The sequence below is a fragment of the Amycolatopsis sp. NPDC043887 genome (assembly GCF_056435665.1).
This window is the reverse complement of sequence record NZ_JBWKEB010000031.1, coordinates 1-43,606: the sequence shown is the minus strand read 5'-3', so window position 1 is coordinate 43,606 and position 43,606 is coordinate 1. Positions and strand designations below refer to the sequence as shown.

Below are 43,606 nucleotides of genomic sequence, written 5' to 3'. Positions count from 1 at the left end.
GGTCTGGCGGCCAGGCAACGGGGTCTGGTATGTCATGGACAGCGCAACCGGTGCGGTGACTACCAGGCAGTGGGGCACCGCCGGAGATGTCCCGGTCGGTGGTGACATGACCGGGGACGCCCGTGCTGACTACACCATCTGGCGGCCGAGCAATGGCGTTTGGTACGTCGTCGATTCCGCCACCGGAGCCGTGAGGAATCAGCAGTGGGGCACGGCAGGCGATGTCCCGGTGAGTGCCGATTTCACCGGGGACGGTCGTAATGATTTCGTGGTCTGGCGGCCAGGCAACGGGGTCTGGTATGTCATGGACAGCGCAACCGGTGCGGTGACTACCAGGCAGTGGGGCACCGCCGGAGATGTCCCGGTAGCAGCCTTCCGCTGACGCTGTTGCTGCTCTCACCCGGTCACCAGCCGTTGGTAGCCCGAGACTCGACCGCAGCTGCTATGGCCTTCCCTTCAGCGCCACAACGGATGGGTGCTCGACTCGGTGATGGTCATGCGCGGACGGGGAACAAGCGAGGTCTCGATGATCACGGCGTGACCTCTGACCGGTGATGCCCTTCGGCTCAAGAGGTCCTCGAAAGCACTCGATCCTGTTTGTCGGCACTTGGTGTACCGATCATCCCGCGAGAACAGTGGTCGTCGGTGCTCGCCTGGCTCGCGCAGCCGGACCAGGCCCGCTGTTCCAGCCGGCGGACGCGGTCGCGCGAAAGCCCGAGCCGGTCAGCCGTTTCCTGAAGCGTCTGCGGACGGTTGTCGTGCAGCCTGTATCGCACCGTGATGACCAGCATCCGCGTGCACGCTGAAGAACGTGCACGCTGAAGAACGGAAAGGGCCAAAGTCGTTTCCCGCGCACAAGCGTTGCCACCGAAGACTTTGTGCCCTAGCGGACGGCAGTTGTGCCTGGGTGCACTGGGGAAATGCTGGTCACAGGTACTTCCCTCGTCGGCGGCCGCTACCGTTTGCTGAACCGGCGTGGCGCCACCCGGGACGGGGCTGTGGAGTTCTGGCGGGGCCGCGACGAACGGGGCGCGCGGGATGTCGCGATGACCGTGCTGACCGCCGATACCCGCGGGCGGCACCTCTTCGGAGGCAGTGCCCGCGTGCTCGAGCACGCCCGGCTGACCGCCACGGCCCCCGAAGCGGCCGTGGCACCGGTGCTCGACGTGCTCGGCCCGGCGAAGGAGGCCGAACTCGGTGACGGTGTGACCGGGCTGGTCGTCGCCGCCTGGACGCCCGGCATGGAGGTGCTCGACGCCGTGCGACAGACTTCGGTACCGCCCGAACGTGCCTGCCGGATGCTACGGCCCCTCGCCGCCGCTGTCGACCACGTCCACCATCGCGGCCTCCTCGCCGGGATCGACTGTCCACAACGGATCCGGATCGGCCAGGACGACGCCCTCATCCTGGCGTTCCCAGGCCCGGCGCCGAATGGAACGCAGCGCGAGGACATCTATGGCCTCGGCGCCCTGCTGTATGCGCTGATCGTCGGGGAGTGGCCTGCCCCCGATGCGCCCCAGAGCCTGCCCGACGTCGTGCCGGAGCAGCTGCAGCTCGTGGTGCAGCTCAGCCTCGGGTGCCCCATGCTGGGGGAGATCCACACGGTCACCCCGCTGGCGGAGGCGATGACGCGCTTCGACACCGGTGGTGTCGTCGCCGAACCGCCGGTGCCCCGCCCCGCTTCGGAGCCGGTGGTGGAGCCGCCGTCCCGGTCCATGCGCCCTCGCGACCGGGACGCGCGCTCGGTGACCACCGCGATCCTGGCGATCGCGGTGGTGTTGCTCATCGCCGGCGGGGTGACGCAGGTGAGCGGGCAGTCCGGCCGCGCACCGGCCGAGGCCCCGAGGCCAGCGTCTTCGTCGGCGCCGACGGCGGTGTTGCCTCATCCCGCACCTCCGTCGCCGACCCCGTCTTCGACGACGCCTGCCGTTCCCGTTCCGGTCCGTCCCGACAGCGTGACCGTGTACAACGTGACCGGGAGCCCCGATCACCCGCGTGCGGCCGCGCTGGCCACCGACGGTGATCCGATGACCGCGTGGTCCACCGACCAGTACCGGCAGCAGTTCCCCGAGTTCGCACGGGGAGCCGGGCTTTTGGCCGCGTTCGGCCGTCCGCTTCGGGTGCGCGAAGTGGACGTCACCTCGCCCAGCGCCGGGTCGGTGGTCGAGATCCGGACGGCGGCCTCGGCCCGTCCCGCCTTCGTCGAGACGGTGCCGCTGGTGACCGCGACCTTGACGCCGGGCACGACCAGGATTTCCGTGCCGCCCGGTGCGGCGAGTGCGGTCGTGCTGGTCTGGCTCGTCCGTCTCACTCCCGGCCCGCGGGGCTACCAGAGCACGATCCAGGAGATCACCTTCCTGGGCGACGCCGACTGATTCATCGCTGACCCGTTCGACAGGGACCTTGGTCTCTTCTGATTGGTGACAGGACGGGAGCACGCTACGAGTTCCGGGAAGAACACGATCCGACAGGAGGTCATGATGACGACCGCACAGGACATCATGCATGCGGGCGTAACGTGTATCGGAGAGCATGACACCTTGGCATCCGCCGCAGGGCGGATGCGGGAACTCGATGTCGGCGCGCTGCCGGTCTGTGGTGATGACGATCGGCTTCACGGCATCGTCACCGACCGCGACATCGTGATCAAATGTGTCGCCACGGGCGGTGACCCCGGCGTCATGACCGCTGGTGAACTGGCCGAAGGGGTGCCTCATCTCGTGCGTGCCGACGCCGAAGTGGAGGACGTGCTCGACGTGATGGAACGATATCGAGTCCGGCGGGTGCCGGTCCTCGAAGAGCACCGGCTGGTCGGGATGATCAGCGAGGCCGACCTGGCCCGTCATCTCCCCGAGGCCACGGTTGGCCGCTTCGTCGAGGCCATTTGCGCGGCTCGCTGAATACCGATCCGGGAACGGAGGCGAGAATCGTGGCGCTGTGCGAGGTGTGCGGTAACGACTACGACAAAGCGTTCGAAATCGTGGTGGACGATGAGTCCCACGTCTTCGACAGCTTCGAATGCGCGATACACCGGTTGGCGCCCACGTGTGGTCACTGCGGATGCCGGGTGGTCGGGCACGGTGTCGAAGGAGGTAATGCGGTCTACTGCTGTGCCCGATGCGCCACGACCGCGGGCGTGGCCGGGATGCGGGATCGCGTTTAGGTCGTGTTCGACGCGGCCGCGCTGTCCGGTGTGGATCCGAGGTGGTGGATGAACCAGTCCCGGGCCAGTGCGGCGGCCCAGTCGAGTGTGCCGGGTTCTTCGAACAAGTGGGTGGCGCCGGGCACGATCGCGATCTCGCAGTCACATGGCATGGCCGCCTGCGCGACCTGGTTGAGGCCGAGCACGGCTTTGTCGTGCCCGCCCACGATGAGCAATGTCGGTACGTGGACGGAACTCAGCCGCTGTGCGGCGAGGTCGGGTCTGCCGCCGCGCGAGACGACGGCTCGGACGGCGTTTCCGGAGTCGGCCGCGGCCCACAGGGCCGCGCCGGCTCCGGTGCTGGCCCCGAAGTAGCCCACCGGCAGGTGCGCGGTGTCCGGCTGGGCCCTCAGCCAGTGCGTGACCTCGATCAGGCGATGCGCGAGCAGTTCGATGTCGAAGACGCGGGCGCGGTCGAGTTCTTCGAGCGGGGTCAGCAGGTCGAACAGCAAGGTGCCCAAGCCCGCGTCATTGAGGTTCGCGGCCACATGGCGGTTGCGCGGACTGTGCCGGCTGCTGCCGCTGCCATGGGCGAACACGACGACGCCGATGGGGTTTTCGGGAATGGTGAGGTGCCCGGCCAGCGTGACCTGTCCCGTACGCACTTCGACGTCCTCGTCGCGCACGGGCGGATCCGCCGGGCCCATCGCGTCGGCGGCGAGTTGCCGGGCCGCCAGGCCGGCGCGACTGAGGAAATCGGCGACTTCCTCGTCGGAGGTTTGCCGGAATTCGCGGTACCAGCGGCCCACGGCGACGAACCAGGTGGGCGTCTCGAGGCAGATCACATCGTCGGCGACTCGGCGCAGTGAAAGGATCGCGGCCGCGGCGCCCACCGGCACGGCCAACACGACCCTTGCCGCGCCTTGTGCACGCGCGACTTGGCACGCGGCGCGGGCCGTGGAGCCGGTCGCCACCCCATCATCGATGATCAGTGCGGTACGCCCGGCCAACGGGATTCGTTCTCGTCCGGCGCGGAACCTCGCGACCCGGCGCCGCAGCTCGGCCTGCTCGGCACGCTCGACCGCGGCGAGTTCTTCCTTGGTCACGCGCGCACAGCGCGCGACCTCGTCGTCCACCACCCGCACGTTGTCTTCGCCGATGGCACCCACCGCGAGCTCTGGCTGGTAGGGCACGCCGAGCTTGCGCACCATGATCACGTCGAGTGGGGCGGAAAGCGCCCGCGCCACTTCGAACGCGACCGGTACACCCCCGCGCGGTAACCCGAGTACCACGATGTCTTCACCACTGAATGCCTCCAGGCGCCGAGCCAGGCGCCGTCCCGCATCTGTGCGATCGGCGAACATCATCGGCGAACCTCCGGTTTCCCTGTGCACGGACCTGTCGCGGGAAGGCCACGACCAAGGCTGGCGCTCACGGAGAGGTCAGCGGCAGAGCCCACTGTCGCTTCAAGGGAGGCCATTGGGCCTTCCATTCCGGCAGGCTGCGCGGCAGGCCCGCTCACCCTGGGCGGATGGTCAGGTACCCGGTGCCGTCGGCCTCACCGACCCGGGTTCCGAAACGCCTGCTGGTGCGGTCGAGGGTGGACCGCAGCCATTCCGTGTCGTCACGTGTGACGTGACGCAGCCGCAGGTTCTTTGTTTCCAAGGGCACCATGTGCAGGATTGTGAGGGTGCCACTGAGCCTTTTCCAACCTCACTCTGAACAGGTTGGGAGGAGTGCTCATGGCGTTCCGGGACAATGCTCTGAGCGGAGCAGACCGTAGACGAGCACATCGACATACTCGCCGTGTTGGAAGGACCTGCCGTGCATGACCCCTTCCCGGCGGAACCCCAGGCGTTCGAGGGCTTTCTGCTCGCCGAGGTTACCGCCATTGGTGAGGGCTTCGATTCTGTTCGCGGTCGTGCGGCCGAACAGGTAGTCCACGAGCAGCCTCTGTGCCACCGTGCCCACCCCCTGTCCACGATGCTCGGGTAGCACCCCCACGCCGATCTCGTAGGTGACACCCGAAGGGAAGCCGCGGGGCTTCCAGGTGGCGATGCCGATAACCGTGTCGTCGGCCCGCGCGATCGCAACCGCCGCGGACTCGGCGGAGATATACCCGTCGATCTCCCATCGCTTGCGGCGTGCCCTCGGATCACCGAATCCGGGCCACTCGAACTCGCCGAGCGCATCGGGATCCGTGCAGAGGCGGTCGAGAAAGGCGAGGTCGGCCTCGGTGAACGCCCTCAAGTGGACTGTGTCTGGGCGGTTCGCTGGAGTCATGAAGGCCAGTATCGCGCCCGGAACATCATCCGTCAGGCAGTGAGCACTTCCCAACCTTGTTGCGACAGGCTGGAGTTTGTCGGTCCCCAGGTGCTGAATGTGGCGAAGCTCCTGATAGAGGAGTTCACGACCAAGATCACTCGCTCGACCAGGAGCTTCGCCATGCTTGGCTACCCATCCGCGATCGACCTGTCCAGTTCGCACCTGCGGTTCCTCGCCGGGCACCTGCAACGGCGTCGCCGCGAACGAGGCACTCGGTGGCGCAGGCTACCGGTGCACCGCCAGGCACTGCTCGTGCTCGCGCACCTGCGCTGCGGGGATACCTACGCACGCCTCGCCGCCAGTTTCGGGATCGGCGTGGCCACTGCCTACCGCTACATCCGCGAAGCAGCCGACCTGCTTGCCGCGCTCGCGCCCAAGTTGGCCGACGCGATCCGGCAGGCCCGGCGGATCGCCTTTGTGATCCTGGACGGCACGCTCCTGCCGATCGACCGGATCGCCGCCGACCGCCCCTTCTGCTCCGGAAAGCACCGCAAACACGGGATGAACGTGCAGGTCCTGGCCGATCCGCTCGGCCGTCTGTTGTGGGCCTCGCCCGCCCTGCCCGGCGCTGTGCACGACATCAAGGCCGCCCGTGCCCACGGGATAATCGAGGCACTGACCGCCGCCGACATCCGCTGCTGGGCTGACAAGGGCTACCGCGGCGCCGGCGGCACCGTGCGTGTGCCCTACTGGGGGCGGTGGGCGAATCTCTCCGCAGGCCAGCAGGCGGCCAACCGCTCACACACCCGGATCCGGGCCGTAGGGGAGCAGGCCAACGCAGCCCTGAAGGGTTGGCGTCTCCTGCGCAAGCTCCGGTGCAGTACCACCCGGATCACCAGCCTGGTCAAGGCCGTGACGGTCCTTCACAATGTCACCAGGACGGGAAGTTGAAAAGGGCTCACTGGCCGGGTCGACGGACGCGAAATACAGCAGCCGAAGCCTCGCCCCCTACACGTCGATGGTCGCGGAGCACCACCACTGGTGACCATGATCTTCACACCGCAAGTCCTGTAACGACACGGCTTTGGGCACCGCGCCGACCGCGACGAGTCTGTCCGTCCTGACCGTGGAGAAGTGCAAGCGCAGACCGGTGGCGATCGCCCGTACCCTGGTCTCGACCGGGACCTGGCCCGCGGTTTCCAGGTGGTAGATGACTTCGTTCAGCGTGGCCGCGAGCAGGTCCGCGTCGTCGGCGCCGGCGACCTCGCAGTCCACCGAACCGGACGGTGCCGGCATGTCACGGCCGAGAAGGCTTTCGGTCACGGCGCTCACCGCGTGTGCGATGCATTGTTCACGGGTCGGCGCCCACGCCTCGATCCGCAGGTCGGCGGTGTGCGACACCGTCCGATGCCCTCCGATCACAATGCCTCGCCCGCGGGGGTGATGAGCCCGTAGTGGCCGTCGTAGCGGTGGTACAGCACGGATCCGCGACCACGTTCACCATCCAGGAAGAACAGGAACGGCGTGTTCAGAATCTCCAGCCGCGCCACAGCCTCGTCGGTGGCCAGGATCGGTGCCGGCTGAGTGCTGACGGTCAACGGAAGCCGGAACGCGGCCAGCTCGTGCGGCCCTGGCGGCGTCACCAGCGCCAGGCGATATCCGGTCGCCCCGGCACGGTAGAGCACCGCGTCGTCACCGGTACCGGCCTCGGTGAACAAGTGGAAGTCGTAGCCGAGCATCCCCATCTCTCGGGCAGCGTCGTCGATCGTGCAGCGGTGCAACGTGAACGTCTTGTGCCGGACGATCTCACGCTCCTCCGGTGGGCGCGGATACCAACGGTGACGACGAGCCCCTTCCGACTGATGCCGCCATTCATGCGGCCAGGCCGAGGGAATCCGGCCGCGCCGGGCCTCCCAGTGCTGGGCTATGCGTTCCAGCCGATGCCGAAGGCGAGCTTCCAGCCGGTCGATCGCCTCCCACGAGTTCTCGCCCTCCGCCTGAGCCCGCACCAGCCGGCCGTTGACGTCGAGGTTGGCCTGCGCCACCGCGGGGTGCGGCACCGCCGGATCACCGTGCCGCGTCACCCGTATTCGGGCGGACAACACCGGACGATGCGCCAGATGCAGCAAAGCGCCGATCTTCTCCCGGGCGTAGTCCGCCGTGCCTGGCAGCACATGCCCGTCCGTCGTAACGCGGATCTCAACAGTGGCAGAGCGCATGCTGCCGTTTTACGAGGGTTTAGAGGCGGCTACCAGGGCCGAACGGCACCTATTTCGTTCACCCGGCGAAACGGGGACTTTCGTCCCGATGCGGAGAGGACGCGGACCCTGGCCACGAGATCGCGGATACGCCAGATTGGTAGGCCTGAATTCGCGAGAGGAAGGGACCGGTAATGGCATCCTTGCTGCCCAAGGCTTCGCGCTTGCCTGAAGTTTTTCACTGGCTCAAACCGCGTAGCGGCGACCGCCTTTCCATTCCGCTGGAGGACTTCGTCGCCGACGACCGGTACGTGCTTCGCGCCGAGCTGCCCGGACTGAATCCTCAACAGGACATCAAGGTCTCGGTGACCGGCCGGGAGATCAGCATCGCCGCCGACCGTCCCAAGGAGGAAAAGGCCGAAGGAGCCAGCGAGTTCCGTCATGGCGAGCTGGCCCGCACCGTCGAACTGCCGGCGGAGGCCGATCTCGCAGGGATCGAGGCCCGCTACCACGCCGGGATCCTGGAGATCAGGATGCCGATGGTCGGCGTCGGGGAGACGCACACCATCCCCGTGAAGGCCGGCTGATGTCGGTTCCGGCCACTTCGTCGAACAGGGTCGGGAGGTAGTGCTCCGGCATTCGATCCGGCGCGCCGATGTCCACTATGGACTTTTGACGTGAAATCCCGTGAGCATGTGACATGCACATGTCAACCAGGTGCTTCCACCGGCGCCGCGCTCACCACGTTCCGCAGCCGGACGAGAAGGGCACGATGGTCCTTACCGGAAAGACTTCCGCCCCTATCGAGAGCGCAACGCGTCCATGGAGACTGGACGTCCGACGTGACCCGGCAGATGGGAGACGTGTGATGCACGCGTTCGGAATGCTCGCCATGCTCGGTCTCGGGCTCGTGGCGGTATCGGCGGTCGCCGCCCGGTGGCTGGCCCTGGCCAAGGAGTTCTGGGCGATCACCAACCTGGTGATCGGGATCGCGGCGGCCTGGATCGTGGACTTCGACCTGTTCGCGGCCTGGGCATTGACCGTGCGCAGCCACTGGCTCGGTATCGTGTTCACCGGGATCGCCATCGCCGGCGCCGGTCATTTCTGGCGGGTGATCCTACTGTTCTTCGAGGCCCTTGCGCGTAAGTACAGTGATGAGGCGCAAGTGCTGGAGAAGGCTCAGAATCTCCACCGCGCGGAGTGACCGGGAGGATCGGTGAGCAACGCATACGTTTCCCCCGCTGATCGGCGTAAGCAGGCGGAACAGAATATCGCCGAACTCGGCGCGCACCGCGACAGTCGCCTGCTGTTGCGGGTGCGCTGCTCGGCCAACCACCACGTCGCCACGGTTTACGACACCGCGCACGGCCCGGTCCTCGTCGTCCTGACCGGGCCGCACGCACACGGCTCACGCGATTTCGCCGACGTTCCGCACGGCGCCCATCGCCGGGGCAAGGAGTACATCGACATGCTTGAGGGGAACGGCGGTGACCTGGTCCCAGCCTGGTGTGAATGCGGGACCAGGAGGATCTCCCGGTCCATTCTGCTCCAGACGATCGCTCGCCGGGAAAAGACCATGATCCTCGCTTGAAACACCCCTTGGTTGCCCTGCTCGACGAGGACCTGTCCGGAATCGAAACCGCGGGCGACCCCACGAACATTCGCCACGCTCCGCGACCCAAGCCCCCTTCAGGTGCTGAGCGATGAGCATCGTGCACGACGTTCAGTTCCGGTACTCCAGGCCATAGCCGTAGGGAAAAAGGGCGGGCTTTCCGTCACCGACGTTGATCGGCTGCTGGCCGGCGCTGAGCATCCAGGTCATCGGCAGCGTGCCAGTCGGGTTATAGTCGCCGAACAGGACATCGGCGACCCCGCCGCCTTCGGTGCCGGGTAGCCATGATGCGAGCAGAGAGTTCCAGCCGGGCAGTTCGGTGGCGATGTCCCATGGCCGGCCGGACACGAGCACGACCACGACCGGAACCCCGGATGCTTTGAGCCGTTGCAAGGTCGCCAGGTCCTCGGCATCCAGTCTCATGCCGTCCGGCCGGTCACCCATGAACTCGGCATAGGGGGTTTCGCCGATCACCGCTACCGCTGCGCGGTAGCTACCGTCGATTCCGGTGCCGTCCTTGTTGTAGGTGACCGTCGTCGAGGGCGCGATCTTCTGTCGGATTCCTTGCAGGATAGTGGTTCCCGGAGTGATGTCGCCGCTGCTGCCCTGCCAGGTGATGGTCCACCCGCCGCTCTGATTGCCGATGTCGTCCGCGTTCTTGCCGGCCACGAAGATCTTGCCGCCGCCCTTGGCCAGCGGCAGCGTGCCGTCATTCTTCAGAAGCACCTGGGATTCCCGAACGGCTTGGCGGGCGAGTTCGCGATGCTGTTCGCTGCCGATCGTGCCGGTGTAGCGGCGATCGGTGAACGGCCTCTCGAAGAGGCCGAGCTCGAAATATTTGCCGACCTCGCACGGTGCGGCAGCCGTGGGCATCTCCAGGGGAGAGCAGGCCACAGCAAGGGCTGCGGCGCCGAGGACCGGCAGCGCTTTCGATGAAATTCCTCGATACACGAAACCTCCTCAGAAACGCCCATTGGTGTGTGCAAGACCGCGTCGGGCATCCGGTCGAGCTGTTGATGACCGGCGGCCTGCGCAATTCTGTTTCCGCAATGGTCAACGTAGCGTCAGTAGACGCCGGGAGTGCATCTCGCCACGACCCAGTCTCTCGCGTTGTCGCCGGTGAAATGGACCCGCTTGAGGCAAAGCCCGTCATGAGGGCGAGGTGCGGGCGACCCGCTCGGAAGCACGGCCCGCGCTGTCGTAACGGTATCCACGGCGTTTCCCTGGGGAGTCACGAGTGTCATGGTGAACACTTCCGGAATGTCGTCCACGATACTGAAGATCTGGTCGGGCGCGGGACCTCCCGCGAACCGCGTACTCGCGAGCAGGTAGACCGCGCCCGGTCGCAACAGGACGCCGTCCGGGATGTGGGCGAGTTCCACGGCGTGGGAATGAAGTACCACCAGCAACCGAGAGCCCCCGAGGGGCAGCGTACGGGATCCGCGGTTGGCGATCTCGACGAATTCAGCCCGAGAGTCCTGTGCACCGCGAGTGCCGATCTCGTGCATAGTGGCCTCGAGAGTCCGCTGATGTCCCTGGGCTTGTCCATTGGCTCCGGCCGCACCGCACGCGCCGACCGTCAGTACGGCCACCGTGGTAGCGGCGGCCACCGCGCACGCTCTTCTCATGACTGAACCTCCCTGGATCCTGGGGCCATCGCTTGCTCACCCCAGTGCAGTAGCCTGCGGACGGCACCGGCTGGCCAGTACCGCCGCAGTGGACGTGGGCATCGTGATCCTCCTGCCAAAGCGAGGTTCCTGGGTCAAGGTTCGCCCGTCTCGTGCGGTCTCGTTAGGGACGAACGTCCCACTCCGGGTCTGCCAAGGGCCCTCCGTGTCTGGTCACGAGACTCCGACTGGGACGGCCTGTCCCGGAGAGGCCGGACACCCCACGCGCCACACGGCCGTTTCGCGCTGGGAAGTGCGGGGCACGTCCGTCCGGTCAGTGAGCTGTCGCAACGTCCGGAGGACCGTCGCCGGGCGCGATCGTGGCCTCTTGGCAGGGCAGGCTCGCGGTGGAAGGCTGAGCACGTTGGAGGCGACAGAGGCTGTCATCGAGATTGTCCGGGGAAAGGAACCCTCGATGTCGTCCGAACCGGAAGCGAGCGGGGTTGATCCGCAGCCGAGTGCGGCCGTTCTGACCGGGTTGCGGCTCGACGAGTTGCTGCGCGAGGTTCAGGAGCGGCTATCGGAGATCGTCAAGACCCGCGACAGGTTGCAAGGGCTGCTTGACGCGGTTGTCGCGGTGGCGACCGGCTTGGAGCTCGACGCCACCTTGCAACGCATCGTCCAGGCCGCGGCGAAGCTGGTCGACGCCCGATACGGCGCCCTCGGTGTCGTTGGTGACGAGGATGGCCTTTCCGAGTTCGTCTATGTGGGTATCGACCCGGAGACCCGCGCGATGATGGGGCACCTCCCTGAGGGACGTGGCCTGCTGGGTTTGCTGATCGAGGAGCCGTATCCGGTGCGGGTCCCGGATCTGTCGGCGCATCCGGCGTCGGTCGGCTTCCCCGCGAACCATCCGCCGATGCGCAGTTTCCTCGGTGTACCCGTCCGGGTCCGGGACGAGGTCTTCGGCAACCTGTATCTGACAGAGAAGCGGAACGCGGCCGAGTTCACCGCCGATGACGAGGTCGTGATCCAGGCGTTGGCCGCCGCGGCGGGGGTGGCGATCGACAACGCTCGCCTGTTCGAGCGGTCCCGGATGCGGGAGCGGTGGCTGGGGGCGGTCGCCGAGGTCACCGGTGGGCTGCTCGGCGGGGCTTCGGTGACCGACACGCTTGACCTGATCGGCGAGTGTGTCCGGGAGCTGGCCGAAGCCGACGGGGTGACGATTCTTCTGGCAAAGGCGGGCGAGGCGCGGTCACTGACGGTGGGTTCGACGGTGGGTGACCGGATCGGCTCGCTGCTGAACACCTCGACACCCCGCGCCCATCCGGTGCTCGACGAGGTCTTTTCCGAGGGGCGGGTGAGTCTCATCCCGGATCTTGGCGCCGTCTTCCCGGCGGAGGATGAGCCCTCTCTCACCGGCCCTGGCGTGGTCGTGCCATTGGCCAGCACGGCAGGGGACGGCGGGGTGCTGCTCGCCGGGCGTGGGAAAGGTGCCGCGCAGTTCGACTGGGAGCAGATCCCCCTGCTGTTCTCGTTCGCCGGCCAGGCGGCCGTCGCCCTTGAATTCGACGAGAAGCAGCGTAACCAGCGTTTGCTGGACGTTTTCGCCGATCGGGACCGGATCGCGCAGGATCTGCATGATCACGTCATCCAGCGGATGTTCGCCATCGGGATGAGCCTGCAGAGCATTTTATCGAGTGTGCCGGACGAGTTCGCCCGGGACCGGATCGCGAATGGGGTGGAGCAACTGGATCGGACGGCCCGGAAGATCAGGACGTCCATCTTCGATCTGCACACATCCGGCCCGGGCGAGCCGCAAACCCTGCGGCGGCGTTTGCTGGACGTGGTCACCGAGTTGACCGGTGAAGACACGGTGACCACGTCGGTCCGTATCGACGGCGCCGTCGATACGCGCGTTTCGCCGGCGTTGTACGAACACGCGGAGGCGGTGGTGCGCGAAGCACTCAGCAACGCGGTCCGTCACTCCGGGGGCGACGAGATCGGCATCGGCGTCGAGGCGGATCGTGAACTGGTCATCGAGGTCACAGACAACGGGGTCGGTATTTCCGAAGCAGGGCGGCGCAGCGGACTGGCCAACCTCGTGCAGCGGGCGGAACGCTGCGGCGGCAGCGCGGGATTCGCGGCCCGGCCGGGTGGCGGGACCAGAGTGACCTGGCGTGTCCCGTTGCCCTGAATCGGGCTCTCCGCCGCCGAACATCGGGCCTGGGCTGCTTCGCGTGGTGGAAGTGCGGGGGACTCGCCACCCATGGCGATAAGAGCGTTCACCGCGTCGAGCGGTTGTCCTGCGGTCCCTGCGAACGAGCTTCAGCTTGATCATCTGGGTCTCTGCTCCAGGAAATTGGTGTGAGAGGGCCTGGTGGCGGCAGCCATGGGTGGTAGTTGTCGTGTGGACGTGTCATCTCTTCACCGGCGTACTCCGTTCCAGAGCCGGCGAACCATCTTGCACCCTCGGAGTTGCCCAGGTGAACTCCTTGTCGGCGGTGTCCGCTCATACCGATGAACTTCGTCATCGCATTTGCCTGACACTCGGCGGCAAGTGGGTCAGGTCGGCTGGACGGCGCGTGATTCTGTCTTACGCCGCCGTTGGCGACGTATCGGGATCGGTGTGATCGCCTGGCCGGATGACCCAGCGCGCGTGCCGCCCTGGTGAACGGGTTCCATTGTGGACAAGGTGGGGTTGACCCCACCCCGAAAGGGCAGCAGGTGCCATCGCCTCACACCGTCGGACGGCTTAAGGTTCAGCTATCCGGACTGGAGCCGGTACACGCGGCAGGAAATCGATCCACGCGTCAGAAAGTTCACCATTTCGGGGCGCCGTGAACGGTGCCCGAACAAGGAGGAAACAATGCGTTCGTCAGCTCGAACACGACGGCGTGGGATCGTGGCCGCATTGACAGGTGTCTGTCTTCTGCTGCCGGCGTCGGCGCACGCCGACGACCGCACGACCTCGCTCCAAGCCTCGGAGATGAGCACTGTTCTGGACCGGCTGACCATCCCGGATCTCCAGCGGGCCATGGACAGCAGGTTGCTGAGTTCCGAGCGGCTCACCCGCGGTTACCTCGATCGCATCAACGCCCTCAATCCGCGTCTGAACGCGGTGGTGCAGACGAACCCGGACGCGCTCGCGCTCGCGCGCCAGAGCGACAGCCGCCGCCGAGCGCACCAGGCGCGGGGGCCGCTGGAAGGTATCCCGATCCTGCTGAAGGAGAACATCGACACCGCGGACCGGCAGACCACCACCGCAGGCTCGACCGCGTTGCGCACGGCGAAGCCCGCCAAGGACGCGTTCCTGGTCCAGCGCCTGCGCGATGCCGGCGCGGTCATCTTCGGCAAGGCGAACATGTCCGAGTGGGCCAACTTCTACGGCTCCAGGCAGATCCCTGGCTGGAGCGCCGTCGGTGGCCAGACCCGCAACCCCTACGTCCTCGACCGGAGCCCGTGCGGTTCGTCCAGCGGCTCCGCCGCCGCGGCGGCGGCCGGGCTGGCGACGGTGACGATCGGTACGGAGACCGACTCGTCGATCGTGTGCCCGTCCGCCGCGACGTCGACGGTCGGTGTGAAGACCACGCTGGGGGTGGTCAGCCGTGGCGGTGTCGTTCCGATCACGAACCAGCACGACACCCCCGGCCCCATCGCCCGCACGGTGACCGACGCTGCGCTGACCCTCGCGGTGATGGCGGGAGCCGACGCGGCGGATCCGGCCACGGCACCGGTCGCGGGCGCCCTGCCCGCCGACTACCGCACCATGCTCAATCGCGATTCGTTGCGCGGCAAGCGAATTGGTGTGTGGCGCAAGGGGCACGAGGGAATCGACCGCGATGTCGACCGGGTTTTCGAGGCCGCCGTTCAGCGGCTCCGCGTCTTGGGAGCGACCGTCGTCGAAGGAGCGGATGTCCCCGACGTCATCGGAATGGTCCAGCCGCATCTGCTGCCCGCCGTGCTGACCGAGTTCAAGCACGACCTCAACGGCTATCTCGCGACGACCCCGGGCGGGCATCCCAAGAACCTCACCGATCTCATCGCCTACAACAAGAAGCACGCCGCTGTGGAGCTGCCGGGCTTCGAGCAGGACCTGCTCGAGATGGCCGACAAGACCGACGGCAACGTGAACGACCCGGCGTATCGTGCTCACCGGGCGGCCGCGACCGGCCAGGCCCGGGACTCCATCGACGCCGTGGTGAAGAAGTACCGTCTCGACGCGATCGTGACGGCCACCGACCTGCCCGCCCCGCCGATCTTCGGAGGTGGCGGTAGCTCCTTCGTCAGCAGCACCCGCAGCACGTCGACAGCCGGGTATCCCCACATCACCGTTCCGGGTGGCTTCGCCCGGACGGGCCTGCCGATCGGCGTCTCCTTCCTCGGCACCCGGCTGACCGACGCTTCCCTGCTCGGTTACGCCTACGCCTTCGAGCAGGCCACCCACGCCCGGAAGGCACCGCACTACCTGCCCACCGCACGCTGACATCTCAGGCCTTCGCGCGGGACTCCGGCACGGCGAGGGACCGCAAGGGTACCGAGGACCCTGATTCCCAGCTCGGGCATGATCTCCCAACCTGTTCACCTTTCCGGAAATAGCTCACGAAATGACCTTCCACCAGGTGCTGGAGCGTGCCGGCCGACCCCCGCCCGTGTCCTGGCGACGACTCCCCTCGGGGGTGAAGTCGCGGTGTAGCCGAGCTGAAGCCGGATGGACGCACGATCCCACCGTCGCGGGGCCTGCGGATCTGCGCTCCGTACCTGGTGGGAGGAACAATGCGGCTACGTCGCACAGTGATCGCCACGGCGGTCACCGCTCTGGTGGGTTCGATGGTGGTCGTCGTCGCGGGGAGCAGCCCGGTCATACCCGCACGACCGGCATCCGTCGCGGAAGCGCCCGACGCGGTTTCGGCGATGGCCGCCGCGCGGGCGCAGGGGACAAGGGTCGAGGTGGCGGGCGAGCGCACCGCGAACCGGGAGGTCTTCGCCAACCCACAGGGGACGCTGACCGCCGAACTGACCCCGGTCCCGGTCCGGACCAAGGTCGCGGGCAAGTGGGTGCCGATCGACACCGCGGTGGTGCGCCGCGCCGACGGTTCGTTCGGCCCCAAGGCGGCCGAGGGTGAACTGTCGCTGTCCGGCGGCGGGAAGACCGCGCCACTGGCCACGCTCCGCCGGGACGGCAAGTCGCTTTCGCTGTACTGGCCGGGCGATCTGCCCGCGCCGGTGGTCGCGGGCGACAAGGTGACCTATCCCGAAGTGTTCCCTGGCGCCGACCTGGTGATGTACGCCGACCGCGATGGTTTCCGGCAGCACCTCACGCTGAAGGACGAGCCCGCCGCGAAGAACCCGGCGCTCAAGTCGATCCGGATGACGATCCGGGCCGACGGCCTGAAGGTGACCGCCGGGAAGGACGGCGCGCTGCGGGTGCTCGACGAGGCGGGCGCCGAGCTGTTCAGCGCCCCGCCGTCGGTCATGTGGGACGCGGCGGGGAAGCGGGCGCCGATCGCGGTGTCCGTTGTGGACGGTGCGCTGGAACTGGTGCCGGACGCTAAATTCCTGGCTGACCCGGCGCGGACGTTCCCGGTCGTCGTCGACCCGACGCTTCGGACGCACGAGAAGACCGCTTGGGCCACTGTGCTTTCCGGCAAGCCTGAGGACGAGTACTGGGGCACCAGCGGCGATGGCACCTACGCGCAGGTGGGTCAATGCCCGCGTGACTACCCGGACAGCTACTGCAACAACATCGGCGAAGCATGGGCGTACTTCCAATACGACACAAGTTTCCTGTGGGACAAGGATGTTCTCGGTATCACGATGTCCGGGGTCGTGGTGTCCGGTCCCGAATGCAACGAGCCCTGGCACGACGTCTACCACATCGGCGACGACCGGCTCCTGTGGAGCGGGATGAACTGGAACAACCGCCTCGGCGGCAACCGGGCCGCTTCCAGCAAGGTGCCCGGCGTGCACACGAACTGCACGGGCTGGAAGAACGCCGGGTTCAGTGTGCCCACCGAGCACATCAAGAAGGCGCGTTCGTCGGTGTACTTCCTCAAGGCCTTCGACTCGGGTGCCCAGTCCGCGTGGCGGAAGTACAACCCGCCGGACATGAAACTGAAGGTGACCTGGAACCGCACGCCGCACGTGCCGGGCAACCTCACCACCGATCCGCCGCTGAAGGCCCCGTGCCACCACTGTGGCGGGATCCCCTACGTCGGCGACGACTGGATCACGCTGAAGGCCCAGGTGTCCGATCCGGACGGTGACGACGTCCGCGCGCAGTGGCGGATCCACGACGGGGTGGAGACCGCGTGGGACGCCAACATGCTGACCAGCGGTTCGATCCACAGTGCCGGTATCGATCTCAGCAAGCGGCACGGGAAGACCATGAACTGGTGGCTGCACGCCTCGGACGGTGCGGCGTCCAGTGGTGCGGCGAGCGGCACGCGGTTCGCCATCGACCGGGAGCCACCCACCGTAGAGCCGACGGTGGCCAGCGAACTGTACACAGAGGACAATCGCTGGCACGGCGGACCCGGCGTGTTCAGTGAGTTCGTCTTCGGTTCCCAGGGAGTCGACGACGTCGACCACTATCTGTACGACTGGTGGGATGAGCCGGGCACCCCGATCGTCGCCGAGACGCGCGGCGGCGCCGCGCGGGTCCGCCTGGCACCGCCCGGCGACGGGCCGCAGACCCTTTACGTCCGCAGTGTGGATCGTGCGGGACACAAGGGCCCGATCCGGAAGTACCGCACGTACGTCCGTGCCGGCAACGGGCCCTTGGCGCACTGGGCGCTGAACGGCAACCCGAACGACTCGGCCTTCCTCGGTGACCGGCACGGCTCGCTCAACGGCGGCGCGACCTTCACCGGACAGGGCGCGGTCGGTGCCGCGGTGCGGCTCGACGGCGTCGACGACCACGTGAGCGCGCCGAACGCGATCCGCAACAGCGCGGCGTTCACGGTCTCGGCCTGGGTGAACCTGAACCGCAAGGACCACGCCAGGGCGGTGGTCAGCCAGGACGGCGCGATGTTCCCCGGATTCGTGCTGTGGCACCGGGCCGAGGCCGACGGGAGCAATTCCCGCTGGGTCTTCGGTGTGCCCAACTCGACGTCCTCGGACAAGGGCGTGCCGATGGCCACCTCGGCGATCGGCATGCCGGAGCTGAACACCTGGACCCATCTCGCCGGTGTCTACGATCCCGAGGCCAAGCACATCAAGCTGTACGTCAACGGGACGCTCGCCGCGACGACACCGCACACGGCGAAACCCGACTGGGCCTCCGGTCAGGTGCGTATCGGCCGCACGGTCTGGGGCACCAACACCGGCGTCGACCATTGGGCGGGCGGGGTCGACGACGTGCAGATCCACGACCGGGCGCTGACCGCTGCCGAGGTCTCGGCGCTGGTCGGGGCGGGCGACGTCCAGGTGGCGCACTGGAGGTTCGACGAGACCTCGGGTACGACGGCGCGGAACTCCGTCGAGGGCGGCGCCGACGCGGTGCTGCGGAACGGCGCGGCCTTCACCACGACGGGCGCGGTGAAGGGCGGGGTCCGGCTGGACGGGATCGACGACGTCGTCTCGACCAACAGCCCGCTGCTGCGCACCGACCAGAGCTTCACGGTCGCCGCGCAGGTCAAACTCGACCGGGCCGACGACGGTACGTACACCGTGCTCAGCCAGGACGGCGACCGGATCTGCTCGTTCTGCCTGCAGTACCAGAACCGCAAGTGGACCTTCGTCTTTCCGCAGTCCGATTCGGACAGTCCGGCCGGGTACAACTGGGTCGGCACGTCGACCCAGCCGCCGGAGGGAGTGTGGACCCAGCTGACCGGTACCTACGACGCCGGTGAGAACAAGATCCGGCTGTATGTGGACGGCGAGCTGATCGGGGAGTCCACCCGTGTCACGCCGTGGCAGGCGAAGAACGCGTTCCGGATCGGGCAGGCGGTCCTCAAGGGGGTTCCGGAGCAGCGGTTCCCCGGCACGATCGACGAGGTCCGCGCCTACAACCGGGCGATCTCGCAGGACGAGGTCCGTGGGCTCGTGAGCCGCGACAACGTCACCGCCGGTACCTGGAAATTCGACGGCAACCCCGACGACGCCAACGGAAAGGTGAACGCCACGGTCAACGGCACCGGGGACTGGACCGCCGGGCAGACCAGCATGCCCGACCCGGCGGACCTCGCGCTGCGGCTCAACGGCGGCCACGCCGCCACCACACAGAGCGTGGTGGACACGGACAAGAGCTTCACCGTGACGGCGTGGGCCAAACTGGACAAGATCGACGGGCACCACACCGTGGTCTCCCAGCAGGGCCAGACGGCCAGCGGGTTCGACCTCGGCCTGCTGCCCGACGGCCGGTGGGACTTCACGGTTTCGAAGGTCGACGCGCCGGACGCCCTCATCGACCACGTGGCGGGCGGCGCCGCGCAACCCGGGGTCTGGACTCATCTCGCGGGGGTGTACAGCAAGAGCAGGCAGCGGATCGAGCTCTACGTGAACGGTGTGCTGGCCGGTTCGGAGATCCATCTCGACGGCGCGGACTTCAACGGGCCCTTGCAGATCGGCCGGTCGAAGTGGGGCGGGAACGAGAATCTCGAGCTCTTCCCAGGCGCCATCGACGATGTCTCGGTCTACAGCCGGGCCTTGCCGGCGGGCGAGATCCTGACGATGGCCGGGCGGGATCTGAGCCTGGCGCACAACTGGACCCTCGACGACGGCTCCGGGGTCACCAGCGGTGACGCCGTGGGCGCACGGCAGGCGACGTTGTCGGGCGGGGCGACCTTCGCACCGGGGCGGGTCGGCAACGCCGTCCAGTTGGACGGCGTCGACGACGTCGCCTCGACGAGTGGCGTCGACGTCCGCACCGACACGAGCTTCAGTGTGTCGGCGTGGGTTCGCATGACCGGTAAGGAATGCGATCTCGACGTCACCTCGCGCTGCATGTTCAGCGCGGTCTCGCAGGATGGCGGCGTCGCCCCCGACGGCAGCACCAGGCCCGCCAGCAAGTTCCGGCTCGGTCATCTCGAAGACGACAACGGGCATCCCGGGAACTGGGTGTTCGAGATGCCGGAGGCGAACGGCACGATCACCAAGGCCTCGGTGGACGTCATTCCCAGCGACCTGACGGGGTGGGTACACCTGACGGGCACCTACAACGCCACGGCGAAGTCGATCCACCTGTATGTCGACGGAACCCGCAAGGGCGAGGGCACCTTGCTCACCGCCTGGCAGGCCACAGGTGGGCTGCAGATCGGCCGCGGCCGTGAGGGCGGTGAAGCGAAGGGGTTCTGGAAGGGGTCCGTCGACGATGTCCGGATGTACGGTGGCTCGTTGACCGCCGAGCGGGTTTCCGCGCTGTACCGCGGCTATCCGGCGGCGGAGGGTTCGACGACCCTGCCCGCCGCGGACAAAGGACACTGGAAGTTCAACGAGAGCACCGGAACCACGGCGGCCGATTCCGGCGGCCGCGGCCTGACCGCGACGCTGCGGGGCGGCGCGGGCTGGAACCCTGGGCGAGACGGCTACACCGGGTGGTTCGACGGTGGTGCCGGATACGCGGAGACCGCCGTGCCGGTGGTCGAAGACACCGGCCGGGACTTCTCAGTCGCCGCGTGGGCGTACCTGAAGGCGGGCACGCATTACGCGACCGTGTTCGGGCAGGACGCGGGCCAGGTGAGTGCGTTTCACGTGCAGTACGACCACGGCTCGAAGACGTGGGGTGTGGTGGTACCGAAGGCCGACCAGAACAACCCGGAGCTGCGAACCGTGCTTTCCAGCGAACCGGCGAACGTGGGCGGCTGGTCGCATCTGGTGATGACGTACGTCGCCGCGCAGAAGCAGGTACGGCTGTACGTCAACGGCGTGCTGTCGGGAATGCAGTCGGATATCACGATCCCGGCGGCACCCGGGAAGTTCTCCATCGGCCGGTGCCGGTGGAACGGCGGTGACGGCTGCTACTTCCCCGGCGGCATCGAGGAGGTCAGGGCGTACGGGAAGGCGTTGTCCGACGGCGAGGTCCGGCGGGTCCACGACGACATCCCGCCCGCGTCGCACGGCTACTGGAGGTTCGACGACGGCACCCCGCGCGACTACTCGTGGGCGCAGAACCACATGGCCGTGACCGGGACCGCCACCTACCCCGACGGCATCACCGGGAAGGCGCTGCAGCTCGACGGCAACTCCTACGCGCAGGGCACCAAGCCGGGCGTGAGCATGCGGGACAGCTTCACCGTCGCCGCGTGGGCACGCCTCACGAGGGGCGACAAGGTCGCCACGGTGCTCGGCCAGGACGGCGCCACCCACAGCGGTTTCGTCCTCCAGTACCGGCCGGAGGTGAACCGGTGGATCTTCGGCGCGGCGACGGAGGATTCGGAAGGGGCGAACCACACGCCGCTGGTCTACGCGAACTCGTTGCAGCCGCCCGCGTTGAACACGTGGACACATCTCGCCGGGGTGTACGACTACCCGGCGCGGCAGCTGCGGCTGTACGTCAACGGGGAACACGTCGGCACCAAGGAAAACGTCCTGCTGTGGACGGCGTGGGGCAGCTTCACCATCGGCAGGGGCAAGGCCAACCGGGTCGCGGACGGGTTCTTCCCCGGTGCGATCGACGAGGTGACCACGGACATGGGCGTGGTCTCCCCGGACGAGCTCCGGAAGCGGGCGGGCTGGCCCGAGCCGGCGGGTGGCCAGCTCGGCCGGTTCATCCGGACCGGCGGTGACCACCGGACGGTGCTCCTCGGCGGTGACCTCTACGGCAAGGCGGGCGAACTGCCGCCGGGCTACCGGTTCGAGAAATCGCTCGGCATGATGCTCACCGCCGAACGGCCCGGAACGCGCCGGGTGTACAGCTGCCTGCTCGGGGAGACCGACGCGTTCACCTCGACCGATCCGGCCTGCGAGGGCAAGACGAAACTCGCGGATCTCGGCTGGGTGTACTCGGCGAAACCCGCCGGGGTCGCGACGGTTCCGCTCTACCGGTGCCTGCACAACGGAGAACGGTTCGACGCCTACCTGGCCGACTGTGAAGGCCAGCAGGTGGACGTCCTGATCGGATATCTCCTGGCGTACGCGCCGCTGACCCGGTACTACCACCCGCGGATCGGCGAGCACGACGTCTCGACGCGGGGTACGCCACCAGGGTACCGCCACGAGGGCACGTACGGCCTGCTCGCGATGTCGAACGAGCCGGGCACCCAGCTGGTGAAGTCCTGTGTGGACGGTACGGACCGGTTCCTGTCCCTCGACGCCGCCTGTGAAGGGAAGACGGTCTACCGCGACGTGGGCTACATCTGGACACAGCCTCCCGCCGGGTTGCCGAGTATCCCGCTCTACCAGTGCGCGCTCAATTTCGGCGCGTCAGCGGGCGAGCTGTTCGTCTCCGGTGAGGCGAACTGTGAAGGACAGACCGTACGCGGACAGCTGGGCTACGTGGTCCGCGCGGCACCGGCCGCGGTCTGACAGGCGGGACCGATTCGGGGTCGTGAACCGCTCTTGCTCGCTTGAAGTACATGAAGGCCCCTTCCTTGCGCCAGGCGCAAGGAAGGGGCCTTCATGTACTTGGGAAGGTGTGAAGGTCGAGTTTCCTCGGCTGAGCCGCGTGAAGGGGGTCCTTCACGCGCTGCGGCTGTGACTGCTGGGGCTGGTGGTGTTGCTGAGGCTGCGGATGGCGATCGCGTAGTCCGTGAAGGCCTCCTTCCCTGCCTTCAGGGTCGGGGTCTCGGCAAAGTCGTATAACTGCGCTCTTGGTGATTCGAGCTGGATCTCCGAACGGGGTAGGTGGCGATGCCGCGCCCAATGTGGCATTGGGGACGCTGAGCGTCTCCGATGTCACATTGGGCGCACCGAATGAGTCGCCGGCGCGTCCGAATCGGGCGCTTTCACCCCGAAGTGTCCCCTGTGGACAGTCGAGAAGGAGTCAGGCCACCGTGACGAGCCCTCCGTCTCCCACTCGACCAGCGCGGAGTCGCATAACGGCTGGTCAGATGCGACATTGGGGACATCGCAATCGGGTCCCTCGCCACCAGCGCCCGAATCGCCGCACGTAACGCAGGAGGCCTTCACGGACCTGCGACCAACTGCTGCCACATTCAGTACGTACCTGAAACACCTTTGGTTCTATCGCCACTCACTCGGACTCCGGAACGCCCAGCTCCCGGAGTATCGCCAGCGCGGACGTCCGGTTCTCCCGCGCCGCGGCCGCTTCTCCGTTGATGTCGCGAATCTTTTCGGCAACCAGGAGGGCGCGGGCCTGGCTCAGGCGCTGGCCGTCTTCCTGCGCGATCTTCAGCGCGCGTTCGACCTGGCGGTTCGCCGCGTCGAGGTCGCCCAAGCCCAGCTGGGCGGCGGCCAGTTCGGTCAGCGCCGCGCATTCGAGGACCCGCATTCCGGTCTCGTTCATCTTCGTCAGCGCGAGTTCCGCGTGCGCGACGGCGCCGGCGGGATCGCCGGTGGCGCGATGCGCGGCGGCGAGGCCGATGAGAATCGACACCTCGCCGTACCGGAAATTGATCGCCCGGGACAGTCCCAGCGCCACCGTGTAGCCTTCGATGCTTTCCGCGAACCGCCCGCGGCGCCGGGCGGCGGTGGCGAGGATTTCCAGCGCACCGGCTTCAAGGCGGCGTTCGCCGACCTCCTGGCACTGTACCAGTGCCTCCCTGGCCACGTCGTCGGCTTCGGCGTACCGGCCGAGATCGCAAAGGGTCTCGGCCAGGCACACCAGTGCCGCGTTGCCGTAATGCCGCAGGCCCCATTGTTTACAGAGCCGGACGCTTTCCTCGTGGTATTCGGCGGCTTCGGGGAGCCGTCCGGCGGTCCAGTGAGCGAGGCCGAGCCCGTTCAGGGCGATCAGCGAGATGTGGTGGTTGTCGATTCGTGAGCTGAGTTCGACCGCTTTTGTGTGACAAGCGATCGCGGAGTCGATCCGCCCGAGAGACAGGAGGGCGACGCCGACGTAGTTGATCTCCCTGGCCTCGGTCCGCTCATCGCCGATCCGCCGTGCGACGGCGAGCGCGCGCTCGTGGTGGCGCTTCGCCTCATGCGGCTTCCCGAGCTGCGCGTACACCCGGCCGAGGAAATGCCGGCATTCCACCTCCGCCACCTGGTCCTGGCCGCAGAGCCCCAGCGCGCTGGTGACCTGGACCACGGCGTCGTCGTAGTCGCTGACGTTGTAGGCGATCATCCCACGCAAGGCGAGCGCCACGACCTTGGCTCGCGTGTCGGCGGCCGCGTCCGCCGCCTTGAGCGCGGCGTTCGCCAGCGCCAAGCCGTCCGCGGCGTATCCGCAGCCGGAGAAATAGCCGCGCAACGCGTCGGCCAGCTCCCGGCAGTAGCCGCGGAGCCCGCAAGAGATGGCCGCGCGCTCGGCGGCGGCGACCAGGTTCGGCCGCTCCTCATCGAGCCAGCGCATCGCCGCTTCGTCACCGTCGAACACGTCCCTGGCCACTGGATCCGTCGGCAGCAGCCTGCGGACCAGCGGAAACAGACGTTCGTGCGCGGCGGCCGCTGTGCCGGCGTAGTGGTCGTACAACCGGATATCGGCCGCGGCCAGCTCGCCCGATGGCTCGTCGTCCCGGGCACACGCGGCCGCGAACTCCCGGAGCAGATCGTGGAACTGGTAGCGGTCGGCGCTGCGCCGGGCCAGGAGATTGGCCGAGACCAGCCGGTCGAGCCACCGGCGTGTCCGTTCGGCCGGGCCGAGGAGCGCGACGGCCGCCGCGAACGTGAAGGACGGGCCGGGTATCCGCCCGAGCAGCCGGAACGCCCGCCGGGCGGGTTCGTCCAGCGCCTGGTAGGAGAGCTGGAACGTGGCCTGTACCGCGATGTCCGGGTCGCCTTCGATGGCCAGTTCGGCGAGGCGGTCGGCCCGCAACGTCGCCACATAGCTCCCGACGGACGCGTGTTTCCCGCCGACCAGGTTCGCCGCCGCGATCCGCAGCGCCAGCGGCAGATGCCCGCAGAGATCGGCGAACTGGTCGACGGCTCCGGGCTCGGCGCCGACGACGTCCTCGCCGAGCAGCTGGGTGAGCAGCGCTCGCGTGTCCGGGGGTGTCAGCACGTCGAGGCTCAGCACCTGGGCGTCGTTGAGGACGGTCAGGCCACGCAGGTCGCCACGGCTGGTCACCAGCGCGACGCAACCCGAGTTCGGCGGCAGCAGCGGGCGGACGTGATCGGCGTCGGCGGCGTTGTCGAGCACCACGAGTACCCGGCGTCCGGCCAGCAGCGACCGGTAGAGCACGACCTGTTCGTCGAGCGTCACCGGCACCTGCCCGCCCGACACACCGAGGCCGCGCAGGCAAAGCGTGAGGGCCTGGGTCTTCGACACCGGTGAGGTCGACGCGTAACCGCGCAGATCGACGAACAGCTGACCGTCGGGAAACCGGTCGCGGACGCGGTGAGCCCACTGGACGGCCAGCGCGGTCTTGCCGATGCCACCGGGACCGACGATCGCCATGGTCCGGTGCGCCGAAGCCAGGAACCCGTCCAACGTCTCCAGGTCCGACGTCCGCCCGGAGAAACTGGGCAGGTCGGCCGGTAGCTGGCAGCCCGCCTGGTGGGTGACGGGCAGGTCGTCCGGCTGGGTGAGGACCTCCTGATGGGCCGCGCGCAGCTGCATGCCCGGCTCGACGCCCAGCTCGTCGGTGAGCATCCGGTGCACGGTCCGGTAGGTCTCCAGCGCGTCCGCTCTACGCCCTGATCGGTGCAGCGCGAGGATCAGCAGCGCCCACAACGATTCCCGCCAGGGATTCTCGCGGGTGAGGGCGCCGAGATCGGCGATGATCTCGACGTGTTTGCCCAGCTCGAGGCTGACTTCGAGATAACGCTCGCGAGCCCGCAGCCGTTCCTGGCCGAGCTGGACGGCCGCTTCGCGCTGAAACGACTCGGCCGGGACGTCCGACAGCGCGTCGCCACGCCAGCAGGCCAGCGCCTCGGCCAGGAGCTCCCGTTCCCTTTCGGGTTCCGCGGTCTTCGCCCGGCCGACGAGCTGCCGGAACCGGAGCAGGTCGAGCCGCGCCGGTTCGAGGCGCATCAGGTAGCCGTCGGGGCGGGTTTCGATCATGGCGTTGTCGCCGAGCACCCGGCGCAGGCGCAACGCGTGGAGCTGGGCGGCCTTGCGCGCGGTCGGAGGCTGGTGTTCGCCCCAGAGATCCTCGGCGAGCTCGTCCAAGGACACGGTCGCGTTCGCCCGGAGCAGCAGCGCCGCGAGGACGACGCGCAGCTTCGGTCCGCCGACCGCCACCGGCAGACCGTCGCGTGTCACCTCGAGCGGGCCGAGGATTCCGAAACCGAGACCGGATCCTTCCACTGCTTCTCCCCTTCCACGGGCACATCACTCACGGATCGAGCAATGTGCCCGTGGTCGGAAGAGTACGTCCGGATCGCCCGGGATGGGAGGTTCGCCGGTTGTCAGCCGGTACAGCGGTAGTCGGGCGCGGACCGCAGCCAGGAACATTCGAACCCGGCGGTGAGTGACCAACCGATCTTTTTGCCTTTCCAGTTCATATCCAACTGGGGCGCATTGCGGCGATTCCATTCGAGCGCGGCCGCGCCACCTCCGAATGTGTACTTGTCCGTCATCTTCGCCCAGGTCCGGTCGGCCCCTTGGGGACAGTCTTCAGTCATCCCGAAGCAGATCCATTGCTTGCGGTCGTCCCAGGTGTAGTCCTCGACGCTGCGCGACACGGACCCGTCCAAGGCGAAGAGGCTGCCTTCCACGAACAGCGCCGGTCCGGCCGCTTCGCCCATGGATTTCTGATCGACCGCGTACTTGAGCGAGTTCGAGATCGCGACACCGGTGGTGAAGCCGAAGCCGATCTTCCAGCCGTCCGTGATGTCGCCACTGGAGTCGATGCAGGTCTCGACACCGAGGACGATGCCCTGACCGGCGGATCCGGACACGCAAGAGAACAGCAGTCCTCCACCCGGGGTGTACGGCGGCGGCGCGATGCCCGTCTTCTCGGACGCCTCCTTGACTCGCTGCTTCCTGATGTCCTCCTTCACGATGGCCCTGGTGACGTTGTTCTCGCGCCACGCGTTGGCGGCCATGCATTCGAGGTTGCCCGCCGCGACCGCTTTGGGCGGACTTCCGCCACAGACCGTGTCGATCACGTACGACTCGATAGGGATCTGCCAGAACGTGACGTCCTCCTGGTCCTTGCGGGACACCACTCCCGACTTGTACGGCGTCGTCCGCCGAGCCGGTGCGGGCGCTCCCCAAGGAGTGACGGGCTGCGCCTGCGCGGGCGGCGCGGGCGTGGACTTCGCCGGTGCTCGCGACCCGCTCTTGCCGTTCCGGCAGTCGCCGTCGGGGCAGGACAGCAGACCGGACGGGTCACTCCTCGTGATCGGGCTGTTGTTGCTGTAGGCGTACCCGTTGAGCTGCTGCGGATCCCCCGCGTCCAGCACGGGGTCGACCGAGATGAACCGGCCGGTGTCCGGGTCGTACTCCCGGGCGCCGAGGTGGGTCAGGCCGGTACTCGCGTCCTTGGTCCCGCCGACGAACCCGCGTTCCCCCGGGAAGGCCGACGCCTCGCCACGCGGGCCGCCGAACGGCAGCTGACGTCGGTTGGTGACCGCCAGCGTGCCGGAGTCCACAGCCGTCTGCGCGGTGCTCTGGTGATCCGATGCCAGCCACGTCAGTGCTCCGCGACCCTGGCGCATCGCGATCGCCTGGCCGCCGTGGCCGTAGTACCGGGTGACCGTGGGGTTGCCACCCGACGCCGAGAGCCGCAGTTCCTGATTGCCCAGGTACAAGGTCGTCCCGGTCGGGTCGCGTCGGATCAGCCTGTCGCCGGACGGGCCGTACACGAACGAGGTCGCCTTGTCTCCCTTCGCCACCGACGCGAGCTTGCCCGTCTCATTCCACTTGAACGTCTCCGCGACGTCACCTGACGTCCGCGAAGCGAGTTGCCCGGCGGCGTCGTAGGCGTACGAGGTGACACCGCCTGGCCCGGTCACCGAGCCGAGGGCGTGGGCGTGCCCGGGAACCTGACCGGTGTAGGTCCGGACGACGTCGCCCGCGGCGGCGTGCTGTGTCTCCGTTGCCCGGTTGCCGGCCTTGTCGTAGGTGAACGACTGCCAGTACGGCGCCGGGCCCCGCAGACCCGCCACGGACGGATCGGCGTCGCATGCCGAAGCGGGCGTCCACGCCTCCGTGAGCCGCTGCAGGCCGTCCATGCGGAAACACTGGACATCGCCGTTGAACTTGTCCGCGATCGACGTGATGGAACCGGCCGGGTCGTAGCCGTAGTGCAGGTCGGACAGCATCGGCGACGGCGTTTCGGCGTCCACGATGGACCGGGTCAGCCGCCGGTCGCTGTCGTCGTAGTACCGCGACAGCCAGACCCGCTTCGTCCCGCTCCCCAGGGTGACCCGCTGCACCTCGCTGTAGCGGGTGAAGTCGGTCGCCGACACCAGTTCGACGGTCGAGCCTTCGTAACCGCCCCAGCTGGTGGCCAACGGCCCGAGTTCGTGATATCCGAAGCTGACGGTCTCCGCGGGCAGCTCACCGGCCGCCGGGTACGACTGGCTGGACAGGCCCCCGTCCGGGTTGTACCCGGTGTAGGAGTTGTATGTTCCCGCGAGCAGGCCTTCCTCGGCCGGGATGATCACGGACGTCCCGGTGGGCCGGTAGGCGGGATCGTAGCCGAGCACCTTCGAGGTGTACGCCCTTCCGTCCACGAACGAGGTCGACGACGCGGGTTTTCCCTTGCCCTTCGTCACCGTGTCGTACGTCCATTCCGTCAGCTTCTTCCCGCCGACGGAGCCCGAGAACTTCGCCGTCGGGCGACCGAGGGCGTCGTAGCTGTAGGCCAGCACCTCACCCCGCGCGTCCCGCGCGGTGAGGATCTGCCCGGCGTCGTCGTAGGTCTTCGTGATCGTGCCGCTGTCCGGATCCTCACTGGTGGTCTGACGGCCGAGGAAGTCGTACCCGAATCGCCAGACCGCGCCCGAAGGGTCGGTCATCGCCGCGGTCCGGCCCGCCTTGTCGTAGGTGTACCGGGTCGAGTCGTACCCGCCTTGCCCGTCGTGCTGGCGCAGCTCGACCGCCTGGCCGCGCGCGTTCGTGTAGGTCGAGGTCGGCGTGCCCCCGGCGGGCGGGGTGACGTCCACGTGGTCGCCGAAGTACGCGGTGGTGGTCCGCCGCTTTTCGAACGCGCCCGCGAAGTAGATCGACGCGTCGGCACGTCCGGCCCCGTCGAAGTGCGACCGGGTGTGTCCCGGGACGTCCACATCGGACGCCACCCACAGGGCGTCGTCGACGGGTTTGTCGTTGTAGTACGGCTGGGTGGTCTTCCACGCGCGGCCCTGTGAGTCGTGCCGCGTGTCGGTGAGCAGCCGGCCGCCGCCGATCGCGGGCAGCTGCACCTGCCGCGCGCGCAGCAGCCCGTCGTAGATCGTGGTCCAGGAATGCTCGGCGCCGGTCGGGCCGATCCTGGTCGAGGTGACCACGGTCGGTTTGTCCTCGCGCACCAGGTACGCGGTCCGGACGGCCGGTACCTCGGGGTGAGCCGCCCTGGTCCAGGTCGGCGTCCACACCGCGATCGGGCGGCCGAGCGGGTCGTACTGGGTCTCCTTCCTTCTCGAGTTCGGGTCACTGATCAGGGTCGCGACGCCCCAGGCCGGATCGAACGTCGTGGTCGTCACCAGCCCGCCCGGGACGGCGGTCGTGCCGGGACCGGTGACCACGGTCTTGGTGACCGGGCCGCCCAACGCCGGGGTGTAAGCCGTCGTCGTGGTGCGGCCGAGCGCGTCCGTGGTCGATTCGACGCGGCCGTGCACGTCGTAGGTCGTCGTGCCGATCGTGAAGTACACCGGATCGGCTGCCGGACGCTCCTTCGCGATCTCCGTCTTCACCGCGTTGCCGAACGGGTCGAACGTCGTCTTGGTGTCCGACAACGCGTCCCGCGGATACTCCACGGTCGCTCCACAGTGGACGGAGTCCGACCACGTGTGGCCTGCCAGGTTCATGAGCCAGGCGGCGTCCTTGCGCGTGTACTCGGTATGGGTGCACCGGTCGTCGTCGGCCGTGCCGACATCGCCGAGGTCGTTCACCTTGGTCGGGAGACCCAGTTCGTCGTAGGTGGTCTCGGTGCGCGTCTGCCGCCATCCGGAGCCCACCGCCGTGTACGCGCGCTCGACGCCGGTGCGCACCAGGTACGCCTTGTACGAACCGCGTGTCGCCGTCGGGCCCTGGACCGAAGGCTCGGTGATCGTTTTGCTCACCCTAGGCGGATCCGGCTGGTTCGAAGGACCTTCCCGCTCGAACGTCGCGGTCTCGAATTCGGAGCCCGCCAGCCAGTCGGAGTCGGCGCGCACGCCACCTTCGGTGTCGGACACCGAGACCTGCCGCTTGCCGGAAGGCAGGTGATCGCCGTCCATGCCGCGGTGGAACCGCTGCTCGGTCATGGTGATCGGACCCGCCGGATCGTCCGCCGTGCCCGCCCGCACGCGGACCCGGCCGAACCCGCGGAACTCGTTCCAGGTCCGCTTGTCGTCCTTGGTGAACTCCGAGGTGTCCCAATGCCAGGCCGCGCCGTCGAGGTACTCGTACCGTGTGGTCTCCTCGGGGAAGGTCGAGGTCGGCTGGCCGTCCACCTGCAGCCGGTCCGTCCGCGTCACCGAGGAGACCACGTACTTGTGGAAGTAGTCGGTCCGCTCGGCCATGTACTTCTTCGCCCAGCGCACTGGGAAGCACCGCTTGTCATTGGTTTCCGGATTCGCGGGAAGGTTGTCGGACCTGCACTCCGACTCGTACCTGATCGAGGTGACCCCGCCGGTCTCGGACACGATCCCGCTGACCCGGTAGCGGATCAGCTCCGACACGCCGTCCCCCGGCTTCTCGACCCGGTTGTACAGCGGGGTGCCGTGGAACGTCACCGACGGCATCTCCGTGGTTCCGCCCGCCAGGCCGATGTGCTTGATGCCCTTGAGCCACAGCGCGGCCTTCTCGCCGTCACCGGGGTCGGGGTACTGCTGGTCCAGTTCCCAGCGGTCGACGTCACCGAAGTCGTTGCCACGCCACACCTTCGTGGTCACCGACGCCAGCCGCTGCGTGGTCCAGAACGTCGGCGAGTGCGCGTCCGGGCAGGTGGCCTTGTCGCATTTGGCTTCCCACGGCACATCCGGCCAGTTGCCGGGCGCTTCCGGACGGCAGTCGCTGCCCGGCACGCACCGGTTCGCCGTCGTGAAGACGACTCGACCGGACGGCTGGGTGACACCCTCGCGCAGGCCGTAGTCGATGTGGTCGAGGTGCCCGCCGCGGGTGTAGGAGACCGCGGCGTCCTTGCCGTTGAAGCCGTAGGAGTTCGACTCGGTGGTGTAGTGGAACCGCATCTCGTTGCCGTTGCGGTCCACCACGCGGTCCAGGTTCCACCGCCATGGCTGCGCGCACGACGAGGCGTCGAAGGTCGCGCCGTGGCAGGGCTCGCCGGAGTCGTCGCCGAACACCGGCACCGTCCAGGTCGATTCCTTGCCGGTGCCGAAGAAGTACTGCGTCCCGTCGACGGTCGTGATCTTCCAGTGCTCACCGTCGTTGTCGCCGTTGTCCGCACCGGTGAACCGCTCGATCCGCGAGCCGTCGTCGGAGCGCGGCCGCCACTTCCCGGTCGCGTCGTCGCGGATCAGCGTTCCGCCGGCGCCGCCGTAGGACGCGGTGGCGTTGTCACTGCGCCAGCACAGGTCCGCCGCCTGCGGCTTCGCGTCGCCCTCGGTGTCGGCCGAACAACCCCCGTACATGCGCTCGATGAATCCCGAGGACAACGACCAGCCGTCACCGACCCACGATGGCTGGTTGTTGGTCACCGTCGTCCGGCCGTCCACGGCGGACGATCGGTACGACAGCGCGAGACCCGGCGTCAGCCCGCCCGCCGCGGGCGGCACCCGCAGCGGGTATGACCAGGTGAAGTCGCCGGTATGCGGCGAAACCGACCAGTTCGCCGACGGTGACAGTGGCGTCGCCGTCGCCGTGCCCGCGCCTTCCTGCGCGGGTTTGAGGGCCTGGTTGCCGGTCAGCGCGTTCGCCGAGGCGTGGTCGGTGCCGATGGTCCGCCACGACGGGCTCGTCACCGGTACGGAAGGGACGTTCGTGAGATTCGTCGACGGTCCGGCGGCCAGCGCCGCGGGCGCGGCCATGGCCAGCAACAGGGACGCGCCCAGTTGCGCGGCGACCGCGAGGGTCAGGCAACGTCTCGTTCTCGAGCGCATCCGTTCACGCATCGTCGTTCCTCCCGTGTCCCCCCAGTGGACAGATAGGCGGAATCGTGCGTAGCTCCGGCTTCAATCCGGTTTCAGCGGGGCTTCGCGGGAAACCAGGCGAACTTGACGAACCAGACGGTGAGCGATTCGCCGGTTTCGGGTTGCCGACGGCCGAAAATATCCGACGGTTCGCCGCGGGGGCAGGATCGCCGAACCGGTCCCGAGCCCTGCCGATAGTCCTCTATGGACATACGTGCCGGGTGTCGTCATCCGGCAGTGCACCTGAGATCGCGTTACCGCCGTTCCTCGCCAGGTCGCTGTGCCGGCATCTGGAGACGCATCCGTACGAGTTCGTGTTCACAAACGCCTCCAGTATGGCCGTCGCGACGGCCACAGTGTGGAACCTGTCGCCGTGGCCGCCGCACGAGGTCCGAGCTTCCACCGGACGATCCTGTCGACCGATCGCGACGATCCCGACATCGCAGCCATCCGTTTCCGCCCGGCTTCAGCCGTCTCCCGGCCGGAGACGCTCTGGACTCGGCCTCTCCGGCCGGCGTGTACAGCGTACGAAGGAAGAACACCTTCTCCACCATCCGGCACCGCACTAAGGTCACCCAAGGGGCCGGGCTCGCGCGCGGCCGGGCGGGCCATGGCGTTCACGGGCCCGTCGTCAGTCGACCGGGGCGGGCTCGCTCCAAGCCACATCTGATCAAGTACCGGGCGGGGTGGTGCAGGGTGGGTAGACACTGTGGGCATGGAGTTCTTCTGCTACCACCGCGATCGGCCCGGCTCCATGGCGCTGCGCAAAGAGCTGCTGGAAGAGCACTGGTCCTACATGGACCGGTACGCGACGGAGATGATCGCCCGCGGGCCGACCCTCGCCAGCGACGGCGACACGCCCACCGGCAGCGTGCACATCCTCGACCTGCCAGATCCCGCCGCCGCCCGCGCGTTCGCCTTCGACGAGCCCAACTACCAGACCGGCGTTTACCGAGACGTGCTGCTGCGCCGATGGCGCAACACGCTGGGGCGCACCATGTGGGATTTCCCCGGTGGCCGCACCGGTGGCAACCGGTACCTGGTGCTCGGCCTCGGCACGGGACGGGCAGCCGACCTCGCCATGCCGCCCGATCGGGACGAGCTGATCGCGTATGGGCCGCTGATGTCCGACAACGACACAAGGTGGTTGGGCACAGCCGCCCTGGTCCGGGCACCGGACCCGGACACGGCACGCGCCGTCCTGACCCCGGACCGGTACGCCGACATCGAGGTCCACAACTGGCAGTTCGGCGGACGGCCGTCATGAACCGAGATCACCGCGTGCCCTTTTAATCCGAGGGAATCTGCAGCTCGTCGGTGTGGATGGACTTGCGTCGGTACGGGGCCAAGGCCAGGACCATCTGGTCGGTTACATGGCTGAAGCAGGCGATGTGACCCCATTTGGCGGGGGTGAGACGGCGTGCTCAAGATTTGTTCCGGCTACTGAACAGCAACTGAAGTCGGCCGCGCCGACTCTCAAGATAAGGTGCAACAAAAAACCGCCCTACCTCGGCAAAACTGCCAGGAGGGCGGTTCAAGTCGTAGTCGGTGTCCCACCGCCGGCAGGCCCACACCGCGGCACCGAGGCAGATGGCTCTGAACAGGATGGGGACTGGGCTTGGGTTCACGCTTACTGCTGGGCGCGAACGGTTTCACGGTCCCGGGCTGGTGGCCATGGTCGCCGTGGTCGCCGACGGTGCGGTGCGGGGCCAGGTCCAGGCGTACCGCAGGATGAGGGCGAGAACGATCAGTTCCAGTGCGACGCCGAGGCCGTAGAAGTACGTCCAGGACTCGCCCACCGCGTTGAACGCCGCGAAGGGGACCTGTACCGAGGCCACGATGAGGTTCGTGGTGCGGTTCGCCCGGGCGGGCAGGGTCATCGACAGCACGGCCATGAGGATCGGGATCGCCATGAGCGTGAGGAAGACGGTGAACAACGTCTGGCTGATGTCGAACTCGAAGACGACGCCGGCCTCGATGTCTTTGATGACGCCGGGTTTGAAGAAGGCGAGAATGTCCACGTAGGCGTACAGGAGCACGAGGCTCGTCCACGCTGCGGCGAGCTTGGCTCTCACCGGGATCCGCTGCTCGTCCAGTGCGGTCGTGGTGGGTTGACGTGTTCTCATCGTGGGCTCCGTTGTCGTGGTGAGGACTGGTGGGCCAACGATCGCCGAGCCCGGCGGCGGGCACATCGTCGTCGAGGCCGGACCCGCCCCGGCCGTGGGGAGGAGCGGCGTCTCGTTCTTTCGGTCGGTCCCCGGCGCCTCGGCGGTCCCTAGGCTGGGTGCGTGACCACCAACGCCCTGCGCTCGCTGTGGGCCGAGCCGCGCGCCACGGACGCTCCCGAACGGGTGTCGCGCGACTGGGTGCTGGTCGGGGCGTTGATGGTGACGGCGCTGCTCGAGGGAGTCCTCCGGGACGACGTCGCCTGGCGGCCGTTCGCGACGATCGTGGCGGTCGGACTCGCGCCGGTGCTGCTGTGGCGGCGTACCCACCCGTTGGCCTGTGTCGTGGTGGCCTTCGGCACCGCGATGGCGTTGGGACTGGCGAGCCTGCTGGGCGGGGCCCCGAGCGTGGGCCTCGACACGATGATCTACGTCCTGGTGCTCGTCTACGCGCTGGTCCGCTGGGGCTCAGGGCGCGAGATCGTGATCGGGCTGACGGTGGTGGCGGTCGCCGCGGGAATCGGTATGGTCCCCGACTACATCGGGCCGACCGAGATCTTCGGCGGGCTCGCCATCCTCGCGGCGGCGGCGGCGGGCGGAGCGGCGTTCCGCTACCGCGCCGAGAGCCGGCGCCGGGAGTTGGACCGGATCCGCGTCCAGGAGCGGGTCGGTCTCGCGCGCGAGTTGCACGACATCGTCGCCCACCACGTCTCGGCGATCGCTGTGCAGGCGCAGGCGGGCCGGGCGATGGCCGGGCAGCGACCTGAGGCGGCACTCGAGGTGCTGGCGGCGATCGAAGGGGAAGCGTCGCGGACGCTCGCGGAGATGCGGGTGATGGTCGGTGTGCTGCGCGACGGAGCGCCGGCGGGGTACGCCCCTCAGCCCGGCGTTGCCGACCTGGTGTCCCTCGCCAGACACGCCCCGGTCCCGGTCGTCGACGTGGAGTTGCCGGATGACCTGGACGAACTTCCGCCCCAGATCGACGTGGCGGTCTACCGGCTGGCGCAGGAGGCGCTGACCAACGCCCTGCGGCACGCCCGCAACGCCTCGCGTGTGGAGATCCGGGTCGTGGACGGCGCGGAAACGCTGCGACTACGCGTGACCGACGACGGACAGATCGACCCGGCACGGTCGGCGAACCACGGCTTCGGGCTGCTGGGGATGACCGAGCGTGTGCAGCTGCTCGGCGGCACACTGCGTGCCGGACCGGCGCCCGAGGGCGGGTGGACGGTCGACGCCGAACTGCCGACTAAGGTACGCCGATGACGGTGCGCGTGCTGGTGGCCGACGACCAAGATCTGGTGCGCACCGGCCTGTCGATGATCCTTGACGCGCAGCCCGACATCGAGGTCGTCGGCCAGGCCGCCGACGGCCACGCCGCCGTCGAGCTGGCGCATCGGCTCCGCCCCGACGTGTGCCTGGTCGACATCCAGATGCCCGGGCTCGACGGCATCGAGGTGACCAAGCTCCTCGCAGGGCGGGGCGTCCCGGACCCGATCGCAGTAGTTGTGATCACGACATTCGACCTCGACGAGTACGTCCAGGGCGCGCTCCGGGCCGGCGCCCGAGGCTTTCTGCTCAAGGACGCCGGGACGGAACTGCTCGTCCAGGCCGTCCATGCCGCCGCCGTCGGCGATGCCCTGATCGCGCCGAACATCACCCGGCGGCTGCTGGCCACGCTCGCCGCCAGGGAACCGTCGAGCCGACGAACCCAACCGATCGAGCCGCTCACCGAACGCGAGGAGGAGGTCCTGACGCTGGTCGCCCGCGGCCGCACGAACGCAGAGATCGCCGCCGAGCTATTCATCGGCTTGACGACCGCCAAGACCCACGTCGCCAGCCTGCTGACCAAAATCGGCGCCCGAAACAGGGTCGAGATCGCGATGTGGGCGTACGACACCGGCCGGGCGGGGGACTGAACCGAACCTGACATACACGCACGACGACTGGTCCCCGGCCGAGTGGCTGCAGGCGGCGGCCTGGGCTTGACAGTCGTCCTTGGTCTCGGCGGTGAGCTCAGGCGACGCACCTAGCGTCGACCAGCCAACGACTGGCGGCCGCATAGGCCAGTGGCGCTGCCCACTCGCCGATGACCCATGACCAGGGGGGCGGAGGATGACGCTGACGGTGGTGCCGATGAGTTGGGCGGTAACGGCCAACACAGCGGTTACCACCAGCGCTGCTCCCACGGGGACGCACAACGGAATGAGCAGCCAGGTGGTGGCAGCCAGGCCTGACCGGCCGAACGAAACTACTGCCAGCAGCGCAGGCAGCCAGAGCCCGGTGACGGCGAGTGCCGCGGAGAGGTGCCTCATGATCGGGGAAGTCAGGGGCCAGAACAGGGAACGAGATCGAGCCGCGAACAACGGCGGCAACAGGGATGCCACGAAGCCGATCAACGGAATGGTGAGGGCCCCTTCGCATTACCGCCGACTCCACGACAACAGTAGCGAAGCGAACACTCTCGGCACTACCCATGGGCGACAAGGGCAACGAGCACCGACACACGCCGACCCGACACCTCCTCGCACAGACCGAGCAGTCCACCTGTTCGTCCTACTACGAACATCCGCTCATGCCGCCGACCGTGCGTTCACGTCCGAACATGCCGAGATGAGAACGCTCGTCCAACCGACGGTGGCAGCCTGCTGGAAGCAGTGGAAGTGCTCCCAGTAGCGCTGCTCTGCCTGTCTGGCTTTGACGGATCAGGACCCGGTGGCCGGCGAGGCGATTCCCACGAGGACGCCGTATGGGTCTCTGACATAGGAGACCATCTGACCCCAGGCAGTGTCGTGTGGCTCGGCCAGGGCAATGGCACCTGCCGCGACCGCGCGGGCGAAGGCGCCGGCGACGTCATCGGTAACGAAGGTGAACTCGAGTCCCGCCGGTGGCATGGCAGGGTCGAGGGCGGCGTAGGGGACTGGCACTGCCTTCGCTCCCAGCCGGTGGCTGGTGAAGGCAAGCGCCGTGCCGCCGGTATCGAGCTGGGCGAAATCGCCCGACTCGTGAACGAACGAGCGGGTAAGCCCGAAAGCCCGTTCGTAGAAGTCAACGGCTTGGACCACGTCCGAGACGTACACGATGGCGTAGCCGAATCTCATTGCGGCTCCCAGAAGGTCAGTACGGAACACGGCCAACACCATCACAGAGCCGGTGTCGCAGTCTTGAACGGATCGGACATCGCGCCGTCGATCCGCATGGCGCAGCATCCGCACATGCCGCTGATCGTTCGTTCGGGACCCTAGCGTTCAGCCAAATCGCCGGGCGATTTCCTGCTCTGCTTCTGCGCCGCCCGTCGGCGGCACCAAGAATGGCAACGAGGTGGTCCCACGACGGGCAAGCGGCACAGCCGGCGCGCCTGGACTGGCTACGGAGGTCTCGTCCGACACCACTTGTAGGCGGGTTCGAGCACCGACGAGGATCCATCGGGTCAGCATGTTGGCGAGAGTCGACACCACCGGGTGGCATCCCAGATGATTGGGCGCGCGAGCCGCCATCTACTCGGGGGGCCGCGGGTGATTCCCTACGGTCTGCACGATGTGGTCCAGATCAGCACGAAGGTGTGCCCAGTCGAGTTCGCCGACCGTGGCTTCCAGTTCCGCGACCCATTCGTGGTGAGCGCGCTGGATCGCCGCGAGTGCGGTCTTGCCGGCTGCTGTTGTGACGAGAAGTCGGGATCGTCGGTGGTGAGGGTTGTCTTCGTAATGGGCTAGGCCTGCCTGGACCAGTTCGTCGGCGACACGCTGGACGCTTTGTCGCTGGAGTCCGAGTTGGCGGGCGATGTCCGGCACGGTGGCGCGGTCGCCGGCGGTTTGGAGGACCATGCGACGGGAGTGCGTCTGGCCCGCGGTTGCGGATATTCGCTCTCCAGCGTCACGGAGGAGCCGGTTCACCTCGAAGATGGCATGTAGAGCCGCGTCGACATCGGCGTTCACCGCAACCCCCCTTTGACAGCACCCTGTCATATTTCCTAGAGTGACAATGTGACAGGATGCTACCAACTGCTTCTGGGTGCGCTCACGTCCCCGGGGCCGGACTTTGAGGCACTCCGTGGCCGTCTGAGTGAAACGCGATGGCCAGTCTTGCCGTCCTCAGAAAACTGGGTACACGGTGTCACGCCGTCGATCGTGGAGCAGTATGCGGCCGAGTGGGATCAGTGGCTTAAGCAACCAAAGCGTCGGGGAATCGGCGACCACGTCAATCTTGACATTGGCGGTCGTGGCGTCCACGCCGCAAGGTTCCCCGGATCAGGGCAAGTCCCGATTCTGCTCCTGCACGGCTGGCCCACCTCATTCCTCGCCTTCCACCGGGTAATCGAGCCGCTGCAGACCCTGGCGTCCGAGGTTGTGGTGGCAACTCTCCCCGGATTTGGCACCTCAGTGCTGCCACCCGGTGCTTGGTCGGTCACCGACTCGGCACGCCTCCTGGCTGATGCGATGTCGGCGATGGGTCATGACCGGTTCATCGTCCACGGACAGGACTGGGGATCCGTAGTCGCCCGAGCCATCGGGGCAGTCGAACCCGGGCGGGTCATCGGTGTCCACGTCAGCGCCGGCTTACGAGGCTTCATGGCCGAAAACGCGGACGACGAGCCAGCATGGAGCAGGCTGAGGAGCTTCGCCGTTGATGGCGGTGGATACCTCCAGTTGCAGAGTCGCCGCCCGGACTCGCTGGCGTTCGCGCTGTCCGACTCTCCGGTGGGACTGCTCGCCTGGCAGCTCGACAAGTACCAACTCTGGCAAGGCGAACTCGGAGACGACTTCGGTCTAGGAACGGACTTCATCTTGGCCAACGCGACTCTGTACTGGCTGACAGCGAGTGCTGGCAGCAGCATGCGGATCTACTCGATGGATGCAAGCGACCTCGATGCCGTTGCTGCGGGTGTGCCGACCGGGGTGAGCGTCTTCGGTAGCGGTGACTTCGCCGCGCGCTCCGTGTCGGCCCGCGAGAACAACCTCATTGCCTGGTACTCGCACGACACCGGCGGCCACGTCGCCTCGCTCGATTCCATCGTCGAGCTCATCACTGACCTGACCGACTTCATCACCCGCGTAGGAGTGGACACATGACCGCCAGCAACCCCATCGTGCTCGTCGGAGGCAGCGGACTCGGCCCTTGGGCCTGGGGACGCGTCACACCGATTCTGAACGACCATGGGTTCCAAGCCATAACGCCGCAGTTGCGCACCACGGGCGACGACTCGACCCCCGCGAGAACCGTCGGCCTGGGCGACTGGGTCGAGGACGTCACCACCGAACTCACCGGTCTTGCAGACGTGACCCTCGTTGCCCACTCGTTCGCCGGCTATGTAGCAGCAGCAGTACTCGAGCGACAACCACACAGCATCCGGCAACTGATCCTGATCGACGCCGCTCTGCCGCAACCCAACAAGTCGTGGTTCGACGTCATGGGACCCGACGTCGCCGCGTTCATGACGAGCCTGGCTCACGATGGGGCAATCCCCTGGTTCTCCCGGGAGCAGCTCGACCAGCTCTACCCGGGGCACGGCATCACCGACGCTGATTTCGTGTGGATGCAACAGCACCTGACTGCGCAGCCGATCGGCACCTACACCCAGCCGGCGATCAAGGAGCCCCTGAGCACAACGAACGCGAGCGTGGCCTATGTGCGCTGCCTGCAGACCAGCCCCCCGGCCGCTGACGTGTCCGCGGAGCAGCTCGGCTGGGGCTACCGCACGCTCGACGCCGGCCATTGGCCGATGATCACCAACCCGGCGGAGACGGCACAAGTCATCAGGGATCTGGCCGGGTCATGAACTCCGTCGCCTTCTTCCGCAATCTCAACCTCGGCCACCCGGGCAGTCCGACAAGCGCCGAGCTGGTGGAGGCATTCGGCGGTCCGGCGGCCGCTCGCTGTTTCCAGAGCAACGGGACGGTCGTGTTCGAGGCGGTTGACCCTGAGAAGGCGGCAGCCCAGGCGATTGTTGAGTTGCGGGCTGCTGGGTACCGGCACCCGGTCACCGTCCGGACGCTGGAGCAGATCCGGCGTGCTGTCGGGGAGACGCTGCCGGTGGATCCTGGGGAGGGCATATATCGCTCGATGATCTCGTTCTACGACGTGCACGAGATCCCGGATGTCCAACTTCCATATCGCAGCCCGGACGGTCTGGTCGAGATCCGCATCCTAGGTCCTGCGTTCGCCCACAGCGTTTGCTGGAAGCCCCGCCAGACCGCAGGCAACGTCACGGGTTCCCTCGAACAACTGCTATCCGTCCCCGTCACCACGCGAACCGTTGCGACACTGCAGCGCCTTGTCGGGACTTATCCGGCCAGCACCCGCTGAAGCCGCCATCGCGGACGCCGGACAGTGAATCGAGTCGACCTGTACGCGGCGATCCGACGGGACGCGCGATCAGGGATGTCGAACCGCGCAATGCAGCGCAAGTATGGGTTGGGTACCGCACTGTCGCCGCGGCCCTGGAGTCGGCGTGGCCGAAGCCGCGCCATGCGCAGCCGAAGCGGGGCTCGCGCCTCGACGACTACAAGGCGGTCATCGACGACTGGCTTCGTGACGACCTGGATGCGCCCCGCAAGCAACGGCATACCGCGAAGCGGGTCTTCGACCGCCTCCTGGACGAGCACCACGCCGCTGACGTGTCGTACTGGATGGTGCGCGAGTACGTCGCCACGCGACGCCGTGAGATCCGGATCGAAGCGGGCCGGGAGCCCGCGAACACGTTCATCCCGCAGGAGCACCTGCCCGGCCGCGAGGCCGAGGTCGACTTCGGCGAAGTCGCGATCCGGCTACGCGGGGAGCTGGTCAGCTGCACGCTGTTCAGCCTGCGGCTGTCCTACTCCGGCAAGGCCGTGCACAGAATCAGTGCCTCGGCCGGTCAGGAAGCCTTCTTCGAGGGTCACGCACACGCGTTCCGGTCCCACTACGGCATTGACGCCTTCTACTGCCAGCCCGGCATCCAAGGGGCGCATGAGAAGGGCGGCGTCGAGGGGCAGATCGGCTGGTTCCGTCGCAACCACCTCGTCCCCATTCCAGAAGTCGACTCCCTCGCCGAGCTCAACACCATGGCCGACGCCTGGGACGAAGCCGACGACGCACGGCGGATCGGGTCCCGTGCCCGCACAATCGGAGAACACTTCGCCACCGAGCAGACACGGCTCGCTCCACTGCCAAGCGAGCCGTTCGAGACCGGTCGCTGGTTCACCCCACGCGTGGACCGCTACGCCCAGGTCACTGTCAGGATGAACAAGTACTCCGTCCCGCGCGCATGGTCGGTCGCCAGGCCTGAGGTTCCTGGGGGCAACCTCAAGGACAGGACAGGTCCATTCACAGTGACCTGTCCAGCAGAGCAGTGCGTCAACGTTGAGGTCTCCGCCAGGGGTGGGTGCGGTCCGTGACCGGTCACCTGACACTCCACGCGTTGACCGCGCGGACTGCGCTGCAGAACGCCGGACGACGTTCTTACTCGGTTAAGGCAAATTGGGGCCTCGACGATGTCGCATTCGTCGACCCAACGGGCCAGAAGGCTCAGCGCGGACAGTCGCTCGAGGGCTGCTTGCTCGTCAAGTTCGCCGAGGCTGTGGGCAGCGCTGTTCCGGATTGTCATCTGCACACCGGGAGCGAAGGAGAGCAGACCGGAGTTCATGGTCTTGACGTCTTGGTCGTTCGGGTCGCCGGGCCAGCGCAGTCGCGGCTGCCCAGGGCGAGGGTCCTTGTCCGAAAAGGTTTGTCTCCACAGGTCCGTGGCGGAGACGTCGTTGCGTTTCGTACGGGCCTTTACCATCGCGACGACGGACTCGGATGCGGCCGCCACCGCTTCCCGGAAGTGCCCGTCACGTCATAGCCGAGCGATTGGCCCCCAGACCGCTGGATGCATGGCCTCTGCACCTACGGTCGGTGGGATCTCGGCCTCGGCTCGCAGGATCAACTTCTCGAGCTTGCCAAGGGCGTAGTCGCATGCACTCAAGACGTCGACGCTCTCCAACATCGGCTTGGGGCGCGTGATCGTCACCCAGTTCATGAACGGGTCGACCACACCACTGCCCATCGGGCCTTGAACGGAGATGGACGTCGCCGTGAGTTCCGCGGCAGCAGACGCGCGGCCGGCCAAGCGAGTCACCTTTTCCCGTCGCCGCGTGATCTCGCCTGGATCAGCCTCATCGAGCGGTATGACCGCAGGGGCGATTCCCGGTGCCAGCGAGCCGAATCCTTCGTTGATCACGTGCAGCTCGAGGAACTCGACCAGCGCGGCGCGGAACTCCTCAACGGCCTTTGCCACCGCCTTCAGGTAGTTCGGGTTCTTACGAGCTTCCATCGCTTGGTCGTCGCACGGCGTCCAGCGCTGGTGAGGAAGCTGACCCGTGTCGGTTGTGGACGGATGGGCAGTGACCGAGTCACCGGGCCGCCGCGACATCCATCATCGGAGTCACCAGACGGCACACCGCCCAGGAGAGCTGATGACTCGGCTGGTCAAGCCACCCAGCAGGGACCAAGTCCGCGCGGCCGCTCAGGATGTCATCGAGCCACGTTCGCCTGAACGGGCACCGCCCCAGCGTCATCGCCGGTCGCTCGTCGGTTGCAGGCCGCAGATCTAACCTGAGCGGCGTAGATGCCTCCAAAGGATCACCCGGCTGGGGTACTGGCCTGGGGCAGTTTTGGTGACCCCGTTTGAAACGGGGTCATGGGCGTGCCCCAGGTTTGCCCCAGTTACTGAACGGTAGCTGAAGTTCGGTGCATCGTTTCTCAAAGTGAGGCACAACGAAAAACCGCCCTACCTAGGCGTATGTTCCAGGCGGGCGGTGTTTCGTCACTGTGGAGCTAAGGGGACTCGAACCCCTGACCCCTCACTGCCAGTGAGGTGCGCAGGGGCTTTCTACCTGTGGGACCGGAGAAACTGCAGGAAAAGCGCTGTGGTTCAGCGCTGCTGGATGCAGTTCAAGACCGTTTGAGACCCCCTCGTGCCCCAGTTTTGCCCCAGGGAAATTCGTGTGAATGATGACAGGCGATATCGGGAGCGCGCAGCAACTGCGAGGAAAGAGGTGGCTCCACGCCGAGGGGGGCGCGGAGCCACCTGGATAATCTTGGCACGATTGGGCGGCGGGCACCGGGTTGATGACCCTTCGAGACTGGCGACCCAGTCGGCATCTGAGAGACCATGGCTCGGCGAAGGGGCGCTACCTGTCGTCCTGGAACAGTGTCTCAGCTTAACGTTCAACCGAAGTGGGCGTTCGCCGTTGGAATCGCCAGCAAGATGATGATCAGTAGTGAGCCCGCTGTTGCCAGTACCAGGCGTAGTGCAATCACGGTGCGGTACCAGGCGGGAACGGTGGCCACCGCGGCGTTGACGAACGCTGCGACCTCCAGGTTTCGCAGTGTCGGATCATCGGACTTGGTGAAGGCCG

29 protein-coding genes and 4 pseudogenes are annotated in these 43,606 nt (G+C 67.5%); 18 read left to right on the top strand and 15 right to left on the bottom strand.

Features of this window, described 5'->3' with window-relative positions:
* Window positions 1-382, top strand: a pseudogene (locus tag AC069H_RS41865) (VCBS repeat-containing protein); the annotation flags it as partial.
* Between the two features lie 184 nt (window positions 383-566).
* Here the strand turns inward: AC069H_RS41865 and AC069H_RS41860 are convergent.
* Window positions 567-791, bottom strand: coding sequence for a sigma factor-like helix-turn-helix DNA-binding protein (locus AC069H_RS41860; RefSeq protein ID WP_478236037.1), 225 nt, complete (start codon window positions 789-791; stop codon window positions 567-569).
* Between the two features lie 129 nt (window positions 792-920).
* On the opposite strand from AC069H_RS41860, the gene AC069H_RS41855 reads away from it, so the two are divergent.
* The 3 genes from AC069H_RS41855 (at window position 921) to AC069H_RS41845 (ending at window position 3,163) form a co-directional block, all read left to right on the top strand.
* Window positions 921-2,375 (top strand): hypothetical protein, encoded by a 1,455-nt coding sequence (locus AC069H_RS41855; RefSeq protein ID WP_478236036.1) that lies wholly within the window; start codon window positions 921-923, stop codon window positions 2,373-2,375.
* Between the two features lie 102 nt (window positions 2,376-2,477).
* Entirely contained in the window at window positions 2,478-2,900 is a 423-nt protein-coding gene (locus tag AC069H_RS41850) for a CBS domain-containing protein (protein ID WP_478236035.1), read from the top strand.
* A gap of 29 nt (window positions 2,901-2,929) precedes the next feature.
* Window positions 2,930-3,163: a hypothetical protein gene (locus AC069H_RS41845; protein WP_478229161.1), complete on the top strand. Its 234-nt coding sequence runs from the start codon at window positions 2,930-2,932 to the stop codon at window positions 3,161-3,163.
* Here the strand turns inward: AC069H_RS41845 and AC069H_RS41840 are convergent.
* The 3 genes from AC069H_RS41840 to AC069H_RS41830 form a co-directional block, all read right to left on the bottom strand.
* Entirely contained in the window at window positions 3,160-4,509 is a 1,350-nt protein-coding gene (locus AC069H_RS41840; protein WP_478236034.1) for a phosphoribosyltransferase family protein, read from the bottom strand. The two genes, AC069H_RS41845 and AC069H_RS41840, sit on opposite strands and share 4 nt — an antisense overlap.
* A 151-nt stretch (window positions 4,510-4,660) precedes the next feature.
* The gene (locus AC069H_RS41835) at window positions 4,661-4,816 is read right to left on the bottom strand and encodes a hypothetical protein (RefSeq protein WP_478236033.1); all 156 of its coding nucleotides are present in this window, start codon (window positions 4,814-4,816) and stop codon (window positions 4,661-4,663) included.
* A gap of 66 nt (window positions 4,817-4,882) precedes the next feature.
* Window positions 4,883-5,425, bottom strand: a complete 543-nt coding sequence (locus tag AC069H_RS41830) for a GNAT family N-acetyltransferase (protein WP_478229786.1) — start codon at window positions 5,423-5,425, stop codon at window positions 4,883-4,885.
* 162 nt (window positions 5,426-5,587) lie between these two features.
* Here AC069H_RS41830 and AC069H_RS41825 point away from each other — a divergent pair, with 162 nt between their 5' ends.
* A complete protein-coding gene (locus AC069H_RS41825) occupies window positions 5,588-6,358 on the top strand; it encodes a transposase family protein (protein ID WP_478236045.1) in 771 nt (256 codons plus the stop codon).
* Between the two features lie 57 nt (window positions 6,359-6,415).
* Here AC069H_RS41825 and AC069H_RS41820 read toward each other — a convergent pair whose 3' ends face one another.
* Together AC069H_RS41820 and AC069H_RS41815 are read right to left on the bottom strand one after the other, a co-directional pair.
* Window positions 6,416-6,808: an archease gene (locus tag AC069H_RS41820; RefSeq protein ID WP_478236032.1), complete on the bottom strand. Its 393-nt coding sequence runs from the start codon at window positions 6,806-6,808 to the stop codon at window positions 6,416-6,418.
* A gap of 17 nt (window positions 6,809-6,825) precedes the next feature.
* A complete protein-coding gene (locus AC069H_RS41815) occupies window positions 6,826-7,581 on the bottom strand; it encodes a ribosome hibernation promotion factor (RefSeq protein WP_478236031.1) in 756 nt (251 codons plus the stop codon).
* Between the two features lie 248 nt (window positions 7,582-7,829).
* On the opposite strand from AC069H_RS41815, the gene AC069H_RS41810 reads away from it, so the two are divergent.
* From AC069H_RS41810 to AC069H_RS41800, 3 genes are all read left to right on the top strand, one after another.
* Window positions 7,830-8,192, top strand: a complete 363-nt coding sequence (locus AC069H_RS41810) for an Hsp20/alpha crystallin family protein (protein ID WP_478236030.1) — start codon at window positions 7,830-7,832, stop codon at window positions 8,190-8,192.
* 296 nt (window positions 8,193-8,488) lie between these two features.
* Complete coding sequence (locus AC069H_RS41805; protein WP_478236029.1) at window positions 8,489-8,809, top strand: hypothetical protein; 321 nt, start codon at window positions 8,489-8,491, stop codon at window positions 8,807-8,809.
* Window positions 8,810-8,821: 12 nt separating this feature from the next.
* The gene (locus AC069H_RS41800; RefSeq protein ID WP_478229092.1) at window positions 8,822-9,196 is read left to right on the top strand and encodes a hypothetical protein; all 375 of its coding nucleotides are present in this window, start codon (window positions 8,822-8,824) and stop codon (window positions 9,194-9,196) included.
* A gap of 132 nt (window positions 9,197-9,328) precedes the next feature.
* On the opposite strand, the pseudogene AC069H_RS41795 reads toward AC069H_RS41800, so the two are convergent.
* Window positions 9,329-10,057, bottom strand: a pseudogene (locus AC069H_RS41795) (glycoside hydrolase family 3 protein); the annotation flags it as partial.
* A 1,242-nt stretch (window positions 10,058-11,299) separates the two neighbouring features.
* Between AC069H_RS41795 and AC069H_RS41790 the strand changes: the two are divergent.
* From AC069H_RS41790 to AC069H_RS41780, 3 genes are all read left to right on the top strand, one after another.
* On the top strand, window positions 11,300-13,021 hold the full coding sequence (locus AC069H_RS41790) for a GAF domain-containing sensor histidine kinase (RefSeq protein ID WP_478236028.1): 1,722 nt from the start codon (window positions 11,300-11,302) through the stop codon (window positions 13,019-13,021).
* 708 nt (window positions 13,022-13,729) lie between these two features.
* Window positions 13,730-15,310 carry an amidase gene (locus tag AC069H_RS41785; RefSeq protein ID WP_478236027.1) on the top strand — a complete coding sequence of 527 codons (1,581 nt, stop codon included), beginning with the start codon at window positions 13,730-13,732 and terminating at the stop codon, window positions 15,308-15,310.
* A 290-nt stretch (window positions 15,311-15,600) separates the two neighbouring features.
* Entirely contained in the window at window positions 15,601-22,290 is a 6,690-nt protein-coding gene (locus AC069H_RS41780; protein ID WP_478236026.1) for a LamG domain-containing protein, read from the top strand.
* 667 nt (window positions 22,291-22,957) lie between these two features.
* Here the strand turns inward: AC069H_RS41780 and AC069H_RS41775 are convergent.
* Together AC069H_RS41775 and AC069H_RS41770 are read right to left on the bottom strand one after the other, a co-directional pair.
* On the bottom strand, window positions 22,958-26,134 hold the full coding sequence (locus AC069H_RS41775) for an AfsR/SARP family transcriptional regulator (RefSeq protein WP_478236025.1): 3,177 nt from the start codon (window positions 26,132-26,134) through the stop codon (window positions 22,958-22,960).
* Between the two features lie 101 nt (window positions 26,135-26,235).
* A complete protein-coding gene (locus AC069H_RS41770) occupies window positions 26,236-32,046 on the bottom strand; it encodes an RHS repeat-associated core domain-containing protein (protein WP_478236024.1) in 5,811 nt (1,936 codons plus the stop codon).
* Window positions 32,047-32,779: 733 nt separating this feature from the next.
* On the opposite strand from AC069H_RS41770, the gene AC069H_RS41765 reads away from it, so the two are divergent.
* Window positions 32,780-33,331 carry a YciI family protein gene (locus tag AC069H_RS41765; RefSeq protein ID WP_478229099.1) on the top strand — a complete coding sequence of 184 codons (552 nt, stop codon included), beginning with the start codon at window positions 32,780-32,782 and terminating at the stop codon, window positions 33,329-33,331.
* A gap of 385 nt (window positions 33,332-33,716) precedes the next feature.
* Here the strand turns inward: AC069H_RS41765 and AC069H_RS41760 are convergent, their stop codons facing one another.
* Window positions 33,717-34,190 (bottom strand): DUF6326 family protein, encoded by a 474-nt coding sequence (locus tag AC069H_RS41760; protein ID WP_478236023.1) that lies wholly within the window; start codon window positions 34,188-34,190, stop codon window positions 33,717-33,719.
* A gap of 162 nt (window positions 34,191-34,352) precedes the next feature.
* Here AC069H_RS41760 and AC069H_RS41755 point away from each other — a divergent pair, with 162 nt between their 5' ends.
* Window positions 34,353-35,495 carry a sensor histidine kinase gene (locus AC069H_RS41755; RefSeq protein WP_478236022.1) on the top strand — a complete coding sequence of 381 codons (1,143 nt, stop codon included), beginning with the start codon at window positions 34,353-34,355 and terminating at the stop codon, window positions 35,493-35,495.
* A complete protein-coding gene (locus AC069H_RS41750; RefSeq protein WP_478229139.1) occupies window positions 35,492-36,148 on the top strand; it encodes a response regulator in 657 nt (218 codons plus the stop codon). The genes AC069H_RS41755 and AC069H_RS41750 overlap by 4 nt, the downstream gene beginning before the upstream one ends.
* Before the next feature lie 786 nt (window positions 36,149-36,934).
* On the opposite strand, the gene AC069H_RS41745 is transcribed toward AC069H_RS41750, so the two are convergent.
* Together AC069H_RS41745 and AC069H_RS41740 are read right to left on the bottom strand one after the other, a co-directional pair.
* The gene (locus AC069H_RS41745) at window positions 36,935-37,330 is read right to left on the bottom strand and encodes a VOC family protein (protein WP_478236021.1); all 396 of its coding nucleotides are present in this window, start codon (window positions 37,328-37,330) and stop codon (window positions 36,935-36,937) included.
* 396 nt (window positions 37,331-37,726) lie between these two features.
* Window positions 37,727-38,164: a MarR family winged helix-turn-helix transcriptional regulator gene (locus AC069H_RS41740; protein WP_478229142.1), complete on the bottom strand. Its 438-nt coding sequence runs from the start codon at window positions 38,162-38,164 to the stop codon at window positions 37,727-37,729.
* Window positions 38,165-38,212: 48 nt separating this feature from the next.
* On the opposite strand from AC069H_RS41740, the gene AC069H_RS41735 reads away from it, so the two are divergent.
* From AC069H_RS41735 to AC069H_RS41720, 4 genes and pseudogenes are all read left to right on the top strand, one after another.
* Window positions 38,213-39,298 (top strand): alpha/beta fold hydrolase, encoded by a 1,086-nt coding sequence (locus AC069H_RS41735; RefSeq protein ID WP_478236020.1) that lies wholly within the window; start codon window positions 38,213-38,215, stop codon window positions 39,296-39,298.
* Window positions 39,295-40,005, top strand: coding sequence for an alpha/beta fold hydrolase (locus AC069H_RS41730; protein WP_478236019.1), 711 nt, complete (start codon window positions 39,295-39,297; stop codon window positions 40,003-40,005). The genes AC069H_RS41735 and AC069H_RS41730 overlap by 4 nt, the downstream gene beginning before the upstream one ends.
* On the top strand, window positions 40,002-40,532 hold the full coding sequence (locus tag AC069H_RS41725) for a hypothetical protein (RefSeq protein WP_478236018.1): 531 nt from the start codon (window positions 40,002-40,004) through the stop codon (window positions 40,530-40,532). The genes AC069H_RS41730 and AC069H_RS41725 overlap by 4 nt, the downstream gene beginning before the upstream one ends.
* Window positions 40,533-40,867: 335 nt before the next feature.
* A pseudogene (locus tag AC069H_RS41720) lies at window positions 40,868-41,491 on the top strand (Mu transposase domain-containing protein); the annotation flags it as partial.
* On the opposite strand, the pseudogene AC069H_RS41715 reads toward AC069H_RS41720, so the two are convergent.
* The 3 genes and pseudogenes from AC069H_RS41715 to AC069H_RS41705 form a co-directional block, all read right to left on the bottom strand.
* Window positions 41,425-42,027, bottom strand: a pseudogene (locus tag AC069H_RS41715) (TIGR02391 family protein); the annotation flags it as partial. The pseudogenes AC069H_RS41720 and AC069H_RS41715 overlap by 67 nt on opposite strands.
* A gap of 15 nt (window positions 42,028-42,042) precedes the next feature.
* A complete protein-coding gene (locus AC069H_RS41710) occupies window positions 42,043-42,519 on the bottom strand; it encodes a hypothetical protein (RefSeq protein WP_478236017.1) in 477 nt (158 codons plus the stop codon).
* An 896-nt stretch (window positions 42,520-43,415) separates the two neighbouring features.
* Window positions 43,416-43,606, bottom strand: a 191-nt coding sequence (locus tag AC069H_RS41705; protein ID WP_478236016.1) for a hypothetical protein, incomplete at its 5' end; no start/stop codon positions are given.

Excerpts from the sequence above, each read along its gene's own strand:
- AC069H_RS41745 (WP_478236021.1), bottom strand. The coding sequence starts at position 37,330 with ATGAGATTCGGCTACGCCATCGTGTACGTCTCGGACGTGGTCCAAGCC.
- AC069H_RS41825 (WP_478236045.1), top strand. The coding sequence starts at position 5,588 with ATGCTTGGCTACCCATCCGCGATCGACCTGTCCAGTTCGCACCTGCGG.
- AC069H_RS41765 (WP_478229099.1), top strand. The coding sequence starts at position 32,780 with ATGGAGTTCTTCTGCTACCACCGCGATCGGCCCGGCTCCATGGCGCTG.
- AC069H_RS41850 (WP_478236035.1), top strand. The coding sequence starts at position 2,478 with ATGATGACGACCGCACAGGACATCATGCATGCGGGCGTAACGTGTATC.
- AC069H_RS41790 (WP_478236028.1), top strand. The coding sequence starts at position 11,300 with ATGTCGTCCGAACCGGAAGCGAGCGGGGTTGATCCGCAGCCGAGTGCG.
- AC069H_RS41725 (WP_478236018.1), top strand. The coding sequence starts at position 40,002 with ATGAACTCCGTCGCCTTCTTCCGCAATCTCAACCTCGGCCACCCGGGC.
- AC069H_RS41770 (WP_478236024.1), bottom strand. The coding sequence starts at position 32,046 with ATGCGTGAACGGATGCGCTCGAGAACGAGACGTTGCCTGACCCTCGCG.
- AC069H_RS41860 (WP_478236037.1), bottom strand. The coding sequence starts at position 791 with ATGCTGGTCATCACGGTGCGATACAGGCTGCACGACAACCGTCCGCAG.
- AC069H_RS41780 (WP_478236026.1), top strand. The coding sequence starts at position 15,601 with ATGCGGCTACGTCGCACAGTGATCGCCACGGCGGTCACCGCTCTGGTG.
- AC069H_RS41835 (WP_478236033.1), bottom strand. The coding sequence starts at position 4,816 with ATGGTGCCCTTGGAAACAAAGAACCTGCGGCTGCGTCACGTCACACGT.
- AC069H_RS41760 (WP_478236023.1), bottom strand. The coding sequence starts at position 34,190 with ATGAGAACACGTCAACCCACCACGACCGCACTGGACGAGCAGCGGATC.
- AC069H_RS41840 (WP_478236034.1), bottom strand. The coding sequence starts at position 4,509 with ATGATGTTCGCCGATCGCACAGATGCGGGACGGCGCCTGGCTCGGCGC.
- AC069H_RS41830 (WP_478229786.1), bottom strand. The coding sequence starts at position 5,425 with ATGACTCCAGCGAACCGCCCAGACACAGTCCACTTGAGGGCGTTCACC.
- AC069H_RS41710 (WP_478236017.1), bottom strand. The coding sequence starts at position 42,519 with ATGGAAGCTCGTAAGAACCCGAACTACCTGAAGGCGGTGGCAAAGGCC.
- AC069H_RS41750 (WP_478229139.1), top strand. The coding sequence starts at position 35,492 with ATGACGGTGCGCGTGCTGGTGGCCGACGACCAAGATCTGGTGCGCACC.
- AC069H_RS41805 (WP_478236029.1), top strand. The coding sequence starts at position 8,489 with ATGCTCGCCATGCTCGGTCTCGGGCTCGTGGCGGTATCGGCGGTCGCC.
- AC069H_RS41855 (WP_478236036.1), top strand. The coding sequence starts at position 921 with ATGCTGGTCACAGGTACTTCCCTCGTCGGCGGCCGCTACCGTTTGCTG.
- AC069H_RS41730 (WP_478236019.1), top strand. The coding sequence starts at position 39,295 with ATGACCGCCAGCAACCCCATCGTGCTCGTCGGAGGCAGCGGACTCGGC.